Origin of the sequence: Bacillus safensis (assembly GCF_039619585.1) — a bacterium.
Lineage (GTDB): Bacteria > Bacillota > Bacilli > Bacillales > Bacillaceae > Bacillus > Bacillus safensis.
Genome location: NZ_CP154909.1, coordinates 2,645,837 through 2,703,507 on the forward strand (window position 1 = coordinate 2,645,837; position 57,671 = coordinate 2,703,507).

At 42.0% G+C, this 57,671-nt stretch carries 59 protein-coding genes, 1 riboswitch and 1 other annotated feature (2 of these 61 running past the window's edge); of the genes, 19 read left to right on the plus strand and 40 right to left on the minus strand.

The genetic code is table 11. From position 1 onward, the window contains the following. The 4 genes from AAYR28_RS13540 to thpR form a co-directional block, all read right to left on the minus strand. Positions 1–307: the start of a phosphotransferase family protein gene (locus tag AAYR28_RS13540; RefSeq protein ID WP_024424868.1), read on the minus strand. 494 nt of this gene lie to the left of the window's left edge; the window shows 307 of its 801 coding nt (coding positions 1–307); the start codon lies at positions 305–307; its stop codon lies beyond the left edge, outside the window. A 284-nt stretch (positions 308–591) separates the two neighbouring features. Then, positions 592–1,521 (minus strand): YegS/Rv2252/BmrU family lipid kinase, encoded by a 930-nt coding sequence (locus tag AAYR28_RS13545; RefSeq protein WP_034279500.1) that lies wholly within the window; start codon positions 1,519–1,521, stop codon positions 592–594. A 48-nt stretch (positions 1,522–1,569) separates the two neighbouring features. Further along, a complete protein-coding gene (locus tag AAYR28_RS13550) occupies positions 1,570–2,505 on the minus strand; it encodes a hypothetical protein (RefSeq protein WP_345808849.1) in 936 nt (311 codons plus the stop codon). Positions 2,506–2,530: 25 nt separating this feature from the next. Further along, positions 2,531–3,082, minus strand: coding sequence for an RNA 2',3'-cyclic phosphodiesterase (gene thpR / locus AAYR28_RS13555; protein ID WP_268421432.1), 552 nt, complete (start codon positions 3,080–3,082; stop codon positions 2,531–2,533). A 94-nt stretch (positions 3,083–3,176) separates the two neighbouring features. Between thpR and cysK the strand changes: the two genes are divergently transcribed. After that, a complete protein-coding gene (cysK, locus tag AAYR28_RS13560) occupies positions 3,177–4,106 on the plus strand; it encodes a cysteine synthase A (RefSeq protein ID WP_111926281.1) in 930 nt (309 codons plus the stop codon). Positions 4,107–4,154: 48 nt separating this feature from the next. Here cysK and AAYR28_RS13565 read toward each other — a convergent pair whose 3' ends face one another. Then, positions 4,155–4,781 (minus strand): Type 1 glutamine amidotransferase-like domain-containing protein, encoded by a 627-nt coding sequence (locus AAYR28_RS13565; protein WP_345808850.1) that lies wholly within the window; start codon positions 4,779–4,781, stop codon positions 4,155–4,157. 28 nt (positions 4,782–4,809) lie between these two features. Next, positions 4,810–6,210, minus strand: a complete 1,401-nt coding sequence (gene pepV / locus AAYR28_RS13570) for a dipeptidase PepV (RefSeq protein ID WP_345808851.1) — start codon at positions 6,208–6,210, stop codon at positions 4,810–4,812. 94 nt (positions 6,211–6,304) lie between these two features. Here pepV and AAYR28_RS13575 point away from each other — a divergent pair, with 94 nt between their 5' ends. Then, a complete protein-coding gene (locus AAYR28_RS13575) occupies positions 6,305–7,603 on the plus strand; it encodes an NCS2 family permease (protein WP_034279487.1) in 1,299 nt (432 codons plus the stop codon). A 372-nt stretch (positions 7,604–7,975) separates the two neighbouring features. Then, on the plus strand, positions 7,976–8,197 hold the full coding sequence (locus AAYR28_RS13580) for a DeoR family transcriptional regulator (RefSeq protein WP_008356419.1): 222 nt from the start codon (positions 7,976–7,978) through the stop codon (positions 8,195–8,197). Positions 8,198–8,474: 277 nt separating this feature from the next. On the opposite strand, the gene AAYR28_RS13585 is transcribed toward AAYR28_RS13580, so the two are convergent. After that, positions 8,475–9,191 (minus strand): pseudouridine synthase, encoded by a 717-nt coding sequence (locus AAYR28_RS13585; protein WP_046312109.1) that lies wholly within the window; start codon positions 9,189–9,191, stop codon positions 8,475–8,477. Positions 9,192–9,207: 16 nt separating this feature from the next. Beyond that, a complete protein-coding gene (locus AAYR28_RS13590) occupies positions 9,208–10,830 on the minus strand; it encodes a polysaccharide biosynthesis protein (protein ID WP_345808852.1) in 1,623 nt (540 codons plus the stop codon). A gap of 175 nt (positions 10,831–11,005) precedes the next feature. On the opposite strand from AAYR28_RS13590, the gene AAYR28_RS13595 reads away from it, so the two are divergent. The 4 genes from AAYR28_RS13595 (at position 11,006) to AAYR28_RS13610 (ending at position 14,799) form a co-directional block, all read left to right on the plus strand. Then, positions 11,006–12,277 carry an NAD(P)/FAD-dependent oxidoreductase gene (locus tag AAYR28_RS13595; RefSeq protein WP_345808853.1) on the plus strand — a complete coding sequence of 424 codons (1,272 nt, stop codon included), beginning with the start codon at positions 11,006–11,008 and terminating at the stop codon, positions 12,275–12,277. Beyond that, the gene (locus AAYR28_RS13600; RefSeq protein ID WP_024424878.1) at positions 12,274–12,471 is read left to right on the plus strand and encodes a hypothetical protein; all 198 of its coding nucleotides are present in this window, start codon (positions 12,274–12,276) and stop codon (positions 12,469–12,471) included. Before AAYR28_RS13595 ends, AAYR28_RS13600 begins: the two co-directional genes overlap by 4 nt. A 140-nt stretch (positions 12,472–12,611) precedes the next feature. After that, on the plus strand, positions 12,612–14,144 hold the full coding sequence (gene opuD / locus AAYR28_RS13605; protein ID WP_034279475.1) for a glycine betaine transporter OpuD: 1,533 nt from the start codon (positions 12,612–12,614) through the stop codon (positions 14,142–14,144). Positions 14,145–14,274: 130 nt separating this feature from the next. Continuing rightward, on the plus strand, positions 14,275–14,799 hold the full coding sequence (locus AAYR28_RS13610) for a CbrC family protein (RefSeq protein WP_214755479.1): 525 nt from the start codon (positions 14,275–14,277) through the stop codon (positions 14,797–14,799). Positions 14,800–14,843: 44 nt separating this feature from the next. On the opposite strand, the gene AAYR28_RS13615 is transcribed toward AAYR28_RS13610, so the two are convergent. The 7 genes from AAYR28_RS13615 to AAYR28_RS13645 form a co-directional block, all read right to left on the minus strand. Continuing rightward, positions 14,844–15,026, minus strand: a complete 183-nt coding sequence (locus AAYR28_RS13615; RefSeq protein ID WP_024424881.1) for a sporulation protein Cse60 — start codon at positions 15,024–15,026, stop codon at positions 14,844–14,846. Positions 15,027–15,126: 100 nt separating this feature from the next. Next, positions 15,127–15,438, minus strand: a complete 312-nt coding sequence (locus AAYR28_RS13620) for a rhodanese-like domain-containing protein (RefSeq protein ID WP_061109496.1) — start codon at positions 15,436–15,438, stop codon at positions 15,127–15,129. Between the two features lie 54 nt (positions 15,439–15,492). Beyond that, complete coding sequence (locus AAYR28_RS13625; protein WP_061109497.1) at positions 15,493–16,176, minus strand: YesL family protein; 684 nt, start codon at positions 16,174–16,176, stop codon at positions 15,493–15,495. A gap of 24 nt (positions 16,177–16,200) precedes the next feature. Then, the gene (locus AAYR28_RS13630; RefSeq protein ID WP_061109498.1) at positions 16,201–17,490 is read right to left on the minus strand and encodes a Gfo/Idh/MocA family protein; all 1,290 of its coding nucleotides are present in this window, start codon (positions 17,488–17,490) and stop codon (positions 16,201–16,203) included. A 17-nt stretch (positions 17,491–17,507) separates the two neighbouring features. Then, positions 17,508–18,032 (minus strand): lipoprotein YteS, encoded by a 525-nt coding sequence (locus tag AAYR28_RS13635; protein WP_070326311.1) that lies wholly within the window; start codon positions 18,030–18,032, stop codon positions 17,508–17,510. Next, positions 18,029–19,141, minus strand: a complete 1,113-nt coding sequence (locus AAYR28_RS13640) for a glycoside hydrolase family 88/105 protein (protein ID WP_041107328.1) — start codon at positions 19,139–19,141, stop codon at positions 18,029–18,031. The genes AAYR28_RS13635 and AAYR28_RS13640 overlap by 4 nt, the downstream gene beginning before the upstream one ends. Before the next feature lie 18 nt (positions 19,142–19,159). Then, positions 19,160–20,125, minus strand: a complete 966-nt coding sequence (locus tag AAYR28_RS13645) for an ABC transporter permease (protein WP_024424886.1) — start codon at positions 20,123–20,125, stop codon at positions 19,160–19,162. A gap of 231 nt (positions 20,126–20,356) precedes the next feature. On the opposite strand from AAYR28_RS13645, the gene AAYR28_RS13650 reads away from it, so the two are divergent. After that, on the plus strand, positions 20,357–22,657 hold the full coding sequence (locus AAYR28_RS13650; RefSeq protein ID WP_345808854.1) for a helix-turn-helix domain-containing protein: 2,301 nt from the start codon (positions 20,357–20,359) through the stop codon (positions 22,655–22,657). A 38-nt stretch (positions 22,658–22,695) separates the two neighbouring features. Here AAYR28_RS13650 and AAYR28_RS13655 read toward each other — a convergent pair whose 3' ends face one another. After that, on the minus strand, positions 22,696–23,067 hold the full coding sequence (locus AAYR28_RS13655; protein ID WP_003217763.1) for a winged helix-turn-helix transcriptional regulator: 372 nt from the start codon (positions 23,065–23,067) through the stop codon (positions 22,696–22,698). 154 nt (positions 23,068–23,221) lie between these two features. Here AAYR28_RS13655 and AAYR28_RS13660 point away from each other — a divergent pair, with 154 nt between their 5' ends. Together AAYR28_RS13660 and AAYR28_RS13665 are read left to right on the plus strand one after the other, a co-directional pair. Next, on the plus strand, positions 23,222–24,409 hold the full coding sequence (locus AAYR28_RS13660; RefSeq protein WP_345808855.1) for an MFS transporter: 1,188 nt from the start codon (positions 23,222–23,224) through the stop codon (positions 24,407–24,409). 10 nt (positions 24,410–24,419) lie between these two features. Then, positions 24,420–25,262 (plus strand): aldo/keto reductase, encoded by an 843-nt coding sequence (locus tag AAYR28_RS13665; RefSeq protein ID WP_254001412.1) that lies wholly within the window; start codon positions 24,420–24,422, stop codon positions 25,260–25,262. Between the two features lie 45 nt (positions 25,263–25,307). On the opposite strand, the gene AAYR28_RS13670 is transcribed toward AAYR28_RS13665, so the two are convergent. The 6 genes from AAYR28_RS13670 to AAYR28_RS13695 all read right to left on the minus strand — a co-directional run bounded on the left by AAYR28_RS13670 (position 25,308) and on the right by AAYR28_RS13695 (position 32,910). Further along, positions 25,308–26,807, minus strand: a complete 1,500-nt coding sequence (locus tag AAYR28_RS13670; protein ID WP_041114932.1) for an extracellular solute-binding protein — start codon at positions 26,805–26,807, stop codon at positions 25,308–25,310. A 25-nt stretch (positions 26,808–26,832) separates the two neighbouring features. Continuing rightward, complete coding sequence (locus AAYR28_RS13675; RefSeq protein ID WP_087976618.1) at positions 26,833–27,693, minus strand: carbohydrate ABC transporter permease; 861 nt, start codon at positions 27,691–27,693, stop codon at positions 26,833–26,835. A 219-nt stretch (positions 27,694–27,912) separates the two neighbouring features. Further along, positions 27,913–28,665 carry an NAD(P)-dependent oxidoreductase gene (locus tag AAYR28_RS13680; protein ID WP_345808856.1) on the minus strand — a complete coding sequence of 251 codons (753 nt, stop codon included), beginning with the start codon at positions 28,663–28,665 and terminating at the stop codon, positions 27,913–27,915. 46 nt (positions 28,666–28,711) lie between these two features. After that, positions 28,712–29,614: a dienelactone hydrolase family protein gene (locus AAYR28_RS13685; RefSeq protein WP_345808857.1), complete on the minus strand. Its 903-nt coding sequence runs from the start codon at positions 29,612–29,614 to the stop codon at positions 28,712–28,714. Between the two features lie 130 nt (positions 29,615–29,744). Further along, complete coding sequence (gene leuS / locus AAYR28_RS13690) at positions 29,745–32,159, minus strand: leucine--tRNA ligase (RefSeq protein ID WP_251231937.1); 2,415 nt, start codon at positions 32,157–32,159, stop codon at positions 29,745–29,747. Between the two features lie 97 nt (positions 32,160–32,256). After that, positions 32,257–32,478, minus strand: a binding site (T-box leader). 102 nt (positions 32,479–32,580) lie between these two features. Next, positions 32,581–32,910: a DUF4257 domain-containing protein gene (locus AAYR28_RS13695; protein WP_008343006.1), complete on the minus strand. Its 330-nt coding sequence runs from the start codon at positions 32,908–32,910 to the stop codon at positions 32,581–32,583. Between the two features lie 422 nt (positions 32,911–33,332). On the opposite strand from AAYR28_RS13695, the gene AAYR28_RS13700 reads away from it, so the two are divergent. Beyond that, a complete protein-coding gene (locus AAYR28_RS13700) occupies positions 33,333–34,136 on the plus strand; it encodes a PAS domain-containing protein (RefSeq protein ID WP_024426208.1) in 804 nt (267 codons plus the stop codon). Positions 34,137–34,221: 85 nt separating this feature from the next. Next, positions 34,222–34,920, plus strand: a complete 699-nt coding sequence (locus AAYR28_RS13705) for a hypothetical protein (RefSeq protein WP_345808858.1) — start codon at positions 34,222–34,224, stop codon at positions 34,918–34,920. A gap of 65 nt (positions 34,921–34,985) precedes the next feature. Here AAYR28_RS13705 and AAYR28_RS13710 read toward each other — a convergent pair whose 3' ends face one another. The 7 genes from AAYR28_RS13710 to AAYR28_RS13740 all read right to left on the minus strand — a co-directional run bounded on the left by AAYR28_RS13710 (position 34,986) and on the right by AAYR28_RS13740 (position 39,863). After that, the gene (locus AAYR28_RS13710; RefSeq protein WP_024424896.1) at positions 34,986–36,296 is read right to left on the minus strand and encodes an ABC transporter permease; all 1,311 of its coding nucleotides are present in this window, start codon (positions 36,294–36,296) and stop codon (positions 34,986–34,988) included. Then, complete coding sequence (locus tag AAYR28_RS13715; RefSeq protein WP_120208845.1) at positions 36,286–36,984, minus strand: ABC transporter ATP-binding protein; 699 nt, start codon at positions 36,982–36,984, stop codon at positions 36,286–36,288. Before AAYR28_RS13715 ends, AAYR28_RS13710 begins: the two co-directional genes overlap by 11 nt. A 21-nt stretch (positions 36,985–37,005) precedes the next feature. Beyond that, positions 37,006–37,992: an ABC transporter permease subunit gene (locus AAYR28_RS13720; RefSeq protein WP_345808859.1), complete on the minus strand. Its 987-nt coding sequence runs from the start codon at positions 37,990–37,992 to the stop codon at positions 37,006–37,008. After that, entirely contained in the window at positions 37,986–38,864 is an 879-nt protein-coding gene (locus AAYR28_RS13725; protein ID WP_024426211.1) for an ATP-binding cassette domain-containing protein, read from the minus strand. The genes AAYR28_RS13720 and AAYR28_RS13725 overlap by 7 nt, the downstream gene beginning before the upstream one ends. After that, positions 38,857–39,249 carry a GntR family transcriptional regulator gene (locus AAYR28_RS13730; RefSeq protein WP_024426212.1) on the minus strand — a complete coding sequence of 131 codons (393 nt, stop codon included), beginning with the start codon at positions 39,247–39,249 and terminating at the stop codon, positions 38,857–38,859. Before AAYR28_RS13730 ends, AAYR28_RS13725 begins: the two co-directional genes overlap by 8 nt. A gap of 17 nt (positions 39,250–39,266) precedes the next feature. Further along, a complete protein-coding gene (locus AAYR28_RS13735; RefSeq protein WP_024426213.1) occupies positions 39,267–39,446 on the minus strand; it encodes a hypothetical protein in 180 nt (59 codons plus the stop codon). Between the two features lie 141 nt (positions 39,447–39,587). Next, positions 39,588–39,863, minus strand: a complete 276-nt coding sequence (locus tag AAYR28_RS13740) for a YtzC family protein (protein ID WP_024426214.1) — start codon at positions 39,861–39,863, stop codon at positions 39,588–39,590. Between the two features lie 152 nt (positions 39,864–40,015). Here AAYR28_RS13740 and AAYR28_RS13745 point away from each other — a divergent pair, with 152 nt between their 5' ends. Beyond that, the gene (locus AAYR28_RS13745) at positions 40,016–40,981 is read left to right on the plus strand and encodes a TIGR01212 family radical SAM protein (RefSeq protein ID WP_017358356.1); all 966 of its coding nucleotides are present in this window, start codon (positions 40,016–40,018) and stop codon (positions 40,979–40,981) included. After that, positions 40,978–41,550: a tRNA (mnm(5)s(2)U34)-methyltransferase gene (locus AAYR28_RS13750; protein WP_024426215.1), complete on the plus strand. Its 573-nt coding sequence runs from the start codon at positions 40,978–40,980 to the stop codon at positions 41,548–41,550. Before AAYR28_RS13745 ends, AAYR28_RS13750 begins: the two co-directional genes overlap by 4 nt. A 178-nt stretch (positions 41,551–41,728) precedes the next feature. Here AAYR28_RS13750 and AAYR28_RS13755 read toward each other — a convergent pair whose 3' ends face one another. Both AAYR28_RS13755 and AAYR28_RS13760 read right to left on the minus strand, forming a co-directional pair. Further along, complete coding sequence (locus AAYR28_RS13755; protein ID WP_034279432.1) at positions 41,729–42,808, minus strand: tetraprenyl-beta-curcumene synthase family protein; 1,080 nt, start codon at positions 42,806–42,808, stop codon at positions 41,729–41,731. Positions 42,809–42,840: 32 nt separating this feature from the next. Then, a complete protein-coding gene (locus AAYR28_RS13760) occupies positions 42,841–43,620 on the minus strand; it encodes an alpha/beta hydrolase (RefSeq protein ID WP_024424906.1) in 780 nt (259 codons plus the stop codon). A 45-nt stretch (positions 43,621–43,665) separates the two neighbouring features. Here AAYR28_RS13760 and AAYR28_RS13765 point away from each other — a divergent pair, with 45 nt between their 5' ends. Next, on the plus strand, positions 43,666–44,181 hold the full coding sequence (locus tag AAYR28_RS13765) for a gamma carbonic anhydrase family protein (protein ID WP_034279429.1): 516 nt from the start codon (positions 43,666–43,668) through the stop codon (positions 44,179–44,181). 142 nt (positions 44,182–44,323) lie between these two features. On the opposite strand, the gene asnB is transcribed toward AAYR28_RS13765, so the two are convergent. Further along, on the minus strand, positions 44,324–46,222 hold the full coding sequence (asnB, locus tag AAYR28_RS13770; protein ID WP_081124701.1) for an asparagine synthase (glutamine-hydrolyzing): 1,899 nt from the start codon (positions 46,220–46,222) through the stop codon (positions 44,324–44,326). Positions 46,223–46,370: 148 nt separating this feature from the next. Further along, positions 46,371–47,573 carry a methionine adenosyltransferase gene (gene metK, locus AAYR28_RS13775; RefSeq protein ID WP_034279424.1) on the minus strand — a complete coding sequence of 401 codons (1,203 nt, stop codon included), beginning with the start codon at positions 47,571–47,573 and terminating at the stop codon, positions 46,371–46,373. A 195-nt stretch (positions 47,574–47,768) separates the two neighbouring features. Next, a riboswitch (SAM riboswitch) is annotated at positions 47,769–47,903 on the minus strand. Positions 47,904–48,129: 226 nt separating this feature from the next. Between metK and pckA the strand changes: the two genes are divergently transcribed. After that, positions 48,130–49,716 (plus strand): phosphoenolpyruvate carboxykinase (ATP), encoded by a 1,587-nt coding sequence (gene pckA, locus AAYR28_RS13780; protein WP_024424910.1) that lies wholly within the window; start codon positions 48,130–48,132, stop codon positions 49,714–49,716. A 42-nt stretch (positions 49,717–49,758) separates the two neighbouring features. Here the strand turns inward: pckA and AAYR28_RS13785 are convergent, their stop codons facing one another. The 6 genes from AAYR28_RS13785 to AAYR28_RS13810 are packed head-to-tail and all read right to left on the minus strand — an operon-like array spanning position 49,759 to position 54,895. After that, positions 49,759–50,001 carry a DUF2584 domain-containing protein gene (locus tag AAYR28_RS13785; RefSeq protein WP_041114920.1) on the minus strand — a complete coding sequence of 81 codons (243 nt, stop codon included), beginning with the start codon at positions 49,999–50,001 and terminating at the stop codon, positions 49,759–49,761. A gap of 39 nt (positions 50,002–50,040) precedes the next feature. After that, positions 50,041–50,835: an alpha/beta hydrolase family protein gene (locus AAYR28_RS13790; RefSeq protein ID WP_041107366.1), complete on the minus strand. Its 795-nt coding sequence runs from the start codon at positions 50,833–50,835 to the stop codon at positions 50,041–50,043. Positions 50,836–50,861: 26 nt separating this feature from the next. Beyond that, on the minus strand, positions 50,862–52,343 hold the full coding sequence (locus AAYR28_RS13795) for a phytoene desaturase family protein (protein WP_120208848.1): 1,482 nt from the start codon (positions 52,341–52,343) through the stop codon (positions 50,862–50,864). After that, entirely contained in the window at positions 52,340–53,467 is a 1,128-nt protein-coding gene (locus tag AAYR28_RS13800; protein ID WP_120208851.1) for a glycosyltransferase, read from the minus strand. The genes AAYR28_RS13795 and AAYR28_RS13800 overlap by 4 nt, the downstream gene beginning before the upstream one ends. Next, positions 53,452–54,198, minus strand: a complete 747-nt coding sequence (locus AAYR28_RS13805; protein ID WP_065214487.1) for a lysophospholipid acyltransferase family protein — start codon at positions 54,196–54,198, stop codon at positions 53,452–53,454. Before AAYR28_RS13805 ends, AAYR28_RS13800 begins: the two co-directional genes overlap by 16 nt. Next, a complete protein-coding gene (locus AAYR28_RS13810; protein WP_120208854.1) occupies positions 54,167–54,895 on the minus strand; it encodes a carotenoid biosynthesis protein in 729 nt (242 codons plus the stop codon). The genes AAYR28_RS13805 and AAYR28_RS13810 overlap by 32 nt, the downstream gene beginning before the upstream one ends. A gap of 174 nt (positions 54,896–55,069) precedes the next feature. Here AAYR28_RS13810 and AAYR28_RS13815 point away from each other — a divergent pair, with 174 nt between their 5' ends. Genes AAYR28_RS13815 through AAYR28_RS13825 form a run of 3 tightly spaced genes read left to right on the plus strand, consistent with a single transcriptional unit; the run spans position 55,070 to position 57,638 of the window. Next, on the plus strand, positions 55,070–56,071 hold the full coding sequence (locus AAYR28_RS13815; protein WP_120208856.1) for an ABC transporter substrate-binding protein: 1,002 nt from the start codon (positions 55,070–55,072) through the stop codon (positions 56,069–56,071). A gap of 15 nt (positions 56,072–56,086) precedes the next feature. Further along, a complete protein-coding gene (locus tag AAYR28_RS13820; RefSeq protein WP_034279407.1) occupies positions 56,087–56,857 on the plus strand; it encodes an ABC transporter ATP-binding protein in 771 nt (256 codons plus the stop codon). A 34-nt stretch (positions 56,858–56,891) separates the two neighbouring features. Beyond that, positions 56,892–57,638, plus strand: a complete 747-nt coding sequence (locus AAYR28_RS13825; RefSeq protein WP_369810477.1) for an ABC transporter permease — start codon at positions 56,892–56,894, stop codon at positions 57,636–57,638. A 31-nt stretch (positions 57,639–57,669) separates the two neighbouring features. Here AAYR28_RS13825 and ytkD read toward each other — a convergent pair whose 3' ends face one another. Next, positions 57,670–57,671 carry a 2-nt sliver of an RNA deprotection pyrophosphohydrolase gene (gene ytkD, locus AAYR28_RS13830; RefSeq protein WP_120208859.1) on the minus strand. Its footprint extends 475 nt past the window's final position, so only 2 of the gene's 477 nt are visible here; its start codon lies off the right edge, out of view — the gene reads right to left on this strand; only part of the stop codon is in view: it crosses the right edge, with 2 bases visible at positions 57,670–57,671.

Here is a 57,671-nt window from a genome sequence, read left to right on the forward strand (position 1 = left end):
GCAATTCTTTTGATGTATGAATTTTTCTTAGCTGCTCTGCTACAGGACGATCATTCATGTCCTTTGGCTTCAGCTCTCTGCCGCTCAGCCAGTGCTGTGCAGTAATCACATCTCCATTTTCCATCCGTTTTGTCCAGACAAGCTTCGGCACAATGCCTTCAGCTGACAAAACCGCAAGAAACGGTGACGTATTGCGTTTTAAAAATAGCTTTTGGTCATTGTGTGTTGCGAAGTACGCATCTCCCGTAGCGCCTCCAGCCGGAGAGATGTGCCATTCGCTACCTAATATTTGTCCCAACCAGTTCATATCAATTTTCAACCCATCATTTCTTAAAATATTTTAAATCTTGCTTTTTTAGTCGACAAAATTCAGCCGATTGAGGATCAATTGGCTGTTTCTTTTTTTATTTATATGATCATAAAAACAAAAAGGACAGCTATTGAGAATGAGATGCTAAACAATAGCCGTCCTATAGATTTTATCGTTACCTTCTTATACTCGTCAAGCAAAACTAAAAAATCAGGACAAGAACCTTACGAAAAAGAAGGCTTTTTTCATGGTTCTTTGACTAAGGATATACCGCAAGTTATTTAAGCACGTAATTTTAAGGATCGTTCACTTGCCTTTACAAAGACAGGCGTTGCGCCGATCACTTCTCCATCTGCGTGAAATAAGATTTTTTCATCTGCTTCTAAAAACGCTTCCTCATGCTGAAACAGGGTAACCCCCTTCATCCCAAGGTGCTTTCGGAACACCATCGCGCTTAGAAACAAGAGGACTTTGAATGGATTCAAATCTGTGACAACCAACGTTTGAAAACCTGGCTGCCTCGCACTCACTTCCGGTGCCGCTTCCAGCCCTCCCCCATAATACGGGTGATTGCAGACGATCACAAACCACACTTGGCGAAAAACTTTCTTCTCATTTTCAATAAATAACGCAAGATCAAACGGCTTAAACGACCATAAAGAATGGAGAAATGACAGAGGGTAGATGATAAAGCCAAGCCCCAGCCGTTTCAGCCACTTTTTCCCTCTAAAATGCACCGTTTTCCTCAGTACATGTGCGTCAAACCCCGCACCGATATGATTGAGAAAGAGAACAGATTGCGGACTTTCGGCATGATCTTGAAAGGAGCCGAGAGAAAATGTTTTGGTGAGCATTCTCTTTTGCTTTCTCACTTCTTTTAGGACATCATGACGATGGATACCGAGACCCTTCGCAGCATCATTCCAATGACCAGCAGGGACAAAACTAAGCTGCACATGATCGATTTCCTTTAAGCCATTCAGTACTTCATGAATGGTGCCGTCACCGCCAATAACAATCAAGCGCTTCAGCCTGTCATCCTGCATGGCACTGATTTGTCTTGCCAAAACTTCTGCATGGCCTTCATGCTGGGTGAGAAATGATCGATAAGAGACCTCCACCTTTTGTAATTCTTTCTCTATGCTCCTCCATGTGCGGAGTCCTTTTCCATGTCCTGCTTCTGGATTAACGATAAAGTACCATTCATTCATATATTAGCTCCACTCAGGTCTCATTTTTCGTGACCTTCCATCATGCCTTTAATCGAGCCATTCCTGTCTTCTTTTGCTGTCTGATTCACCATAAGCAAGCAATGCCTTTGTCGCCTTAAATTGCTGATGCTTTGTCGGCGCCGTATTTTTCCGCTGCTTTTCAAACCACTCTTCTGCCTTCTTCTTATCGATAACCTCCATCCCATATGGAACTTCAGGTAAATCAATATAAGAGGTTCGGCTGATGAGGATTTTTTTCACAGGAAGGTCTACATCACTTTGCTGTAAGATCTTTGACACGACGGTGCCAGATCGCAAAAGGCTTGCACAAGGATTCAAGACGGACTGAACAGCTTTCCCAGTCGCCCGTTTTTCCCAAAAACGTTCCTTCGTTCCGATATAGACGCTGTCTGGCTCGGCTTCTAAGAAGGATAAACAGATCACTTCGAGCGGCGTGATGAGTATCGGACATAATTCCATCTCAGCTTTTTGAATAAGAAGCACCGGTTTGTACATCACAAAATAAGAATCCGGAAGCTGCCTTGCAAGCATCCGCAGCTTTTCATCATACCGAATATGATGGGAAACGGTTGAAATATGTGAAATCGTCGAACTCGCCCATTTTAATTGCACTTCAAAGAGATGATCCTTAAAAAAGTGAATCAGCTTCGTTTCATCGGTAGGAACGTTTCTGAAAACCCCTTGCTCTATATCTGTCGGCTCGTTAAAAAGACTCAGGTCCCGTTCCTTTTTCATATCGGCTTCTTTTTGCTTTCTCTTTAAGGAGAATTTCTTTCTCTTTTCTTCCTCTTGTTCTGGCGCTTGTTGAGGAATTTGATCAAACGGTTGCTGCGCCTCCTCTCTTGAAGCCTTTTTTAACTCGTCCCATCTTTGTTTTTTCAACCGATTGAATTGATTGATGTAGTGATGCGGGTCTTGTTCATATCGTGATATATAATCTTGAATTTTGATAATTTGCGCCATCTGCTGCTCACTCCAACTTCTAGAATCATTTATGTAGTGTAAATTGTTTGATTGCGTGATAACGAGGGGTTTCCTTCGGACGTATTTCAAATAAAGTGATACGAGAAACCTCCATCACATATGGCTCTTTGCGTAAAGGTGCTTGCTTTTCATAAGGGTCATCCGCATTCCATTTGCGCGCAATCGTCATATGCGGATGAAACGGTCTCTTTTCAACAGGGTGTCCTGCTGACAAAACGGCTTCCTTTACCTTTTCTCTTAAATGCATGAGCGGCTCACTTTCATGAGGCTTTGCAAAAAAGACTCTTGGGCGTTCTTTCGCACCAAACTGCCCTACCTCATTCAGCTCTAGTGGAAATGCAGACGCTTCATTTGAAAGGATGTCAAGCAGCTGGATGATCTTTTTTAAACGCTCTTCTGGAATGGCGCCTAAAAAGATAAGGGTCACATGATAATCATGTGGTGCTGTCCATTTTTGAAAGAACAATCCGCTCCTTTGATCAATGTCTTGTTTGATTTGATGCGCAAGTTGTTCAGGGATGTGAATCCCTATAAAATAATGACGGTTTTCTGACACAATATCACCTGTCCTTTTTTAACAAACTTTACGAATCCCCATTGATGATAGTATAACTAAAGAAATGCGGAATGAGAAGAAAGGGTGTCATCTGATGAAAGTAGCACAAAATATAGCTGAGCTGATTGGCGATACACCGCTTGTCAAATTACAGCGGCTCCAGCCAGAACATGCGGCGGCTGTTTACTTAAAGCTGGAATCATTTAATCCGAGCGGAAGTGTAAAAGACCGCGCGGCTTACAATATGATCATTGAAGCAGAAAAACAAGGGAAGCTCACAAAAGGAGCAACCATTATTGAGCCTACGAGCGGGAATACAGGGATTGGTTTAGCCATGAATGCCGCCGCAAGAGGCTACAAAGCCATCCTTGTCATGCCTGATACGATGACAAAGGAAAGAATCAATATTTTGAAGGCATACGGGGCGCAGGTCGTCTTAACCCCAGGAGAAGAAAAAATGCCGGGCTGCATCCGCAAGGCTGAGGAACTGGCAGCTCAAATTCCTCACAGCTTTATTCCCATGCAATTTGACAACAGAGCGAATCCAGATGCACATAGAGGAACAACAGCAGTCGAAATCATGGAAGCTGTGAAACAACTTGGACAGCCTCTTGGAGCCTTTGTCGCAACAGCTGGAACTGGCGGTACTATTACAGGAACTGGAGAGGAATTAAAAAAGGCATTCCCTCATTTAACCATCCGTGTGGCAGAGCCTAAGGGCTCCCCTGTCTTATCTGGCGGGAAACCTGGGAAGCATAAACTCGTTGGTACAAGCCCAGGATTTATCCCCCATATTTTAAACGAGCACGTCTATGATGACATCGTTCAGGTAAGTGACGAAGATGCGTACCACATCACACGGCAGCTCGCTCAGCTTGAAGGAATTTTAGTAGGCCCATCCTCTGGGGCGGCTTGCTATGCAGCCATTGAAACAGCCAAGCAATTGCCGGCAGATCAAATTGTGATCTGTATGACAGCAGATACGGGCGAACGATACTTATCAAGTGATGTTTTTCAAGATTAAAAAAGGAACAGGGCGATGAATCCCTATTCCTTTTTCTTCATTTCACGGTTAAGATGTTTTGACAGATTTCACTTCAGCCTGTTCCCCTCTGATAAGTAAAGCCTGTTCATCAGTAAGCGGACATAAATCAAGCGTCTGCTGATGCTTCTCTGTGATTTGCTGCGCAGCCTCGCCTAAATAGGTATTGTGCATATGCGGTACTGGATAGCGGCTTATTTCATTGAAAGCTTGATATGATGAAAGCTCCGGTGCCTTCTTTTGATCATCCATCAGAGAGATATATTCAATGCTTGGTGCCATGATAATACTCCCAGCAGACTCTCCGATGTACAGCTTGCCGTTGTTGATTTCTTCTTTCAACACGTCATCGAGACGATGCTTTCTTAACTCCTGCAATAAATAAAACGTGTTGCCTCCTGACACGTAGATCACATCATTTTGTTTGATCATCTGCGAGATCTCTTCAGCGGACTGTTCATCTATCTGCACAGTCTCAAGCTGCATCCCTAATTGCTGAAAGGCTTCCTTCGCTGCCTCTACATAGTGCGTGACTTCTTCTACAGCACTTGCCGTTGGAAAGAAAGTCACGTGCTTTCCTTTTAATGATTCACCCGCAAAGTCAGATAAGAGAGAATAGCTGTCTTTGAATGAAGAGCATAAGAACATTTTTTTCACTATGAATCCCCTCTTCTCTTTTCCATTTCTATTTTGCTAATTCATACATAGCTTGTGCGTAAAGAGCTGCTGCTCTCAGTAAGTCATCAATTTCAATATATTCATCCTTTTGATGGGCGCAGTCTGGTCTGCCAGGAAATAAAGGTCCGAAGGCAACGCCTGCTTCTAAAGATCTCGCATACGTTCCTCCCCCAATGGCAATAAGGTTTGCAGGATCTCCTGTTTGTTCCTCATATACCCGCTGCAAGGTTTTCACAAGCGGATGATCTTTTGAGACGTGATGCGGAGGACTGTCTTCGAATTTTAGAAGAGCCGCCCCTTTGATGCTTTCAATTCCTTTTTTGACGTCCTTGCCGTCTGCTGTTACTGGATAGCGGACATTTATCCCTAGCTTTGCTTGCTCATTCTGTTTATAGCGGATTGTCCCAACATTCAACGTCAAATCTCCACTAATCTCATCTTTGCAAGCAATTCCCAGCTTTTGTCCTCTTGTATCCTGATCAAATAAAGCGTTGATTTGGGAAGTAAAGGCAAGTCCCTGCTCATCTAATTCGTGTCCGCATAAGAAATTCGCCATATGAATGCCCGCATTTGTCCCATGCGCCGGCTCCATGGCATGTACGGACACCCCTTTTAATGTAAAATGCAGTCCATCTGCTGCGCTTTTTACCTCGCCAGATAATTGATGATCAGCAAGATAGGCTTCGAAGGCTGTTTTTAATGATTCAGCATCGTGTTCCTGTGCAGCAGTCACAGTAGCAGCTGCCTCATCCGGTACCATATTGAGCCTCATACCCGATGTAAATTGCTTCAGCGTATAGCGCTGATGATTCGCTGTTTGTTGATATGTAAATGACACAACCGCATCAATGATCCCTTTTTCCGCATGAATAATCGGAAAATCGGCATCTGGTGCAAATCCAATTTGCGGCATTGGCTCATGCTTGAAATAATGATCCACACAGCGCCAATCACTTTCTTCATCTGTTCCAATGATCATGCGGATTTTTTTCGACAGCTGCAGACCAGAATCTTTTAAGATCTTCAGCGCATAAAATGCCGCCATGGTTGGGCCTTTGTCATCAATAGCCCCGCGTGCAAAGATTTTATTTTCTCTGATGTCAGCTGAAAATGGCGGGGTTGTCCAGCCGTCACCAGCAGGCACCACGTCCACATGGCACAGCACACCTACAATGTCATCGCCTTCCCCATATTCAATATGACCCGCATAGCCGTCGACATTCTTGACTGTGAAACCTTCGTTTTCCCCTTTTTTCAGCATATACTGCAGGGCATCATCGACTTTTTCACCAAATGGCTTTCCTTCTTTGCCGCCTTCTTCATCAAGGACACTTTCAATTTGTAAAAAAGATTGTGTGTCCTTGATCAAATCGTCTTTTTTTCGTATTACTTCAGCTTCCCAATTCATTTTTCCATTCCTCCTTGAAAAAAGGTTGCAATCCACCCTTAAAACGAATATTATATTAATTGTTTTGTAATAATGTTCGTAAATGGAGGATTTTATGTTTCAGTTAAAAGAAAATCAAACCAACATAAAGAAAGAAATAATCGCTGGTATGACGACATTCTTTACTATGGTCTATATTGTTGCCGTCAACCCGGGAATTCTTTCAAAAGCAGGTATTCCTTTTGACCAAGTCTTTACTGCAACAATCATCGCTGCTGTTGTCGGTACGCTCTGGATGGCACTATTTGCAAACTATCCGATTGCCATTGCACCAGGCATGGGACTGAATGTCTATTTCACCTTTACCGTTGTCGGCGGTGGCGGCATCAGCTATCAAACAGCGTTTAGTGCGGTATTTGTTGCTGGTATACTCTTTATTATTTTATCGTTAACATCCCTTAGAAAACAACTGATTCAAGCCATTCCAGACAATTTAAAGTACGGCATTACAGCAGGAATTGGGCTTTTCATTGCATTCATCGGCCTCCGTCAGTCTGGGATCATCGCTGCTGATCCAGAAAACCTTGTGAAGCTTGGCAATTTAAGCTCGCCTGTTGTCATTTTAACGCTTGTCGGCTTAATGATTTCGGTTATTTTAATGGTTCTGCAAATAAATGGTGCACTGTTTATCGGTATGTTAGCGACCACATTGATTGCGCTCGCAACTGGCCAGCTTCATTTCCCTAAAACACTGATGGACATCCCTGCACTGCCTGAAGGCATGCTGATTACAAATCCAATCTCTGCCTTTGGTGACGTGTTCTCTCATCATTTGTATGCCGTCGTCTTCTCCTTCTTACTGGTGACGATTTTTGATACAACAGGCACGATGATCGGCGTTGCAGAACAAGCCGGATTAATGAAAAATGGCCAGCTGCCAAAAGTGCGCAGAGCCCTGCTCGCTGACTCGGCTGCAACGACGGTTGGTTCTATGTTTGGTACAAGCCCAACCACTGCTTATATTGAATCATCATCAGGTGTTGCTGCTGGCGGAAGAACTGGGCTGACGTCTCTAACGGTCGCTGCACTGTTTATTGTGGCATTATTTTTTGGCCCGCTCGTTCAAGCGATTTCTTCTTTACCATCCATCACATCACCTGTTTTAATCATTGTTGGCTGTTTGATGATGAACTCAGTGTCACGCATTCGCTGGAACGAACTAGACGAAGCATTCCCTGCTTTTCTTGTCATTCTTTCGATGCCGCTGACTTCTAGTATTTCTACAGGGATTTCACTTGGATTTATTTCATATCCGCTTGTGAAATTGGCGAAAGGGAAATGGAGAGAAGTACATGTGCTTGTTCTCATCTTTGCGGTCTTATTTTTCATTCAGCTCTTTTTCTTAGAAGGATAACAGAAACAAAAAAGGCACATCCTCACATGGAATGTGTCTTTTTGCTTTTCACTGAATTTTTTATTTTGTAAATTTTCTGTGTTTATTTTTCGGACATTTGAAAATGTCAGCTCCAATCGCATCCCTTATCATTATTGGGTTGTAACCGGATTCAAATCATGATATATACCATATTTCATTTCATGAAGACAAGTTTAAAAACACGTAAAGTTGACTTTTTGGTGGAACTAGATGCATAATAACGTGTATAATAGAATAAAACATTAACAAACACGAACATTTACCATTGTTGCATGTCCTTATTTCGCAGTTTTAGTGTAGTAAGTTGTGGTTAGTCAAGTCCATCCGATCTTATTGATAGGGAGTGGTTTTTTGAAACCTTCAACAAACCGTATGATGACTCGAATCAAATCAGTCTATATGTTCATTCAAGAGAAAGGTCTTGTGACGACACAAGAGCTGGTTGATGAATTCGGGATCACACCTAGAACCATTCAAAGAGACTTAAACGTGCTTGCCTATAACGATCTTGTTCATAGTCCAAGCAGAGGCAAATGGGAAACAACGAGAAAAAAAGTAAAAATATCATCTTAAGCGTATAATGAATTGTCCATATAACAAAAAGAACCGGCGATATGCCGGTTCTTTTCTTTTACAAATTGTTGACGAAGGGCTAAAATGATTTTTATTTTAGCCCTTTGTCTTCTTTACAGCGTGATAGAAAACCTTTGAAGTCTAGGAAGAACGAGCACTGGCGCGGAGCGAATTTAACATTCGTGAGCACCAGCGCGCAGGACTGACAAAGAATGCGAGGGTTTGTCTACACGCTGAAGAACCGGCGATATGCCGGTTCTTTTCTTTTGTTCTTACGTTATTCACGATTCATTAAGCTGTCTAATTCTTCATCCGTCAATTCACGGTACTCTCCAGGTGCTAGATCTTCATCTAAAGAGACAGCCCCCATCGAGAGCCTTTTTAAAAAGATCACTTCATTTCCCACCGCTTGCGCCATCAGCTTCACTTGATGGTACTTCCCTTCAGTAATCGTTAGACGGATGCGTGTATCTTCGTCTTCATTCGCATCTACTTCCACCTTCGCCGGCTTCGTGTGATAATCATCTAAGATGACAACGCCCTCTTCAAGACGCTTAATGTCTTGATCTCCTAAAGGATATTTCAAATGAACCTCATACGTTTTTGGCACATGCTTTTTTGGAGAAAGTAATTGATGAGCAAGCTGTCCATCATTTGTGAGGAGAAGGAGACCGACCGTATCCTTATCCAGTCTCCCCACAGGGAATGGCTCCCTTGCGATATCCTCCGGCTCAAGTAAATCGACAACCGTTTCATCCCGCAGATCTTCAGTTGCTGAGATCACCCCGTCTGGCTTGTTCATCATTAAGTAAATGAATTCTTTATATTCTACACGCTCTCCGTGTACGAGCACTTCATCATTTGATGGATCAACATGATCTTTCACCTGCTTTGCCACTTCTCCATTCACTGTGACCGCCCGGGCCTTGACAAGCTTTTTCACATCTTTTCTTGAACCAAAGCCGCTGTTAGCAAGTAATTTATCAAGCCTCATGAATATCTACCTCTTCTTAACTCTTTTTTCTTAAAAATTTCGGCATACGGCTGCCCAGTACACGCTCTAGTAATCCCACCTTATAAGACAAGAACATATACACACCGCCGCCAGTGATCATGGAAATCAAAATGACGATACCCGCTTGTACAATTCCGCCTTCATAAGAAATCACTTGGCTCACAAGTTGACTTGTCACATATGCCACGACAGCCATGATCGCCGTTAAAATACCAATGAGAATAAAACGTTTGAAAATTCTACGGAACGAATAGCCGGCATGGCGTTTAATCATGATAAACATATACAAGATGGACGCACTGTAGCCTAATGCTGTTGCAAGTACAGAACCATTTCCTTGCAGCCAGCTGATCAGCGGGATGTTCAGAACCGTTTTAATAATGATCCCTAACAAAAGACTGACGATGGCAAATTTTTGTTTGTTAATCCCTTGCAGAATCGCTGCATTAATGGTGAATAAAGAAAACAATAATGCAACAAGTGCATACCAGAACAAAATGGAGATCCCAATCTCAGGGTGAACCGATGGATAGAAAAACCAATAAACCGGTCCAGCCAATGCTGAGATACCAAATGATGCAGGCAGCACGAAAAATAAAATGACTTGCATCGTCTGATCAATTTGTCTATTGAGCAGCTTGTAATTACGTGCTGTAAATGATTCCGTTATCGTCGGAATCAAGGTTAAGCCAAACGCTGTTGCAAGTGACACAGGAATCATCACGAGCTTCGGTAAATATAACGTCACAATGGACAATACCGCTGTGCTAATATCCTGATGTCCTGATGCAATCATGGCTCTGTTAATTGTGTTTGTATCGATATAAGAATAAATTGGAATCGCAAGTCCAACAAATACATACGGCGCTGCATAGCTAAACAGCTCTGTAAACATTTGCTTATAAGATAATTCAGAGTGAGCGCCTGTATTCGGCTGCATAGATAAGAGCCGGTCTTTCCGCTTCAGCCAATATAAATAAAGCGTGAATAAACCACCAAATGCACCGATCAGTGCGGCAAATGTTGCATATCCGACAGCAATGACAAGCCCGCCGTCAAGCACCTTTAAAATAATAAACGTCGCCGTTAATAGGAAGATGATTCTGACAAGCTGTTCAATCACTTGGGAAACAGCTGTCGGTCCCATCATGGAGTGTCCTTGGAAGAACCCGCGTACAAGACTCATGATCGGTACAACCAAAAGACCTAAGCTGACCATTCGAATCACATATACTACTTGATCGACAGTCAAACCGCCTGTTTCATTTGATCCGCCAAGCTGAATTTTGGCAAAAATCGGTGCGGACAAATATAAAATAGAAAAGGCGATCATCCCGGTGACAAGCATGACCGACATACCCGCCCTGAACATTTTTCTTGTTGTCTCATAATCGCCGATCGCATTATATTTGGAAACAAATTTTGATACCGCTGTTGGAAAACCAAGCGTAGCAATACTTAAAAAGATCGTATATTGATTGTATCCATATTGGAATAACGCTCCACCAGTTGCTCCAACCATTGCGCTAAATGGAATTAAATAAATCATACCCAGAATACGAGAGAGATACGTCCCTATCGTTAAAACCAACGTACCACGAAGCAGTTTATTAGACATGCGCTTAACCACCATTTTTCTAATGAATATTCAACTTAACTATTTTACCACATCAATTCAACACACAGGTAACAAATCCAATACGGAAGTCACAAAACCAATCAATTCATATTTCAGCCTTCCCTAATCTTCGTTATAATAGAAAAATGACTGAAAGTAGAAAGAGGAATGTAACATGAAACATTATGATGTCATTGTCATTGGCGGCGGACCTTCTGGGCTGATGGCCGCGATTGCATCAGCAGAGCACGGTGCGACTGTTTTGTTAATTGACAAAGGAAACAAACTTGGCAGAAAGCTGGCCATTTCTGGCGGCGGACGCTGTAACGTCACCAACCGCCTTCCAGTAGAAGAAATCATCAAACATATACCCGGAAACGGCCGTTTTCTATATAGTGCATTTTCTGAGTTCAACAACGAGGATATTATTTCGTTTTTTGAAAACCTTGGCATTGAACTAAAAGAAGAAGACCATGGACGTATGTTCCCTGTCTCAAACAAAGCACAATCTGTTGTGGATGCCCTTCTAGACAGGCTCCGAGCCCTCAATGTCACCATTCGAACGAACGAAAAAATTAAAACAGTTCTGTATCAAGACGGACAAGCAGCTGGAATTGTTACAAATAATGATGAAAAAATTTCAAGTAAGTCTGTCGTCATTGCTGTCGGCGGAAAAAGTGTGCCGCATACCGGCTCTACTGGTGACGGCTATGCATGGGCAGAAGCAGCCGGTCATACCATTACAGAGCTCTTCCCAACAGAGGTACCGGTCACATCCGATGAACGATTTATTAAAGAAAAAGTGCTTAAAGGTCTTTCTTTAAGAAGTGTGGCTGTCAGTGTCTTAAATAAAAAAGGGAAACCCGTCGTCACACACGTCATGGATATGATCTTTACTCACTTTGGTTTATCAGGTCCAGCTGTTCTTAGATGCAGCGGATTTGTTGTGAAGGAATTGAAAAAACAGCCGAGTGTACGTCTTCAAATTGACTTATATCCGAAGCTGAATGACGAGGAGCTGTTCCAAAAGCTTCATCGTGACCTAAAAGATGAATCAAAGAAAGCCATTAAAAACGTCCTCAAGTCTTGGATGCAAGAACGCTATTTATTGTTTCTGTTAGAACGGAACGGGATTGATCCACAAGACACATTCTCTGGTCTAGCCAAGGATAAACTGCGTGCATTTGCCCATGATTGCAAACATTTTATTGTTCATGCAAATGGTACGCTATCCTTGGACAAAGCGTTTGTGACAGGAGGCGGCGTTTCTGTGAAGGAAATTGAACCGAAGAAAATGGCGTCTAAAAAAATGCCCGGTCTTTATTTCTGCGGAGAAATTTTAGACATCCATGGCTACACAGGCGGCTACAATATCACATCAGCACTTGTGACAGGCAGGCTTGCCGGCATGAATGCTGCACTAGAAGCAAAGGAGAGAGATCAATGATCAGACGTGCATTACCGATTGTTCTTGCGGTCGTTATCAGTTTGACAGCTGCTGTTTTCTTGAAGCTGTCCATTACCCCGTTAAAAGTCGCCATTGTTTTGGCGTTTACCATTTTCGCCGTATGTTTAAAAGAATATGTCTACCGTCTTCGTAAACGAATTGAGGAAAAATCGTCTTCCCATATCGATAGTTGATAAATGGAAGCAAAACATGTTACGGTAAAGTAGAGGTCGAGTGAGAAGCTCGCCTCTTTTTGTTTGAAATAAGTTGAGTTAGGGGATATTAAGCGAAGTCCTCTGCTTAAACGTGTAGAACAACAGGAGAGTGAGATGGTGTGAAAAACGTATCAAGTGTATTTTGGATTGTGATTGCGATCACATTTGTTGCCGTGATGTGGGGAGCGTTTTCTCCAGACACATTGCAAAATGTCACAGATCAAATTCAAACATACATTACAAATGACTTTGGCTGGTATTACTTGTTAGTGGTATCACTGCTTGTCGGCTTTTGTCTATTCTTTATCTTTAGCCCAATCGGTAAGATTACGCTAGGAAAACCGGGGGAAGAGCCTGAATTTGGTTTATTTTCTTGGTTTGCTATGCTATTTAGTGCCGGTATGGGAATTGGTCTTGTTTTTTACGGAGCAGCTGAACCGATCAGCCACTATGCTATTCAGTCACCAACAGGGGAGACTGAAACAGCTCAGGCCTTCCGCGATTCCCTTCGCTATACATTTTTCCACTGGGGGCTTCATGCATGGGCTATTTATGCCATTGTTGCACTTTGCATTGCTTACTTTAAATTTAGAAAAGATGCACCTGGCTTAATCAGTGCAACGCTGCAGCCCGTTTTAGGAAATAAAATTCACGGATGGATCGGTAAAACCATCGATTGTATTGCGGTATTTGCAACTGTGGTTGGTGTTGCAACAAGCCTAGGATTAGGCGCGGCACAAATAAATGGTGGATTGAATTACCTTTTTCATATTCCAATTGCCTTTAGCACACAATTGATCATTATTATCATTGTGACAGTGCTTTTCCTTGCATCTGCTTTAAGCGGGATTGGAAAAGGCATTAAATACTTAAGTAATATCAATATGGTATTAGCAGCTGTTCTGATGTTTTTCTTACTTTTGGTAGGTCCAACTGTTTTTATCTTAAATTCTTTTACTGATTCGATTGGACAATACTTATCCAATATCGTTCAAATGAGCTTTCGTCTATCTCCCAATGATCCTGAAAAGAGAGAATGGATTAATGGATGGACGATCTTTTATTGGGCATGGTGGATTTCTTGGGCTCCATTTGTCGGGATCTTTATCGCTAGAGTGTCACGCGGGCGAACAATTCGCGAATTTTTAGTGGGTGTCTTAGTCGCTCCTTCCATCCTAGTATTCCTATGGTTCTCGATTTTCGGTGTATCTGCAATGGACTTACAGCAAAAGAATATTGTCGATGTTGCAGGTCTTTCAACTGAAACGATGCTCTTCGGTGTACTGAATGAATATCCGCTGGCGATGATTACATCGATACTGGCACTCATTTTAATCGCCGTATTCTTTATTACATCGGCTGATTCAGCTACATTTGTGCTTGGAATGCAGACAACCTACGGATCATTGAACCCTTCTGGCAGTGTCAAAGTCAGCTGGGGCATTATCCAATCGGCTGTTGCTGCTGTGCTTTTATTTTCAGGGGGACTTGAAGCCCTGCAAAATACAGCCAAGCTCGCAGCCTTACCGTTCTCCGTTGTCATTATATTGATGATTGTCTCGCTGTATAAATCACTAAATGATGAACGAAGAATCATCAAACAAACCAATCAAGTCAATAAACCAAGAAGTCCAAGAGTAAAAAAAGCATAATCGCAAGCGAGAAAAAGCCGTTCCTTATCCGAACGGCTTTTTTCTATATATACAATTTAAGATTGTCGCGAGCTTGAGGATTCCTTTAAAATAGTGATGAATCATCACTTTCTACATAATGGAGGTTTATATGACGTTACCTACGTTCAAGTACAACCCAGATCCAGTTTCGTTAAACGTGATCAAAAAAGAGCATACGACATGTCCTATTTGTGAGAAAGAAAGAGATTATGTGTACCATGGCCCTTTTTATACTGTGGAAGATGTGGAGGGAATTTGTCCTTGGTGCATTAAAGATGGATCAGCGGCGAAAAAATACAATGGAACCTTTCAAGACGATGCGAGCTGTGATGATGTCGATCAAGAGGAATATATAGATGAGCTGATCTTCAGAACGCCAGGCTATCACGGATGGCAGCAAGAATATTGGTTAAGTCATTGCGGAGATTTTTGCGCAATCGTCCAGTATGTCGGCTGGAAAGAGATTGAACATCTAGAGGAAGAACTCGCCAAGGATATCGAAGACATTTGCAGCGGCGAAGGATTAACAAAAGAGAACCTAAAGCAATGGCTCGTCAACGGAGGAGACTTACAAGGCTACCTCTTTCAATGTGTTCACTGCCACAAGCATCGTTTATATATTGACGCCAGCTAACCAAAGAAAAAGGACCCTTCAAGCAGGTCCTTTTTTGAAGCCGTCTATTTTTTATATAAAATGAGTGCAGAAAAACAGTAGAGCTGTTCCCCTCCCTGCTCACAGATCACCGCTACATTGTACTTGATGTCAATGATTTGGTCGTCATCCATTCCTTTTAAAAAATGATTGATTTCACTCTGCAAATCTTTCTCATGCTCTTCATCAAATACAGCTACCTTTAGCACCTATGCCACTCTCCCTTCTCTCGCTACTCTATCTTTATGCAAATAGAAAGAGGCATATGAACAAAAAAACCTTTCATCGTTAAGATGAAAGGCCTTCTATTTACAGCTTCGGTTTTGTTTCTCCTGTCCAAGCAAGCATCCCGCCAACTACATTTGTCGCTTGGTAGCCTTGATCTTCTAGGTAATAGCAGACATTTTCACTACGTTTACCAGAACGGCAAATAATATAATATTCCTGCGTTTGATTGAATGCATCCAGCTTCTCAGGGATATCGCCCATTCGAATGTGGATGGCTTCCGGGATCATCCCTTCTGCTACCTCTTCATCCTCACGTACATCGATAAGCTGAATGGCGTCTTCCTGCTCCAGCTTTTGTTTTAATTCTTCTATTGAAATTTCTTTCACTGACACGACTCTCATCTCTCCTTTTCATTACGGTGACACCATTATAGCAAATGATTCACTTCACTGCGTATTCACCCGCTTTGATTGAAGGAAAGACGGCAGCCGCTTCTTTACTTCGGCTGTCTCGTACTCAATTTCAAACTCTACCTTTTTAAAGACTTGATAGGCCAGCCACATATGACCATAGGCGATTATGCTCACACTAAAAAACGGCACGATTCCCGGTAAATAAGCAAACAGAACAAACAGCACAGCCGAGAAAACAAGCATAGAGAGTGTATATTGCAAATATGAGATACCAAGCAGAAGAGAGAATTTCAGATAGAGACGTTTTTTCCAATCGTAATGCGCAAGCAGCGGAAAAATATAAAATAAGCTCACAATAAACAGAAAACCGAAAATATATATAGCAAAGCGAAGCACATGTAAGAGCCAGCTCGCCGGATAGATATAAGCAAGGTCGACATAAATAATCGTTCCAATGATGCATAGCACCACTCCAATGATGTTAGAGCGTATAAACTCCTCCCTGAATACCTTCCAAAAAGTGCGGAATACATTGACCTGCTCATGCCCTTGAATCCACTTTCTCATCACGGAAAATAACGCAGTGGTCGCAGGCATCAAGCCAAATACGCCAAGCCCCAGGATGGTGAACAAAAGCCATAACAAATTCGTATAGGCGAGCCTCATCACCCACTCACACATCCTCAGCATTCTGCTCATTGAACCATCATGATCCATCTCTTTCCCCTCCTCTCTTTCTCTTTACACCGTCTCTTTATGAAACAATTCATCGATTTCAATTGGGCGCTTTTCTGCGACAGAGCGCCACATGCCTTCCCCAAGAGCAATCGAATAAGCACCAGCCTCTGCTCCTGCTAAGATGTCATAGTGAATCAAGGGATCTTTTCCTATAAATAAATCAGCCAAAAGCAGAGGATCTCCTCCGCCATGTCCGCCTGGCTGCTTTACGACTTCAATCGTCTCCTTTGATCCAAACATCGGGTAATAAGAAATTGTTTGTTCTGGGAATTGAAAAGGAATTCTTGATGGCACATGAAACTCATTTGTTTCAATACGCCCCTTCGTCCCATTAATGGCCAGACGATAGCCTTCATATGGGGCTGAGAATTGAATCGAATAACTGAGCAAAGCCCCTTGGTCATAAGCGACTGACGCCACATATGTATCCTCAATATCAATTTCCTGATCAAAAATGCAGGCATCAGGGCGATAATTTGAGTACTGCTGCGTTTGCTCCTGACCGGATTCAATATGGTCGTCCTCCACCTTCGAGCGCTCAACCCGCGGATTCCACCTTGCTTCATAACGACATATATCCTTCACATGGCATGTTCCGCAAAATCTATTTTCCTCCCCCTGCAAGGGATTCCAAGGGCTTTCGCTGCCGTAATAGTTCAGCGCCCCGTAAGCAAATACTTGCTTCGGCTTTTGATCAATCCACCAGTTGACCAAATCAAAATGATGCGTCGACTTATGAATGGACAGCCCGCCAGAAAATTGACGTGTGCGGTTCCACCTCTTGAAATAACTAGCACCATGGTACGTATCAATGAGCCAGCTCAGTTCAACAGATGTGACCCTTCCAATTTTCCCGTCTAAAATAAGTTCTTTTACTTTTCGATGGAAAGGATTGTAGCGATAATTAAAGGTGACCGTGACCTTCCCTTTACTTTCCGCCTCTTTTTCCATCACTTTTTTGGCGTCTTTTGCTGTTGTCACCATCGGCTTTTCAGTGATGACATCTAGATCATGGTCAAGTGCCTGCATGATATATGTGACATGTGTGTCATCCCTGCCTGCCACAATGACGATATCTGGCTTTGTTTCCTTGACCATCTGATCAAATGCATCTTCATGAAAAAACGAAACGCCCCGGAGTGATGGAAAACGCTCCTGACAAAGTGTATACCGCTGATGATCTATATCTAGGAGTCCTGTAATCCGATAATGCTCATTGAAATCCTCTGTGAGCGGTTTAATAAACATATTGAACGCACGATGGCTCAGCCCGCAAATCACGACCCGTTTCACATTCCCCACCCCATTTTCTATTGGTTTTCACGAAGCTGTTTCATAAGAGACAGCGCCTCTTCCGTCTTATCAGCATACACGGGAATGAAAGCGACCATATCCCGGTGTAATTGAAAGGTATAGCCGTTGAGTTTTTTCTTTCCTTTATTGATTTGAACCGCATAATCGACCGTTTTCCCTGTCTTTTTGTCATCGACCGTATATGGTCCTGCTGCTTGACCGCCTATTTCCATCTCTTCAAGCAGCTGAAAGCTTTCAGGATCATCATATGTTCTAAACATTTCTTCTGGAACAAGCATCACGTCCCCCTCTTTTGAGGTAATTTCAACAAGAAGCTTTTCAGGAATCGCCGGAAAGATGTGGACGCTATACGTCTCTTGTTCCGGCTGAAAAGCCTTCTCCACTAATTGATCCTTCATCCCCTTTGACATATCAGAAAAGATCAGAACATCGATCCCGTTTGTTTTCCCCTGACAGGCAGATAAACAAAGGGCAGAGATGATACTGATGAGCCATACGGCGGCTCTTTTTTGCCTCCTCATGCCTTTTGAAAAACAGACAGCTTTTCTAGCTCAGTTAACGCCATAATAAAAGCGCCTGCCCCGTGCAAGTCATTAGTGCTCCGCTCTCTTCCAACGTAGTAATCATAAAATCCCGCAGATGTTCCAATACAAATATCATTGATGGTAAAATCACCATTTTCTTTCTCAGCCGTCTTATGCTGAATCAAGCCTTGATATGCTCTGACCACATGATCAACATAACGGAGGCTCACATACCCTTCATTCATGGCCTTTGCCATGGCATACATGAATAAACACGATCCCGAGCTTTCAAGCCAATTGTCACTGTGATTTCCTTTATCAATGATTTGATGCCAGAGACCTGTCTTTTGATCCTGGTACTTTGCCACACTTTCCAGCATGTCTGTCAGCGTTTCCTTCCACACCTTCCGCCTTTCATGATGCTCGGGCAAGTCCTCGATCATATCTGCTAATGCAAGGACATACCAGCCAAACGATCTTGCCCAAAACTCTGGGGAACAGCCTGTCTTTTGATCAGCCCATGGCATCGTTTTTCGTTCATCCCACGCGTGATAATACAGACCTGTTTGTTCATCTTTCGTATGCTTTCTCATGAGATGCTCTTGATGGATGACCATATCCACTAGTGACTCTTCACCTTTAAGCTGAGCATACTTTAAGGCAAAAGGACCGCCCATGTAGAGACCATCGAGCCACATTTGATAAGCATAATTGTCTTTATGCCAAAATCCGCCCTCAGACGTGCGGTTTAGCGTACGATATAGTCCGCGCAGCTTCTCCGCCGCCAGCACATACCGCTTCTCTCTCGTTCGTTCGTAAAGAGGGAATAAAATGAGTCCTGCTTGAATGGCATCAAGCTCATCCCTGCGAAATAACAGATTACCGTACTCATCAATGAGGGAGTCCGCATAGTTTTTCACATAATCGAAATACGCCTCGTTCCCTGTTGCCTCATATAGCTTCATGACGCCGCAAAGGAAAACGCCTTGATGATAATGCCACCTTCCAGCTGGCGGCAGCTCAATTGGTGTATACGCCTTCATAATGGTTTGTGCTAATTTCTCTGCATGCTCAAGCGGTGATCCCTTTTCAATCGATAAAGTCATTCTTCCTCATCTCCCTTTTTAATAAATACCTTCTTCCCCGAATTTCTTCGCTAAACGGTTTGCCAGCATGACCAAAATAAGTCCAACAGCTGCTTTAAATAAACCAACAGCGGTACTATAGCTGAATTGTCCTTGCTTAAGACCTGCTGTATAGACGTACGTATCAAAAATCTCCGCTACTTCCCGGTTCGTTGCGTTCAGTAATAGATAGACATGCTCAAAGCCAAGCTCAAGCGTATCACCGATTTTTAAAATAAGCAGAACCACAATGACACTTTTAATGGCAGGAAGTGTGATGTGCCACATTTGTCTCAGTCTCCCGGCCCCATCCATTTTTGCTGCTTCATATAGCTGCGGATCTACCGCTGTAATCGCCGCAAGGTAAATGATTGTTGACCATCCTGCTTCCCGCCAGATGACCTGTAAAATATACATCGGTCTAAACCATTCCTGACTAAGAAGGAAGTTAATCTTTTCTCCACCAAAGAAAGCAATCAATTCATTCATTAACCCGCCATCTACTGTTAACAAAACAAAAGATAAGGACACGACAATCACCCATGACATGAAGTGAGGAATATAAATCATCGTCTGTACAAATTTCTTAAACAATGCCAATCTCACTTCGTTTAAAAGAAGCGCTAATAAGATCGGAATTGGAAAGAAAATCACGACATTCATGGCAAATAAAATCAGTGTATTTTTTAATAAGATGAAAAATGTTGGTTCTGTAAACAATCGAATAAAGTGTTTGAAGCCAACCCACTCACTGCCAAGAATGCCGAGAAACGGCTGGTAATCTTGAAAGGCAATGATGAGCCCCCACATTGGCACATATTTAAAAACAATAAAATAAATGAGCCCCGGCAAAATCATTAAATACAAAAACTTTTGACTTAGCAATTGATTAAGTAAGCGCTTTCTTTTTTCACTTTTCAAAGCTGCCGCAGGCACACCCTTGGCAGTGACATCCTCTGTTTTCATTGATAAAGCCTCCCCTCATGCTAATGCATGTGTTAACTGTATCTTAAGGATGAAAAATTCGTCTACAATCATATCAACAGATCATATTTTCATAGGTGATGCTGATCAAAACGTTACATAAAACATAAGAAAATGATCCTAATCTCAGAAAATGATTATTGACAAACCTACCAGATTTTTGGATTAATAAATTAAGGGGAAAAGATTGTTTTGTTTGAAATGGGGGGTTTTATGAAAAGAAGGCAGTACAAATTTTATTACAAGCTAGTGACGTTTTTTTTCATACTTAGTACGATTCCTGTTATCATTGTCGGCATTTTTTCTTATCAGCATTCGCAAAAAACAGCACTTGAAAATATCTCAAATGAAAAGCTCGACAGCGTTAAACAAACGCAATCCAATATTGAGCATATTTTAAAAACTGTTGATCATTCTCTCACTCACTATGTCAGTTCGCCGCCTCTCCTTCAAACACTGGCAGAACCTTTAAATCCAGAACAATTTCAGCTATATAATCAAGTACAGCAGGAACTGAACTACCTGCAAACCTTTGACACCGACCTTTCCAATATTACACTCGTCAGTAAAATGGAAGACTGGTACATGAACAATTCGGGGCTTTATCATGTCACAAGCGAAGACCAAGAAAAAGCGCTGACCTCTTACCTCAATATACCAAGTCACTCCAGCTGGGCACTTGAAGAGAATAATCCACTTGTTGCGACAAAAGAAGGAAAAGCATCCTTTTGTAAGTACAATGTGAATTTAATCAAACAACTGCCTATGAACAGCGTTCAAAAAAAGGGAATCGCTGTCGCCAGCATTCCAAGCTGCGTAATTGCTGATAACATGCCTGACTTCTCTCAATCGGATAGTATGTTTGTGATCGATACCAACGGAAAAGTGCTGCTACATAACCGCAAAGAACAAATTGGTGAATCGCTGAAACATCAGGATTTCGTCAAGCATGTGCTCTCACTTGAAAAACGATCAGGGCAATTTGATATGAAGATCGACGAACTCAACTATCAAATCACATTTCAAAAATCAGATTATAATGAATGGACGTACCTATCCTTTGTTTCTATTCCAGAACTTAAGCAGCAAACGAAATCAATTGGGTGGATTACCTTTATTATCTGCACTATTTTGTTAGCGCTTTCATTACTATTTTCATGGTTTGGTTCCAGACACTTTTATAAACCAATCCGCTTATTATACGAGTCATTTGCACGTAATGAATCATTTTTGCAAAAACAGCCTTTTCAAAATGAATTTGAGTTGATTGAATCGAGTATTAAACAAATGAAAGATCAAAACAATGATTTAGAGGAACGGATTGAGCAGCAAGTGACACACTTACAGCAATACTTTATGGTACGGCTGCTGCTTGGAAAGCTGACAGATGAAGAAGTTAACAACCGGTTCCAAAGCTTAGGCTTTCCTCAGGGCTGGTCTCATTTGTCTATGCTTGTGACCCAAATCGATACGTTAAAAGGAACACCTTATGAAAAAAAAGATGCTGACTTGCTTTTATTTGCGATCAATGGATTGATCGAGCAGATTATTCCGCAAGAGGAGCACCTTCAGCCAACCGTTGTCAATCAGCATCAAGCAACGATTATCCTCAACCACTCAAAGTCAGATGAAGAGTTTACTGAATATTTAAATCAATTAGCAGAAAGCATTCAGCAGCGTATTGAAGAAGAGCTCGGTTTATCGATCAGCATTGGGATCAGCCGCCAGTTTAAGGAACTCACGATGGCAAAACATGCTTACATTGAAGGAAAAGAAGCCTTAAAATACAGACTCAAAGCAGAGAAAAAGTCCATTATCTTATATGAGCATATCCAGCAAGGAAAGACGTTCAAAACCCATTTTCCAAAGCAGCTGCAGCATGATTTATTTGATGCGATGAAAGCTGGCGATCAAGGCAAAGCGGATCACTATTTACATGTGCTCCTGCAATCCATTTTTTCTAAAAATGCAGGACCGCACGAATACCATATCGCCCTCGCTCGTTTCTTAAACAATTTAATTGAGCTGATGCATTTGCTGGGCATTGAATTATTTGAGGTTGAAGATAACAAAATGCTCTATGATACGATTTTTGAATTTAAAACCTTTGAAGATACGGAAGCATGGCTGAAACATGAAATCATTCGGCCAATTATTGACCAGCTTGCTGCACGTGAAGACTCACAATACAAAAACATCTCAGAAAAAATCATTCATATCATTCATCAAGAATTCGACTCAGATCTCACATTGGATGAAATCGCCACCCGCCTGCATTACAATCCCAATTATTTAAGCAGCATTTTCAGAAAGGAAATGGATATCTCCTTTAGTGAATATCTCTCTTCCTACAGACACCATGTCGCTAAAAACTGGCTTGTAGAAACCGATATGTCCGTCAAAGAAATTTCGGAAAAACTGAAATATAAAAACCCGCAAAATTTCATCCGATCCTTTAAAAAGCTGGAAGGTACAACTCCTGGGAAATACCGCGACCAGAAAAAAGGCATGTAAGACAAAGAGTCCCGCTCTCACAAGAAAGCGGGACTCTTTTATTTAAACTGTTCATTTAAGATGCTGTCTTCCAGCACGGAAAGCGGCTCTCCATACACACGTTCAATATGAGCTGCTCCCCAATCGCATAGCGCATTGAGAATTCTTTCGAGCGACTGTCCGTATTCACTTAATTCATATTCCACTTTAGGCGGCACCTGTTCATAGACAATCCGGTTAATGACCCCATCACTTTCAAGCTCTCTCAGCTGCTGCGTGAGCATTTTTTGTGTGATGTTTGGCATGAGCCGCTTCAATTCGCTCGTCCGTTTTTTCCCGTGTGTCAAATGACATAAAATCACACACTTCCACTTCCCGCCTATGACCTCAAGCGTTGCTTCCACAGAGATATTATATTTTTTCTTTTCCATCGAATGTTCACTCCTCTTTGTACGAACAGGCACTTTTTAGTACCTATATTACAAAAAAGTACGTACTTTTTTTTCGTCATCTATGTTAGATAATAACTCTTGCCGATCGGCTTCGTCTATCAAAATGTCATCACAGAAGGATGTGAACTTACTTATGAAGAAAAAGCAAAACCATTTTGCTCTTCTCGCACTAGCGATTAGTGCTTTTGCTATAGGAACAACTGAGTTCATTAGTGTCGGTCTTTTGCCAATGATCTCAGAGGACTTTGGAATGAGCGTCAGTCAGGCAGGCTGGACTGTCTCTTTATATGCACTTGGTGTGACATTTGGCGCGCCTATATTGACTTCTCTTACTTCCACGATGAAAAGAAAGACATTGCTTTTGCTCATTATGCTCGTCTTTTTGATTGGTAATACACTTGCCACCATTGCCCCGACTTTTTCAGTGCTGTTAATCGGCCGGGTGATTTCAGCCTTGTCCCATGGAATCTTCATGTCCATCGGTTCTACGATTGCTGCAAGCCTTGTCGTGAAAGAAAAACGGGCAAGCGCGATTGCCTTTATGTTCACTGGTTTAACAGTAGCGACTGTGACAGGTGTGCCATTCGGGACATTTCTTGGTCACGAGCTCGGCTGGCGGACATCATTTGGTGTGATTGTGATCATTGGTCTGATCGCACTGATATCCAACTATTTTCTTGTGCCGTCTCAACTAAAGCAGGGGGTGAAAACATCTTTTAAAGATCAAGCTGTCCTATTAAAAACAAAAAGAATTTTGCTTTTATTCGTCATTACAGCCACAGGGTATGGAGGAACCTTTGTCGTCTTCACGTATTTATCTCCTCTCTTGCAGCATGTGACGGGTCTTGCGCCTGGGGCTGTGGCCTTGATCCTGCTTTTATACGGAATCACGATCGCAGCCGGAAATGTCATTGGCGGAAAAGCTGCTAATGAACAGCCAATGAAAGCACTGATCTATATGTTTATCATCCAAAGCATTATCTTGTTTATCCTTAGCTTCACTGCTGGATTCACAGTGTTAGGCATTGGAACCGTCATGCTGATGGGACTGTTTGCTTTCATGAATGTACCTGGGCTGCAAGTAGCCGTCGTTGATTTTGCAGAAAGATACACACCCGGAGCGGTCGACGTCGCATCTGCTATGAATATCGCTGCCTTTAATGCCGGTATTGCCATTGGCTCATTTTTAGGAGGCATCGTCACAGATACACTTGGTCTTGTGCATACAGGCTGGGTCGGCGGCATCATGGTCCTCATCGCAGCCATTCTTACGATGATCAGTTATCAAATGGAACAAAAAGAACAAACACAAACCATTTAAAGGAGTTTTTATGATGGAACATTTACAAAGTACAAAAACATTAAACAATGGGGTCCTCATGCCAGGCTTTGGCCTTGGTGTATTCAAGGTGGAAGAAGGAGCAGAATTAGTTGATGCTGTCAAAACAGCCATTCAATTAGGCTATCGCAGTATTGATACAGCGGCTATTTATGGAAATGAAGAAGGTGTTGGACGAGGCATACAGCTTGGTTTAGCAGAAACAGGACTGCGCCGCGAGGATATCTTTGTCACATCAAAAGTGTGGAATGCCGATTTAGGATATGAATCTACCCTAAATGCATACGAAGAAAGCTTAAAAAAGCTTCAGCTTGACTACCTTGATCTGTATTTAATCCATTGGCCGGTTGAAGGAAAATACAAAGAAGCTTGGCGTGCACTGGAAACCTTGTATCGTGAAGGAAAGGTCAGAGCCATCGGAGTGAGCAACTTCCAGCCGCATCACCTAGACGAACTATTAAAAGATGCAGACATCAAACCAGCGATCAACCAAGTAGAATTTCATCCAAAACTAACGCAGGAAACACTCTCTACGTATTTGAACTCTCATGGCATTCAAATGGAAGCTTGGTCACCGCTGATGCAGGGTGAACTGCTGCATCACCCGCTGATTACAGAGCTCGCAGACACATACGGTAAAACACCTGCTCAAATTATTTTGCGCTGGGATGTACAAAAAGGTGTCATCACCATCCCAAAATCAACGAAAGCACATCGTTTAAAGGAAAACGCTGATATATTTGATTTTGTCTTATCTGATGAAGATATGAAACGTCTTTCTGACTTAAATGAAAACAAACGTATCGGTCCAGATCCAGATAACTTCGACTTTTAATGAAAACACCCCCGCTTTTTTGCTTTGCGGGGGTGTTCCTATTGGTCATTTTGATTTTTTAAAGGAAGCTTCATATTCTTCTATGATTTTATTCCCACCATTGGATTTCCACTTCTCTACATCCTTCTGAAATTGATCTTCACTGATGTCTCCAAGAATGAACTTATACGTCGCATCATCGATGATTTTCTTCAATTCGTTTCCACGCTCTGATGCTGTTTCTGAATACAGGCTTTCAGCAGGATTGGCAACGATGATGTTTTGATTGTCTTCTTCTAGCTCTTCATATTTAGAACGAACTGCATCCCCTTTATTTTTCAAGTAACGTTTATCAATTCCTACAAGACTGACAAGCGGCTGTACATCTGTCTGCCAGCTTTTCACTTGGCTTTCTTCCCTGACAAATGTATTTCCTTCTTCTTTCTTATAATGCTGGCCATCTATACCGTACGTCATGAGACCATATACATCTTCTTCGGCAATGCGGTCAAAGAAGGCCAAAATCCGCTTTAATTCTGCCTCTGATTTCACGCTTGTTTTAGGGAATGCGAAGATGCCATTATGCCCCCCTGATGCCCACACACGTTCTTTGCCATCTGGGCCTTTGATTCGGTTGATAATATCTACTTTCATGTTTTTATCTGTCGCATCATCTCTCAGGTTCACGGCATCTACCATATTTCCAACATAGATGCCTGCTTTTCCTTGTGAGAATAATTCCTGCTGCTGTGTTTTGCTTGTCACTGGGAAGTCTTTGTTAATATAGCCATTGTCGCGCAGCTTTTTCATGTATTTCATTGTATTCATGTACTCATCTGTCATAAAGTCTGGCGTGAATTTCCCGTTTTCTTCTTTCCAGTCTGTGGGCATTCCTTCATATGAACCAAGTGTTTTAAATGCGCCATAAATTAAATCGTTCCGATCCGTAAAGCCAATTGTATCCGCTTTTCCATTTTGATTCGGGTCTTTTTCAGTAAAGGCTTTGGCTACTTCATATAGATCATCCAATGTTTTTGGTGTATCCAAATTTAAATTTTCAAGCCAATCCTTTCGAATGACAATCCCTTGTCTTGAAAGTGGTCTCTCTCTATAGATGCCATAAAGCTTCCCGTCTATAGAGGCGTTTTTATTAATCAATTCGTTCATCTTACTTAAATTTGGATAATCCTTTAAATACGGACCGACTTCCCAAAACATGCCTGATCTGAACGCATTAATCGCAGACGAATTTTTAATGTCTTGAATCGTCACAATTTGCGGCAAATTCCCTGCTGCAAGTGCGGAATTTAACCGATCTTCCTTCACAGCATCAGGCACCCATGTAATATCAAGCTCTGTATTTGTGAGCTTCTCAATCTCTTTTAAAACGGAATCCTTCGGCGGCTGCTGATGATATAAAATCGCCATCCATGTCAGCTTTACCTTTTTGTCTAAATCAACCTTCTCATCTGATGAGTTTGCCCCTTTACTTGAACACGCTGACAGAATACCGCTTGCTGCAAATAACAGGACAAACGCAAGCAGCCATAATTTCTTTCTCCCCATAAGATCCCTCCGTTGTTCCATCTTTTTAACCCTTTACAGAACCTAGTAATGCCCCTTTGTTGAAATGCTTTTGAATAAATGGATAGACAAGCAGAACCGGAATGGTTGCCACAACGATCACAGCCATTTTAATCGTCTGGTCTGGCGGTGGTGTGGATGAGCCCATATCCGACATATCTCCCTGCATTCCGCTTGAGACAATGACAATCTGTCTCAGCAGCACCTGAATCGGCCACTTCACTGAATCATTTAAATACAGAATGGCAGTCATATACGTATTCCAATACGTCACGGCATAAAAAAGTGAAATGGTTGCAATGGCTGGCAAAGAAAGTGGCAGCACAATTTTAAAGAAAATCCCTAAATCGTTACAGCCGTCCATCTTCGCTGATTCCTCAAGACTTGCTGGTATGTTTTGAAAAAAGTTTTTCAAAATGATTAAATTGAACGCATTGATTGCAACCGGTAGAATAAGTGACCAATACGTATCAAGCAGACCAAGTGTTTTCACCACAATAAACGTCGGAATCATCCCTCCGCTAAACAGCATCGTGAAAACAACGAGAAACATCAGTGTTCTCCGGCCTTTTAGCTCCTGGCGAGACAGACCGTATGCCATAAGCGAGGACAAAAACATGCTGACAGCTGTTCCAACGAGCGTCACAAGAATGGACACAATGAGGCTGCGATACACAATATCTGTAGAAAAAATATACCGATATGCCTCTAAAGAAAACGTCGTCGGGAACAAGATAAACTTCTTCGTGATGACCTCTTCTACTGTTGCAAAAGAGGCGGCAATGACATGGATGAACGGAAGCACACATATTAATGCGAACATGAGTAGAAAAGAGTAATTAAATAAATTGAACAATCGGCCTTTAATAGAACGATCTATGTTCATCACGCCCTTTCTTTGAAAGCGTTATCATTTCATCTGAAAGTAAGCTGCAGCCTGTGACGATATCGTGATTAAAATGTAACAAACGGGGGAAGAAAGCGTCTATAATCATTTTGACAGACCAACTGGATAGATCATATCAGCCGTGCTTTTATGCTCATGAAACAAAAGAATAAGATCATTAGCTCATGACATGATTATGCCCTATGCTTGATCATTTTCTTCGAGGATTTCCGTCGTATTGACATCTGGTTCATAGCCTAACTCCTGCTTCGTTTTCTCAATAGACCACGGCTTTTCTTCATTCTCTGATACAGCATAATAGGTCCCAAAGGAGATATTCGTTTCAATCGCTGCCTTTATCATACCTGCAAGATCTTCATGTGACAGCAGTGTTCTTTTTGTTCTTTGTTTTTTGTGCAATGCCGTCATCTCATCTGTTACAACTGTTCCAATTCTTAAATTGATGACAGACATTCCCGATTGATCGTGGAACAAACGTCCCAGCTGTTCGGAAGCAAACTTTAATATGCCATAGACATTTTTAGTCGCAGGCACATCGTCAGTTGTAATCTGCCGTCCAAGTAAGGAGCGTCCATCCTCTTCATAACGATCTGTCACATGGTTGCTGCTTGCAAAAATGACTTTTCGTATGCCATGCCGCGCGGCTGAACGAAACATATAATAGGTACTCCTCCAAAAAATATCAGTCATTTTTGCAAATTCTTCATGATCCATCACATCATGCGTCATGTCCATGTTTAGAAGATGCAAGATGACATCTGTATCCCGCGGAATTGCCTCATATACATTCTGTTCATTCGCTGCATCGGCTAAAATGACTCCTTCTACACAGCTTGTTAGATCAATAATCGTGACGCTGTACTCATCAGAGAGCGCTTTTGTTAAAAGACGTCCAATCACACCGCATCCGCCAATGATGGTGATTCTTTTCATCTGTCTCCTCCTTTCTTTTGACGTAGTATGTCCAAGCGTTTCTTGATTACAGCCACTTTTTCAAAAATCGTGTCGCCTCGTGACGCATAGCGGCTGTTTCAAAATGACCTGCATGAAGACGGGTAAGCTGATATCGTTCTTTCAATGAAGCAGCTTCATAGGTTTGACTCAATACCTTTTGAATCCTTCCAACGCCTTCAGCAGGCGTGAGCTGATCAAGTTTTCCAACTAAGCTTAAATGCGGTCTTGGAAAAATCATTTCTTGAATGTCCGCTGCTGTAAAATGCTTCGCCAAGCTCGGTACATAGTAATAAAAGCCATGTCTGTCCAAATTGTTCGTTTCAATTAATGTATGATGGTCCACCTGTGCACAAAGATCAATACACACACTGACCCTCTCATCAAGTGCAGCCGTCCACCAGGAAAGAAGACCGCCCATTGACATCCCAAAGACAGCTAACCTGTCCGCCAGCACATCAGATCGAGACAGCAAATAATCAATCGCACACATACTTTCATACAGCATCATGCCCCACATCATTTTTCCTGTTAAAAGCATTTCCTTAAAAATTTCACTTTCTGTTCTTCCTCTTCTCTCGCCGAACCCTGCATGATCAATGGCCAGTACACTATAGCCTTTAGACGTAAACTCTTTTGCATATGAAGGCGTTTGCAAATAATGAGCACCTTTTAACAGCTCGTCCTTCCCATTCACGTAATTCCCGCCATGTGAATGCTGGAACAGTACAACGGGTCTTTTTTTCACCGTATCCTTCGGTTTCACGAAATAAGCAGGGACTTCCTCTTCACCATTCATGGAGAGAATGAGCGTTTCCACTACATATGATTCACGTTCTTCCATTTTTAACGTATAAGCCTCCACGCGATGACGTTCTGGCATTTCTCCTAACAGACTGAGCAGTTGTTCACGTTTGCTTTCCTTTTCCATTGACGTCACTCCTCATTTTCTTGATCACCTGTTAAAATACGAGACCGATGCGGGAATCACCTTGTTTTCGACAAAATTATGTCCCGGGAAATAAAGAACACCCACCGGTTCATACCGATGGGTGTCATCATTAGTTTGCAACAATATTGACAAGCTTCCCAGGAACTGCAATCACTTTACGAATGGTTTTCCCTTCAAGTTGTTCTTTTACACGTACATCATTTTTCGCGAGCTCTTCTAACTGCTCCCTTGTTGCATCAGCAGGAACGGTTAATTTTGCTTTTACTTTACCGTTAAGCTGTACGACAATTTCTACTTCATCGTCGACAAGTTTTGACTCATCATATTGAGGCCATGCTTCATAAGAAATAGATCCTTCATGACCAAGTTTATTCCAAAGCTCTTCTGCTAAATGCGGTGCAATTGGAGAAAGAAGCTTTACAAAGCCTTCTGCATATTCTTTCGGCAGTGTATCAGCTTTATAGGCATCGTTGATAAACACCATTAATTGTGAAATTCCTGTATTGAAACGCAAGCCTTCATAATGATCCGTTACCTTCATGACTGTTTCATGATAGCTGCGTTCTAATGCGCCGCCAGATTGCTCTGTCACTTTATCACTGAGTGAGCCATCTTCATTTGTAAAGAGACGCCATACACGATCAAGGAAACGACGAGCGCCATCAAGTCCTGTTTCAGACCAAGCAATTGACGCATCTAAAGGTCCCATGAACATTTCATAAAGTCGTAATGTATCCGCACCATGAGATTCTACGATATCATCCGGGTTGACCACATTTCCTTTTGATTTACTCATTTTTTCATTGTTTTCCCCAAGAATCATACCTTGATTGAACAATTTCATGAAAGGTTCTTTTGTTGGAACAACACCGATATCATACAAGAACTTATGCCAGAAGCGTGCATATAGAAGATGCAGTACAGCGTGTTCTGCTCCGCCGATATACACATCAACTGGAAGCCATTTCTTCAGCTTCTCAGGAGAGGCAAGCTCTTCTGTGTTATGAGGATCAATATAACGTAAGAAATACCAGCAGCTGCCTGCCCATTGCGGCATTGTATTCGTTTCGCGTCGGCCTTTCTTACCTGTAACAGGATCTACAACCTCAACCCAGTCTTTAATATTGGCTAATGGTGATTCACCTGTACCACTTGGCTTAATCTCTGTCGTCTTAGGCAAGATCAGTGGAAGCTCTTCTTCTGAAACAGCTGAAGATGTTCCGTCCTCCCAATGAATGATTGGAATCGGCTCACCCCAGTAGCGCTGACGGCTGAACAGCCAGTCTCTTAAACGATATGTGACTTTCTTTTCACCTTTTTGATGTTCTTCAAGCCATGCAATCGCTTTTTCAATCGCTTCTTCTTTTCCTAAGCCATTTAGGAAATCAGAGTTAATGTGCTTTCCATCACCTGTGTAGGCTTCTTTTTCAATGTCTCCGCCTTCTACAACTTCTTTAATTGGAAGATCAAAGGTTTTGGCGAATTCATAGTCACGTTCATCATGGGCAGGAACTGCCATAATGGCTCCAGTTCCATAAGTCGCCAGCACGTAATCGGCAATCCAGATCGGCATCTTTTCACCATTTAAAGGATTGATGGCATACGCTCCTGTGAAAATACCTGTCTTCGTTTTAGCAAGATCTGTCCGCTCTAAGTCACTCTTTGATTGAATCTCTTTGATATACGCTTTGACAGCTTCTTTTTGAGCATCTGATGTAATTTTTTCAACAAGGGCATGCTCTGGTGCAAGCACTGCATATGTTGCGCCAAATAGTGTATCAGGACGCGTTGTGAAAACCGTAAACTGTTCGTCATGTCCTTCTACTTCAAAATGAACGTGCGCACCTTCAGAGCGTCCGATCCAGTTACGCTGCATATCTTTGATGCTTTCAGGCCAATCAATGTCCTCTAAATCTTCTAACAGCCTGTCCGCATATGCTGTAATCTTTAGCATCCACTGCTTCATAGGACGTCTTTCAACAGGATGCCCTCCGCGTTCACTTTTTCCATCAATGACTTCTTCATTTGCAAGCACTGTGCCAAGCGCTGGGCACCAGTTCACTGGTACTTCATCGATATAGGCCAATCCTTTTTCGTACAATTTTAAGAAAATCCATTGTGTCCATTTGTAGTAATTCGGGTCTGTCGTGTTGATTTCTCGATCCCAATCATACGAGAACCCTAGTGATTGAATTTGGCGGCGGAAGTTGTTGATGTTCTCTTCTGTAAAAGCCGCCGGATCATTTCCTGTATCAAGTGCATACTGTTCTGCTGGGAGACCAAATGCGTCCCATCCCATTGGATGAAGAACATCATATCCCTGCATGCGTTTCATGCGTGATAAAATATCCGTTGCTGTATAGCCCTCAGGGTGCCCGACATGAAGCCCTGCTCCTGATGGATATGGAAACATATCAAGTGCATAAAACTTCGGTTTATCTTCCGAGTCAGATGTGGCGAATGTTTTATGTGTCAGCCAATAATCCTGCCACTTCTTTTCAATTTCCCGATGCTGAAAACTCAATGTGAAAACCTCCTTTAATATGTACGGCTTTATCTGCTTAGATGACCACTGCAAGAATTCAGATTTTTCTAAAATCAACAAAAAACCCTCATCCCTGGAAAGGGACGAGAGATTTTTTGGTTCCCGCGGTACCACCCTTGTTAGCGTAACATGCTGTTCGTACGCTCACTTAATATCTTTAACGCAGACATGCGACAGAAGCTTTAACGCAACTGCAACTCTGAGGCGAGTTCAGAAGCAGATTTGATTGACTTTCACCAGCCGTCAATTCTCTAAAGACAAATACTGCTTTCCTACTACTCCTCTTCACTGTTCTTATCGTAACCGTCATCTAAGTAGTATTTTATAGAATTATGATCATAAGTGCAAGCAGGTTTGTATACAATGGGAATGTACCCTAGACTAGGGTAAAGTGAGGATATTATTCGTGTGGAGATCGGTTATGACGGTTGGAGCCTGCATCCTGTGAACGTTCTTCTCTCACAAAATCGAAGCTTCGCAGAACTGCTTCTCCTCCGTAACCTGAAATAATGGATAAGATGATCAAGTGCAGACTAGATTCGGGATTTGAGGATAAGACAAGCAGTGTAGCGGCAATCATCCCAACGAGCCAATCTTCAATAAACCCTAAGTAAATAAACTTTTTTGTCATTCTGGGCTTCTCTAGCCTGCCTTTTTTCTTTACGTGACCGAGAATGCCCATGACCCCTCCAATGGCGCAAGCAATAATGACTTGTTGCAGCATTTTCATCACCTTCCTAAAGCCCTTAGAATAGTAAAGCGACTTCAGGCTGTCCAGCCCCCTGTAATGCCATTCTGCTGTTCCGTCATAATCCATGTAAAAGGTCTATTCTCTCTAACGAAGAAAAAAAGCTTGTTTCTTCCATTATATGTGAATGACCTAAAAACAATCTTGATGCATTGGAATCATTTTTACCTAATCCATATTAACTATTTTTGTCATTTTATGAATGATGAGTAATTGATTCCTTCTTTTTCTAATGAAAAGTCTCCTTACTTACTCTATTCTAATGGAGGACAAACTATGATGACAAATTTAACAAAGCGTTTGCAATCGTTGAAACAGAACATATGTTATGTTACGTTTAAAAGGATTCATTTGGTTGAAAAGACAACCATTTGATATGTCTTATAGCAGCAAAGGAGGGTAATATGGTCAGCTCGAACATTTTCGGCTTGCAAAAACAGCTTGAACTCATCAAAAAAGCGCTGGATCATGCGCGGATCGGTGTTGTCATTACAGACCCTTCCTTAGAGGATAACCCTATCGTTTATGTGAATCACGGCTTTACACAAATGACTGGATACAAACCAGATGAAATTCTTGGTCGTAATTGTCGATTCCTTCAAGGAAAAGACACGGATCAAAAGCAGCTTGCTTTAATTCGTCATGGAATTCAAAACAAAACACCTATTACCACACAGCTAAAAAATTATAAAAAAGACGGCACTTTTTTTTGGAATGAACTCAATATAGATCCTCTATACATTGAACAAGATGACAAAACATTTTTCATTGGTTTTCAAAAGGATATTACGAAACAGAAAGAATATGAACAGCTCCTAGAAGATTCCTTACAGGAAGTCACCTCTCTTTCGACGCCAATCGTCCCAATCAAAAATGGTGTATCTGCTCTTCCGCTTATCGGAAAATTATCTGAAGAACGCTTTGATGCCATTGTCGCTAAGTTAACCTGTATATTAGATGATTCAAAGGATGATTATTTAATTGTCGACCTTTCTGGTTTAATCGAAGTCGATGATTCCGTCGCAGCACGTATTTTCAAACTGCATCATCTTCTCAATCTTACTGGAACCGAACTGATCATCACTGGGATTAAGCCGCAGCTTGCGCTGAAAATGAAAGACCTCGATACAGATTTCCAGAATACGATCACTTATTTGACAGTAAAAGAAGCCATAAAAGGATTACCATTAGCTGAAAACCCTGTGTAAACAGGTTTTTTTTAATTGAACCGCTCCCCAAAATGGAAAAATGAGGTATGATAGATGTAAATAGCAATTTAGGGGGCTGTTAGATATGCTGTTACTCATATTAGGTCTTTTATGTGTTTGTTTTGCCATCGGATATGCTGTCAATTTCTTCTTACTCAAACACAAGAACGAGCTGATTTTTTCAAAGAAACTTTTTTATCCTTTTTTGATCATTGGTCTCTTCTTTTCCATTATGTCATTACCGCTTACTGCTGGAAATGCGCCAAAGGCACAAGCCGATCCATCTTCCGAACAGCTGTTAAAGGATCAAAAGGAACTCTCCTCTGACATTTCGAGCTTAAAAGCTGATAAAGAGTCGCTTACCTCCTCTTTAGAAGATGCGGAGAAGGAAAAAGAAAAGCTGGAAAAAAAGCTAGAAACCATCACCTCGGAAAAAGAAACGGTCAAACAGCAAGAAAAGACCATTCAATCGCTTGAAGAGAAAATAGACAAGCTCACCTCCAGCAATGAAACACTCAAACAAGAAATCAAGAATAGTAGCAGCGATACGAGTTCTTCCACCGTCCAGCGCTCCGCACCTAAAGATGAAGGAAAAAGCACAGGCGGTCATGAATCACAAAAGGAAACAAAAAAAGAATCGGCTGCCTGTAACATTAAAGGGAGTGTCAACGGTATTTACCACACACCAAGCAGCAGATACTACTCTAGAACAAAGAATGTAACCAAAATGTTCTGCTCAGTAGAAGAAGCAGAGCGTGCCGGATACAGGGCACCTAAGCAATAGCGATGTTTAATTAAGATAAAAAAGAACCTCCTGAGCACCCAATCGGGTTTACAGGAGGTTCTTTTTTAGATTTCTCTTCTTAAAGCTGCTAATACATTCGTTTTTGTTGCCTTACGTGCCGGGTTAAGCCCTGAGATGATCGCTACCCCTGCGCTGATCACTGTCGCTGTAATGACAAGGCTGAGTGGAATATAGGAAAAAGTAATCGAGAATTGATCGCTTGATCCTCCCTCAGACATGGACGACAAAATGGCTGGGATGATTAAATTAACGGCGAAACTAATCAAATATGAGATGATAATACCGATGATTGATCCGATTACTCCAATATAAGCACTTTCCATTAGGAACATCCGCTTGATAATGGATGGATTCGCGCCAATGGCTTTCATAATCCCAATCTCTTGTGTTCGCTCTGTTACCGCCATGGTCATCGTATTGAAAATTCCGATGGCAGAAATAATGACTGCAATACATCCGACAAAAATGAGTCCAATTTTGAAGACCGTAAAGAACATATCCATTCCTTCAAGCTGGTTCGTCACAGAGATGACTTGATAGCCCTCATCTGTCAGTTTATTCGTGAGCGTACCGACATTGTCGAATTTATCTGCATAAACAGAGGTCATTTTCTCGACATTTCCTGCTTCAGGAGACAGGTCGAGTATTTGACCAAATTCTTTTTCATAAGCATTCGGAATCAGAATTTTATGATCCTCCTGCCACTCCAAATTCGGCTTTTTCAAAACGCCTACTACACGGAAATCAAATGTTTTTTCTTTAACGACTTCACCTTCTTCATTTAGTTTTGGCACTTTGATTTGAATCACTTTATTTAAAATATCCTTCGTGTAGCCTTTTGGCTCCTTCGGTGTTTCTTCCCCATTTGACGTCTGGTTTAATTCTTTTTCATAGGCTTCGCGTTCTTTTTTTGTCCACAGTTGCTGCGCCATATGATACCCAACCACAATTTCGTTCGCTGATGTTGGGACTTTTCCTCGGTCTAGTTCAAGACCTGCTTCTTTTTCTTCTTTCATATCAGTCAAAGCAGCCTGCGTTTCACTTGAACGGTTATCGAGCTCGACGTTAACCGAAGGATTGATTGCCGTTCTTGAGACGACAGATTTCACATGATCATATTTCTTTAAATCATCAATCTTAACGTCTCCTTTTTCTTTTCCTAACACTTTAATTTCTGTGATGATTTGCTGCTTCATAATTTCATCTTGAGCTGATTTTTGCAAACCAAAACCGACAGACGCTAGAACGATTAAGAAAGAGCATGCCATTGTCGTCGCAAGAATGGTCATAAACACACGCAATCTATTTTTCTTCATATTTCTTCTAATGAATTTGACCTGATCTCTAAATTTCAATGGATTGTTCCCCTTTCTTTAATACACCGTCGTGAAGCTGGAACGTTGTGTCTGCGATTGAAGCGACTTCATCGTCATGTGTAATGATGACAAATGTAATTCCTTTTTCGCGATTGAGCTGCTGGATAAAGGCTAAAATTTCTCCTTCAGTTTCTGAATCCAGACTGCCTGTTGGTTCATCTGCTAAAATAATTGATGGATTTAAAATCAAGGCTCTTGCAATACTCACACGCTGCTGCTGTCCGCCTGACAGCTCATTTGGGTAATGTCCTGCGTGATGTTCAAGTCCTACTCGTTTCAGCATTTCTTTTACTTTCGCCTTTCGTTCAGACGGCTTCACCCCTTTTAAAGTGAGCGGAAGTTCAACATTCTCATACGTTGTTAAGCTCCCGATCAATTGAAAGCTTTGAAAGATAAAGCCAAAGTGATCTAAGCGAAAGTCTGCCCATTCTTTTTCATTAAAGCCGGTCACATCGGTGCCATCAATGACAATTTTTCCGCTCGTTGGCGTAATATAGCCTGATATTAAGTTCAATAAAGTCGATTTCCCCGAACCACTTCGTCCAACAATACAAGCAATATCGCCTCTTTTGATGGACAGGTCAATCCTTTTCAGCACAGGAATTTCATTTTCCCTGCCCTTTTTACCAATTTTAAATACATGATCTAATGCTTGAATCTGAATCATCTCTACTCCCCTGCTCTCTGTTTATCTTTTTCGATAGATTAAGAAATAACTCGTTAGTGCGCCCACAGCTCCACCGATGAGCATGCCAACGATATAACCAAATATGGAATTATCTGAAGAAAAACCAAACCATCCAAACCCTAGAACACCGAAGACAATGACCATAATCTGAATAGGTCTATTCAGATTTGAATAAAGAAAGAAGCGGCCATTTCGTTCAATTGGATGTTTTATAAAGCTAATTAAGCCAATTAGATAAAACAGAACCACCATAACAATAGGTATAATGATTTTTTCGCCTGAGAACCAAAGAGGATAATCAGATTGGAAAGAATCATTTATAATATAAGTGATTGGAGATATAGGCGATATCAAATGAGCCAAGCTCTTATCTACCCAGCTCCCACTTGTCTTTATAATAAAATCTACATGAACAAGCGGTAATCCGATCACTAAAAAGGGTAAAATAGCTGTGCTGAATCCAACGATTGCTTGCGAAATGGAACTTCCGGTTAAAGTACCCGCTGCAAAAAATAAACTATAAAACATCAAGGAGGACACAAGCGAAATGACATAACCGCTATGAAAACTAGGTATCTCTAGTGGATTAAGTCCTAATATAAGTAAATAAGTAAGAACATAAGAAACGGCATGAACGACTGCTATGATTCCAGCACCTAAGAAAAACTTTGTGTGATAGATTGTACTTCTGCTAAATGGTAAGGATAAGGTAAAATCCATCTGCCCTTTATTTCTCTCAAATCCAAGCTGCATGACAGCAAAGAAAATTCCCATTAGCCATGAAAGGGAGAGGAAAGGATCCGTCTTAAAGATATAAGAAAAACGTGGTGCATCCGTAATACATTCTGTATCGTTTAGGCACGTTTGAAAAGACGAATATTCCATTAAGAATGCAAAGGGCGTCGCAAGCGCAGCAACAATCATCACTAAAATGAATGTCAGCTCTGATTGCTTCCACTCCTTATATAATAATTGCCGCTTTACCATCTGCGTTTCCCTCCAAACTTCGCAATGAATACTTCTTCTAAATTCACAGGCAGTTCATGCCATACTTTTGGCTTCAGTGACTTCAAGTACTCTTTAGCTTCTTCGTCGGTTTTTAGAACAAGCGCTGTATAGAAAACGCCCGCTTGGTCCAAAATCGCCACGCCATTTTTTCGAATACTTAAGTTCATATCTTCTTCAAAGGCCATTTGGATTTTGACATAGTCATTCTTTAATTCATCTAAATCCATGACACTTGTGAGCTGATTTCCTTCTAAAAATCCAATTCGATTACACATGCGTTCAATGTCCTCTAAGCGGTGAGATGTAATTAAAATCGTTGTTTGTCGTTCTGCCACCTCGTCAATCATCAGCTGAAGAACGTCATTTCTTGTGACGGCATCAATTCCATCAGTTGGCTCATCTAATAAAATGACAGCTGGTTTGATGGCAAAGCTTAAAATTAATGACAGCTGTTTCTTTAACCCTGTCGACAATTCACGATACTTTACCTTTTCCGGAATTTCATAGCGGTTCACAAGCTCATTTGCATAGGTCACATCAAACTTTGGATATATATGCTTTAACAGCTGGACAAGCTGTCCGTAATTGTATCTGTCAAAGTAAGGATTCACGACCGGCATGAATACAATATTTTGCTTTACTAAAGGGTGGTCTTTCACCAGTACGTCTTTAAAATAAATCTCTCCTTCATCTGGAAGAAGAATTTGCTGAATCAATCTGAGAAGTGTTGTTTTCCCAGAGCCATTACGGCCAAGCAGACCGAAGATCTCACCTTCGCCTATTTTGAAGGAAACGTCGCTGAGTACTTCGCGTCCATTTAATTTCTTTGATACATTTCTAACCTCAATCAACTTGTTTTCCTCCTTTTAGACTTGAGCCGATCTCTTCCAGCCATTCCTTGAGCTGATGAATATCAATACCAGCATGATGAGCTTCTATGATGAGTTGTCTTAACTGTTCTTTCATCTGGAGCACCTTCCCTTCATTCAGCTTTAACTGAGCACCTTCTGTTACATACGTACCGCGGCCCCGCAGAGTTTCAATAATCCCTTCCCGCTCTAGCTCTTTATACGCTTTACTGACGGTGTTTGGGTTGGCAATGATAATGGTGGCGAGCTCTCTGACAGAGGGCAGTTTGTCACCTGGCTTCATCACGCCTTTTAAACATAAAATTTTGAGCTGCTCAATGATTTGTTCATATATTGGCGCAGCGCTTCTTGGATCTATTTGAATCATGATGACTCCCTCTTTCCTCATTCATGCTTTTGCAGTCCTATCGCTTGTTCATGTCCTTGCATTAAAGGAACTGAATTGGGTATCAAATCTTTTTGAACTTCAAAACCAATGAAAACAAGAACGAAAAAAAATGTACATGCTAACGCAACAGCCAGCACCATCCACTTCAAATTAATTGGGTTTTTTTCTTTTTTCATGGTTGAACACCTTTCTTCACTTTAAGTGTCTATAGTGTATTAGTTGATGTAGTACACTTAATACAATATAGACACCCAGCATAAAAGTCAATAACTTATTAAGAAAATAAAAAACAGACCCTTAAAAGAAGGATCTGTTCATCATTCATTATCGTAAGAAATCCCTAAAATCATTTGATTTTGTAAGCTCTGAATTTGAACACGTGCCCTGTCTAATCGTTCTCTTTGCTGGTCATTGGCGACATCTTTTAATTTTTCTAATTCGTTGACCGTATTCTCAAGCATGAGCTGTGCTTTAGAAAACTCTTCCTCATTATAATGTTCTTGACGTGAGCTCAAATCAAATTGTTCACTTGCAAACTCAAGGGTTTCCGTACTTTTTTGAATAAATTCATCGATCGATTGCCTTGTTGCCATCTTACATTCCCTCCATTTCATCATCGCTCCCGCCTATTTTGCCCATGTAAAGCTTTTTCACTAAAGAAAATGTTGGACAGATTCAATTGTCCTCCTTCGTGATTTTTGTTAAACTTTAAGGATGCCTATTATTATGCAAGGAGGTTACTGACTTGGATCAGCATAACCCTTTTTTATATTCAAACAGCGAAAAACGTTATCACACGTGGAACTACCATTTGCGTGAACACTTTGGTCATAAAGTATTTAAAGTAGCCTTAGACGGCGGCTTTGACTGCCCAAACCGTGATGGTACTGTAGCCCACGGTGGCTGTACATTTTGCAGTGCCGCTGGATCTGGTGATTTTGCAGGAAACCGGGCTGATGATCTCATCACTCAATTTAACGAAATCAAAGACCGGATGCATACAAAATGGAAAGACGGAAAATACATGGCGTATTTCCAGGCGTATACAAACACACACGCGCCGCTTCCTGTCCTAAAAGAAAAATATGAAACCGTCATGAATCTAGATGGTGTCGTAGGTCTATCCATTGCAACAAGACCTGACTGTCTGCCGGATGACGTAGTGGAGTATTTAGCCGAATTAAACGAACGCACTTACCTATGGGTAGAGCTTGGTCTTCAAACGGTACACGAACGGACAGCTATGCTCATTAACCGTGCTCATGATTATGAATGCTACGTTGAAGGTGTAGAAAAACTGAGAAAACACGGAATTCGTGTCTGCTCACATATCATCAATGGATTGCCTCTTGAAAACCGAGACATGATGATGGAAACAGCAAAAGCTGTTGCGGATTTAGATGTGCAGGGAATTAAAATTCATTTGCTTCACCTTTTAAAAGGGACTCCAATGGTCAAGCAATATGAAAAAGGAAAGCTTGAGTTTTTAAGCCAGGAGGAATATGTTCAGCTTGTTTGTGATCAGCTGGAGATTCTGCCGCCAGAAATGATTATTCACCGTATTACAGGGGACGGCCCAATTGAATTAATGGTTGGTCCAATGTGGAGTGTTAACAAGTGGGAAGTGCTCAATGCCATTAATGCTGAGCTCGAAAGGCGTAACAGCTACCAAGGAAAACGTTTCGTCAGATTGGAAGAAGCAGCTAAATGATTTTGAAACGCATGCTTCCTTTTAGTAAAGAGCTGTTAGAACGCGCTTGTCAAAAAGGCGACATCGTCATAGATGCAACAATGGGAAACGGCCATGATACACTCTATTTAGCGGACCTTGTAGGAACTGAAGGACAAGTGTTTGCATTCGACGTGCAAGAGGAAGCCTTGCAGCAGACAAGCAAAAGGCTTGGCGGTCAATATCCTTACGTTCACCTCATCCATGATGGACATGAAAAACTGGCGGATCATCTTCCGAAGGATGTTTATGGACATATATCTGGTGCAGTGTTTAACCTTGGGTATCTGCCAGGAGGCGATAAAGCCGTCACCACTCAGGCTCATACAACCATTGAAGCCATCAAGCAGCTCCTCGAATGGCTCAAACCCGGAGGACTGATCGTCCTTGTGATCTACCATGGACATCCCGAAGGTAAAAGAGAAAAAGAAGTGCTTCTCGACTATTGCAGATCACTCCCTCATGAAGAGGTACAAGTTTTATCATATCAATACATGAATATTCAAAACGACCCGCCTTTTGTGGTCGCCATTGAAAAAAAGCTAAAATGATGTGCATTTTAGCTTTTTTCTTCTTTTCAGCGTGATAGAAAACCTTTGCAGTCTAGGAACGGGTGAGCACCGGAACGGAGCGAATTCGACATTCGTGAGTACCGGCGCGCAGACCTGACACCGAATGCGAGGGTTTGTCTACACGCTGAAGCTCAAATCCTAATGGATTTGAGCTTTTTTATGATGATTTCATCCAAGGCATTTTCTGATAGGTCCGATAGGCTCTTCCGTTAATATAGAAAAAGAACGATGTTTTCCCGCTTGATTTGATCAGCCTTTTTGCCAGCTTGTTCATCTCTTTTTGGGCTGTCACTTTTTCATCGGACAAATAGACCGCCAGTAATCCTCTGTTAATCAATTTGTGAAAGTTTTCATGCGGAATGCCTTTCAGCTGCTCATCCGCTTTTTCGATAAAATGCTGAAGTCTATCCATCATCTCATGATGAGAATCATAGTATGAGCAAAAGTTCAGATCTCCCCCAAGCCTGTCCTCTTCTTGGTCTATTAAATAATCGAGTAAAATGTGCAGACCTTGAATATAAGGGAAATAGCTTTCGTAAATTTGCTTCGCCTGCTTTTCTGTAAAATCAGGCTGCAGCGCATACGCCACAAGACAGAAAATCCCTAACGTTGATCCCGCACAAGCTGAAAACTCATACCATTCCATCTTCGGCAAATCTTTTTCGTATTGGCGGAACCATGACTCTAGCCGTGGTACACGCTCATGGGGAACAACGTGCTTATGTACTTGCAGGTCACTATAGTAATCACACAGCGTGTGTAAATATGGCTGAATGATCGGATAATGCCGAACACGCGTAAGCACATCTTGACATGTGCGGACAAGCGCATGTAAATATCCATGATCCTCTTGATCATCACGGAATTGATAGTATGGCTTGAGCTCAGCATGAATATCAAGCGCATCTCTCATCGCTTGATGCAGCATATGGAAATCCTTTGGATCAAGCGACGTGCTGCGGTCACAAAGGTTATCTAAGTAATCACTAATGGTTTGATACGCCACAATGAATTCAATACACGTTTCTTTCTTTTCACCTGCCAGAAGAGATAAAATGCCTCCGCCTTCACAGTGAAACGTTTTACTCGATATGCTCGCTAGTGCCTGCGTTCTCAGTTCTTCATTTTCAATCATTTCGGCATGAGCCCGCCACTTTTTCAGCTCCTGATGAACAAGCGGAAAAATATCTTTATACACCTTTGTCATCAGTGCAAAAGGACGCTCTGGTACTGACAAATCACTCCACCCCCAAAACTTAAAGCTCACAATCAAATATATTGATCTGTAAAGGCTCTTGCCGCCTTAAACACATCTTCTCTTTCTGGTTCATTAAAAATTTCGTGATACAGTTCTTCCCATTCACGGTATGATTTATTAGTTGATTCTATGCCATTGAACCATTTTATCACCCTCGTTTTATCCACGATCTTATCATCGCCCGCCTGCATTAAAAGGAGCGGGATCGATTTAAAGACATTCGTCGGCTGCATCGCCGCATCGATATTTTTGATCAGCTCTCGATACCAGCGAACCGACACCTTTGTCACGTAAAGAGAATCATTTGAGTCTGCCTCAATGACCGCCTGATTTCGTGTGGCTAGTTCAATCGACAGCCCTGACTCCACTTTAAAAGACGGTGCGAGCACATTTAGACCTTTTGACGCAAAATCCATCAGCTTCTTCGGTTTAAATTGCAGACCTAAACAAGGTGATGATAAAATAAGGCCATTCAACTTCGTATGGGTATACTGCTTCATCCACTCAATTGAAATGAGTCCACCCATACTGTGTCCAAGTAAAAAAGTAGGAAGCCTGAATGATTTCGCATGCTCGATCCATTCATCGACTGTATCAATGTATTCTTGAAAAGAACGAATGTGGCCTCGCGCACGTGTCGATGTGCCTTGCCCAGGCAAATCACCCATGACGACGTGATAGCCTGCATTCCGCCACATTTCAATCAGCCATTTATATCGGCCGTGATATTCACTCGCACCATGTACAATGACAATTGTACCAACTGGTCTTTCAGCATGCCAAGTCCACAAAGTAAACACCTCACAAATGTTGTATTAAGAAAGGAAGTCGAAAAAGTGATTTATCCATATCATCAGTTTACACCTGAGATTCATGAATCGGTCTTTGTCGCAGATAACGCCACCATTACCGGTGATGTCACAATTGGAGAATATTCGAGCGTGTGGTTCCAAACCGTCATCAGAGGCGATGTTGCACCTGTGAGAATTGGAAAGAACGTCAACATTCAAGATTTATCGTGCCTGCATCAAAGTCCTGGAAAAACACTTCTTATTGAAGATGGTGCTACCATTGGACACCAAGTCACATTACATAGCTCAATCATTCGAAAAAATGCCCTCATTGGCATGGGGTCTATCATTCTCGATGGTGCGGAGATTGGCGAAGGCGCCTTTATCGGTGCAGGAAGTCTTGTCCCTCAAGGAAAGGTCATCCCAAAAGGATCACTCGCTTTTGGCCGTCCAGCCAAAGTCGTTCGGCTGTTAACAGATGAAGATATCCAAGACATGGACCGAATCCGCAGAGAATATGTAGAAAAAGGACAATACTATCGTTCCCTTTTACCTCGTTAACATCATACGTGTATCTTCACTTTATCATGTTTTTTTCAGGATATTAAGCAATAACTATGAACCGCTTGTTATTTTACCCTTTTCCGCCACTTTCTATCATGACAAAAAAGGTTTTCAGCACAAAGCTGAAAACCTTTTTTCATTAACTGAAGATGACTTCTTTCGGTTGATGATTCAATTGCTCTGGATCAATACTGCGCTCGACATAAATGCTGTGCCAAATCATAAAAATCAGGACGGTCCAAATCTTACGGCTATGATCTGCTTTACCAGCACAATGTTCATTTAATAAATCAAGCACATACGCTTTGTTAATATATTCGTCAGTTTGACTGTTTTTAATGATGTCTTTCGCCCAAGCGTTCATCTCATTTTTCAGCCAATGACGAATTGGAACAGGGAAGCCAAGCTTCTTGCGGTTTAACACATGGTCAGGCACAATGCCTTCTGCTGCTTTACGCAATAAATATTTCGTTGTGCCATCTTTTGTTTTCAGCTCTTCTGGAATTTTAGAAGCCGCTTCAAATACGACCTTATCAAGGAAAGGAACGCGAAGCTCAAGAGAATTCGCCATTGTCATCTTATCTGCTTTCAGTAAGATGTCCCCGCGCATCCACGTATGAATATCAACATATTGCATTTTGTTAATATCACTGTAGCCTGCACTTTCCTCGAAGTATGTCTTCGTCACATCACGATACGTAATGTTCGGATCATACTGCTTTAAGAGGTTTTTCTTTACTGGCTCTTCAAAGATTTTCGCATTACCGATATAACGTTCCTCTAATGGTGTACAGCCGCGGACGATAAAACTTTTTCCTTTCATTCCTTCTGGCATTAAGCGCGCCAGACGAAGAAGAAGCTTTTTCAGCATAGATGGAACAGATTCAAATGGTTTAAGAGAAAGCGGTTCACGGTAAATATTATATCCACCGAACAGCTCGTCTGCTCCCTCACCAGAAAGAACGACCGTCACTTGTTTCTTCGCTTCCTTTGCCACGAAATACAATGGAATCGCCGCCGGATCAGCTAAAGGATCATCTAAATGCCAAACAATTTTCGGAAGCTCATTCATATATTCCTCAGGAGAAATTACCGCGCTGAAGTTTTGTAAGCCCAGCTTATCAGCCGTTTCCTTCGCTACATCAACTTCACTAAAGCCATCCTGCTGGAAACCAACAGAAAACGTCTTCAGCTCAGGATGAAATTCCTTTGCAACAGATACGATGAAAGAAGAATCGATACCACCTGATAGGAATGAACCAACAGGAACATCACTTCTCATATGAACTTTCACAGAATCATAGATTGCATCGCGGACTTCTTCAATCAGCTTTTGTTCTTGAGTTTGCTCAGGCTTGAATTGAACTTTCCAGTAAGTCTTAAATTCAATCTCCTGTCCTGGGCGTAAAGTAAACTGATGACCTGGCTCTACTTTGTGCACCTTTTGATCAAGTGTATTTGGCTCAGGTACGAACTGGAATGACATGTATTGCTGCAAAGCAGTCTCATCAAATAAAATGTTCTCGTTCACTGCCATCAAGCTTTTGCGTTCAGATGCAAAGTACACTTGCTCATCCAATTGTGTAAAATAAAGCGGTTTGATGCCGAAAGGATCTCTTGCGCCATATAATAATTGCGCTTCTTTATCCCAAATTAAAAATGCAAACATGCCGCGAAGCTTAGAAGCCGCTTCTTCTTTATAATGACGGTATGTAGCAAGAAGTACTTCCGTATCAGAATCTGTGCTGAACGTATAGCCTTTTTTCACAAGCTCTTCCTTCAGCTCCACATAGTTATAAATTTCTCCGTTGAAAATAATCCAATACTTTTCATCTTCATAAGAAAGCGGCTGCTTTCCGTGCTCAACATCTATAATACTTAAACGTCTAAATCCAAATCCTACATGCTCATCATGAAAGTAACCCTCATCATCCGGACCACGATGAACGATGAGACGATTCATTTGTTTAATTAGCTCTTCCTGTTCAGTAGTTTCGGACAATGGACGGTGATTAAATACACCAACAAACCCACACATATTATTGCCTCCACGTTATGTTATTTCTTAAAAGTAGACCTATAATTAGACAGTATTTTGTCCGATTTTGTTTCACATTTTTTCGCTTTTTGAAGATTTTTTTTTAATCAAAAGGAAAACCGCTTAAAATAAGCGGTTTTTTATGTTGTTATTGTCCCAATGCTTCTTTGCGAAGTGTATCGGCTTTATCCGTTTTTTCCCACGGAAGATCTAAGTCGTGACGGCCGAAATGTCCGTATGCAGCTGTTTGTTTGTAGATCGGACGGCGCAGGTCTAGCATTTTAATAATGCCAGCTGGACGAAGATCAAAGTTTGCACGAACCACTTCAATTAATTTTTCTTCTGAAGCTTTTCCTGTCCCGAATGTATCAATTGAAATCGATACAGGCTGTGCAACCCCAATTGCATAAGCAAGCTGTACTTCACAAGAATCTGCAAGGCCGGCAGCTACGATATTTTTCGCTACGTAACGAGCAGCGTATGCCGCAGAACGGTCAACCTTCGTTGCATCCTTACCTGAGAAAGCACCGCCTCCATGACGAGCGTATCCGCCATACGTATCAACGATGATTTTACGTCCAGTTAAACCAGCATCCCCTTGAGGTCCACCGATCACGAAACGGCCAGTTGGGTTAATGAAGTACTTTGTCTGTTCATCAATCAGTTCACTTGGAACGACAGGACTGATGACATGCTCTTTTAAGTCACTTTGAATTTGTTCAAGCGTCACTTCTGGTGCATGCTGCGTAGAAATAACCACTGTGTCAATACGAACTGGTTTGTTTTGCTCATCATATTCAACTGTGACTTGTGTTTTTCCGTCTGGACGAAGGTATGCAAGTGTTTCATCCTTACGTACTTCTGTTAAACGGCGAGATAATTTATGCGCTAGTGAAATCGGCAGCGGCATGAGCTCTTCGGTTTCGTTATTGGCAAAACCAAACATCAATCCTTGGTCACCTGCACCAATCGCATCAATTTCTTCTTCCGTCATTGTTCCTTCACGTGCTTCAAGTGCTTTGTCTACACCTTGCGCAATATCAGCAGACTGTTCATCAATTGATGTAAGTACAGCACATGTTTCCGCATCAAAACCATATTTCGCACGTGTGTAGCCAATTTCCTTAATTGTGTCACGCACCGTCTTTGGAATATCGACATAAGTAGACGTTGTAATTTCACCGCTTACTAATACGAGACCGGTTGTAACAGAAGTTTCACAGGCAACACGTGCATTTGGATCTTTCTTTAAAATTTCATCCAAAATGCTGTCTGAAATTTGATCACAGATTTTATCCGGATGTCCTTCTGTCACTGATTCTGAAGTAAATAAACGACGATTTTGACTCATAATGGCTATTTCCTCCTGTACAAGACCACATCATCCCAAGATGAGGCCTCCAATATGATACGGAACTCGTTCCCTCTTATATTTGAAAACGTTTATATTAGAGATGTTATTGGCAATTTGTTCATATGATATCCCAAAAATAAAAAAACCATTTCCTTCATTGCGAGGAAAGGGTCTGAGATCGCATGCCTTTCACTCTTATCGCTCAAGGTGTTCTTGTACCTTGCATCAGGTTAGCACCTTGGTTTCTCAGCATTTTCATGCCTTTTAAATAAGAAACCGGTTGCTGGGCTTCATCGGGCCTGTCCCTCCACCAACTCGGGATAAGAGTATCCGTTCAATAAGATATCTTATCTTAAACCCTTGCGTCATGTCAATGCTTCATAAGAATTATCTCCCTCTTTTTTCTCCTCACCATTAGCATCACCAAAAAGCATATTTTCATAGCAGAAATGAAAAAACACACACAAAAATTTTTAAATAGTATAGACTATTATTATTAATGTGTTATACTAATCGAAACAAACAAATTCAACGGTAAAGGAAGGGTTTTTTTATGAACTCAGTGGATTTAAAAGAAGATTTGCAGTCATTGCTCTCATTAGAAAATACGCACCAAAATTTATCTGTTCCGAAACTTGTTGAAAAGATTTTGGCACGTAATGAAGGCGTTTTAACATCAACTGGAGCTGTCCGCGCCACAACTGGAGCCTACACAGGACGTTCGCCTAAAGATAAATTTATCGTCAAAGAAGAAAGCTCTGAACATAAAATCGATTGGGGTCAAGTAAACCAGCCGATCTCCAAAGAAGCATTTGACCGTTTATATACAAAGGTTGTGTCATACTTAAAAGAACGTGATGAACTGTTCGTCTTTGAAGGGTTTGCAGGCGCTGACGAAAGATATCGTATGCCGATTACAGTTGTAAACGAATTCGCATGGCACAATCTTTTTGCCAAGCAGCTATTTATCAGACCTGACGGGTCAACACCTTCTTCAAACGAAAAACCTTTCACCATCTTATCTGCACCGCACTTTAAAGCAGATCCTGCAACAGATGGCACAAACTCTGAAACGTTTATCATCGTTTCTTTTGAAAAACGCACGATTCTTATCGGTGGAACAGAATATGCAGGAGAAATGAAAAAGTCCATTTTCTCTGTGATGAACTACCTGCTTCCTGAGCAAGATATTTTATCCATGCACTGCTCAGCAAACGTAGGTCAAGAAGGCGATGTCGCCTTATTCTTCGGGCTTTCAGGTACTGGGAAAACGACGCTTTCTGCAAGCGCAAGCCGCAAGCTGATCGGAGACGATGAACACGGCTGGTCTGGCACAGGGGTCTTCAATATCGAGGGCGGATGCTATGCGAAATGTGTGAACTTAAGTGAAGAAAAAGAACCTCAGATCTACAAAGCGATCAGCTTCGGATCAGTTCTTGAGAACGTTGTGCTTGATGAAGAAACACGTGAAGCGGATTACGATGATACTTTCTTTACTGAAAATACACGCGCTGCTTACCCAATCGAAATGATTGATAACATCGTGAAACCAAGTATCGCAGGACATCCATCTGCCATTGTCTTCTTAACAGCTGATGCGTTTGGCGTCTTACCTCCAATCAGCCGTTTAACAAAAGAGCAGGCAATGTACCATTTCTTGAGCGGGTACACAAGTAAATTAGCTGGAACTGAGCGCGGTGTCACATCACCAGAAACGACATTCTCTACTTGCTTCGGTTCACCATTCCTTCCGCTTCCAGCTCACGTCTATGCTGAAATGCTTGGCAAAAAGATTGATGAGCACGGTGCAAAAGTATTCCTTGTGAATACAGGCTGGACTGGCGGAGGCTACGGTACAGGCAAACGAATGAATCTCGCTCATACAAGAGCAATGGTGCAGGCAGCAATCGAAGGTGACCTTGACAATGCCGAGATGATTACTGATGACATCTTTGGCTTACACATCCCGCTTCATATTCCTGGTGTACCAGATGAAGTGCTTCAACCTGCTAAAACATGGGATGACCAAGAGGCTTATCAAGAAAAAGCACACTTCCTTGCCAATGAATTTAAAAAGAACTTCCAAAAATTCAGCCACGCGGCAAGTGACATTGAAGCCAAAGGCGGTCCACTCGTATAACCAAATGAAAAAAGCTGAGGAGAATAAAATCCCTCAGCTTTTTTAGTTTGTTGAATGCAAGGACACAAGACGGTACGTCACCTTCGTGACATTGTCTGTCAGCTCCAGCTTTTCAACATGTGCTGTCCCTGTTTTTTCTCCTTCTTTCGTTTTGCGCACCTCAAGTGGAATATTTAATGGATAAATGCGGTATCCATCCTTCATGAGTTCAAATACATTTTCTTCAATTCTTGTCTCTTTTCCCTTTGTGACAATCATTGTATTAAATTCAACAGGCATTCCCATAATGAAAATCCCCCTACTTTCTATATTTCGTTATACTGCTTATTTTACCACATTTCCGCTTTTTCGGCTGTGCATCCATGTGGTCAGCCTTCTCACAATTTCTCGATTATGCTGCGGCGGGAAATAGTGGTTGTATCCGTGGAAATACCATGTCTCCACGGATTTCCCGTGCTGGCGCAGCGCATCTTCTAACAAATACGCATGCTCAATCGATACATTTTGGTCCTCTTCTCCGTGGATGATAAGGACAGGTGCTTCAATTTTGTCCACATCATTTAAAGGGGTTCTGTTCTCATATGCCTCTGGCACCTTATGCGGCGGGCCGCCAATCACACGCTTCATCATCCGTCTCATATCCACACGCTCTTCATAAGTCAGTTTCATATCACTGACGCCTCCCCATGTGACAAAGGAAGCTGCCTCCTGTTTCATTTCAACAGCGGTCCAGATGCCCATAATACCGCCTCGCGAAAAACCAAAGATATGAATGCGGTCCTTCTTCACTTTTTTGTGCTGTTTTAACAGTTGAAAGGCAGCGAACGCATCTTTTCGATCTTCTCCGGCAAAATCTTCGTTCCCTTCGCCTCCTTGGTTTCCCCGGTAAAAGGGAGCAAAGACGACAAAGCCCTGCGCGGCAAATTGCACAATCCGGCCCGGTCTGACCATCCCCACATTTTTAATGCCGCCTCGTAAATACAAAAAGCCGTCGTAGAAACCTTCTCCGGCCGGTTCAGCGAGCAGCCCTTTCATCCGAAGTCCATCTGCCTCATAGGTCACTGTATATAAGTGAATATGCGGATGGGGCGACGGAAACCTTCTTTTTTCCACAATCACTCGATTTCTCTCCTTTTCATCTTTGATTACGTCCATTGCTTCAGTATCGCTTCTGCGACAAGCTGGCCTGATTTTGTCACCATCGGCGTGCCGCCGCCTGGATGACTTGTTCCTCCAACAAACCAAAGTCCTTCAATGTCCTTTGACTGATTATTGATGCGAAAAAATGCCTGTTTGAACGAGTTTGAAGACATACCATAAATGGCTCCACGATATGCCCCCGTTTTCTGCTGCAGATCGAGCGGGGTTTGAACTGCTTCATATTCGATAAGCTCATCCAAATCAAAAAGACCTTTTTCCATTAATTTGTTTTTTACATGCTGACGATATGTCTCCTTTAGCATGTCCCAATCTTGCTCTTTTGTCACATAAGGTGCATTGGCCAGTACAAACAGGTTGCTTCTTCCTGGTCCTCCGCTTAAAGCTGGTTCTGAATGACCTGAATAGCATATGTATAGCGCCGGGTCTTGAGGCAGCTGTTTTTTCTGAAAAATATCCTTGAATTCTTGCTCATAATCCTCAGGGAAAAACACATTGTGATGGGCCAGCTGTTCATAGACTTTAGGTACACCTAATAAGAGAACAAAGCCCGACAACGACGGTTCAATGCCAGACAGTTTTTGATTTAAATAACGAGGACGGTTTTTTTCATCTATGAGATGACGGTATACAGTCAGCGCATCTGCTCCTGCAATGACTTGATCTGCCTCATACATCTGCTGATCCGTTTCCACTCCTTTGACCTGCCGATCCTTCACATGAATCTTGTTCACTTGTTCATTGAGGTGAATCTGAACACCTAATTCTTTTGCCAGTGTCTCAAATGCCTCAACTAAACGATATGTACCGCCCTGTATTCCATAAATCCCTTTCTCCCCTTCTAAATACGCCATCATATTAAAAATAGCCGGCGCCTCGTAGGGAGAGGAGCCAATATAAGTAGCATACCGTCCAAACATCGCCAATGTATGGGGGTGACGGAAATATTGACGCAGCAGGCGCTGAACGGATGTGAACGGTTTGACAGCGAGAAGTGCTTTCATCAGCTTTAAATCCGCCTTATCCTTCCAGCTCAATAACAGACGATTTAAAAACTGCTCCTCTGCCTTTTGAAAAAGCGCCTTTGATTCCTGCAAAAATGCACGGTATTGCTTCGCATCTTCAGGACTGAATGCAGCAATTTGTGATTCCATTTGCTCCATATTCGGCGTAAACTCGACCGTATGTCCATCTGGAAAAAAATTTTTGGTAAGCGGAGAAATCGGATAAAAGGTCACATAATCCTCCATCCGTCTATGACAGGCTGTAAACACTTCTTCAAAATATGTCTTCATTGTAATGGTACTCGGTCCTAAATCAAAAGAGTAGCCTGCTCCGTGATGGCGCTGCAATTTCCCGCCTAAAGCCGCTTCTTTTTCTAAAATGGTGACCTGAACCCCGCGTGACTGTAGACGGATCGCGGCTGATAATCCGCCAAATCCGCCGCCGATGATGATCACTTTTTTCATTCGTACCTTCTCCCTTTCCATTCATACCCTTCTTTTTTCAGCCCGATTTTCATAGAAGCAAAGCCAATGGCGATCAGGCTTAAAATACTGAGCGGCAATAAAAAAGCCATTGCAGAGGTCCGCCCGTTTTCAATATCAATTGCCGCTTTAATCGATACACCCAGCCCATAGCAAAGAATCGCTAAGCATATGCTCAAAACATCCAGCTGAAACAATGCGATCATGAAACAAATGACAGGAACCAAATAAAGGAGGGTGTATAAACAAAAGACACTGCTTAACAGAGGAATGCTTCGATTCACACCCGGGAACAAATTTTTCCGGTAACCTTCCCAAACCTCTTGTCCACTTTCATACATTCTCATATACACAAATGGATGAATGCTTGCAAGTGTGAACGGAAAGCCTTTTTCCTTCACCCGTTTAGCCAAAGCCATATCATCAACGAGTGAATCCTTGATCGCTTTATGCCCGCCAATGTCGTGATAACAATTCTTTTCAATGGCAATAAAACCGCCATGTGCTGCGGCAAAAGCGGGGTTCTTAGATTTTCTTATCCATTTCACTGGCAGATGACAGCCAATGGTAAACATCATCATAGGAACCACAAGATGCTCAAACAATGTGCCTGTTTTTTGTTCTGGAAAACCTGACAGCATGCCCGTTTTTTGCATGCATAACTGCTTGTATACTGATTCAACTGCCCCTTTTTTTAATCGGACATCCGCATCTAAAAATAGCAGCCAGTCAGAAGCTGCTGCCTCAGCGAGCTGAGAGCAGGCATATGATTTACCAAGCCAGCCCCGCTTTAATGGCTGACCTGAAAGGAGACGGATCCACGGATATGTTTCTGCGAAGCGCTCCACCATCGCTCTTGTCTGATCTGTCGAATGGTCATCAAGTACGATAAGCTCTTTCGGGTAAAGACGTTGATCAACGATCGACTGAAGACAGGCTTCTATCCTTTTTTCCTCATTTCTCGCTGGAATCAGAATCGATAACGAAATAGGTTCACCCGGCGAAAAGGATGCTGGCTTTAAAACAGGAAGCTGCCTCATATTCCATATGGTGAAAATAAACTGACAGAGCAAGAGTACGCTGATCACGGTTAAGAAGACCGCCATGTTTTCACCCACTTTTTAAAGGAATCAAACGCATCACTTGTTGATTGACTTGTCCTTGTCATCTGTCTAAATTCTTGATTGGTTGAAAAATCAGGGTCAGCGATGACCTGTGCTTGATGTGCGTTTAACTGCGTTTCAAGGAGATCCCTAAGCAGATGCGTCACGTCCTTGCTTCGAAGTTCTCCGCCAGATACAAAGGTATCTTCACCAAACACAGCAGATACTGTCGGCTTTTGAAATTGATTAAATGTATAATGCAAGGTCACAGGCTTCACCACGACTTGCTCAAATTGTCTCACTAAAAAAGAAGCCCCGCCCTCCAATTCAAGCGGCCGCACATCCTGATGCATGATTTTCCCCTGTGGAAAAAGCCATACAGCCCTGCCAGCCTGCATGTTCTCTTTTGCCATCATTAATGCTTGCTTCACACTTTTCAGATTCTCTTTCTGAACCGGAAAGGCACCAAGCTTTCGGAAAAAGGCATATTGCTTCAGCTGTTTCTCCTCCATCATCATATAGTGATCGAGTTCGGACGCTTTTTCTGTTAAAAGAAAGATGATCAGTCCATCCCACCAGGAGCTATGATTAGCGAGATAAAGAACAGGCAGCTTCTCGTTTGGGTCTACAGCGCCTTTCATCATCACGCAGCGGAAATGTTTATGAAGTAAATACCGCTCAAGATAAAGAGAAAATATACGTCTAAACGATCGGCTTTTGTCGCTTTCTTTCAAATTGAACCCTTCCTTCACATAAAATAACAATGATTAGCGCTAAATAAAAAATGACATCGAGCCCGCCCTTTAATGCCAGCACACCAAAAAAGAACACCATTGCCTGATAAATACGGCTCGTCCAGCTGAGGGCCTTTTGACCAACCTGAACAAGCGGGAAGAGAAAGGAAAGTCCTGCTCCAATCATACCCCAGCTCACAAAATTCTCAAAAGGAATACCATAAAAACCACCGCCGTCATACCACACCCAAAATTTCCGTTCAGCCGCTACTGGGTCTAATATGAGGTCAAGCAAGACAATCCATATCCCCGTTTCGACAGCTCGTTTCCATTTCGACTGCTGAGTGGATAAAAAAAGGCTGTTTAAAAACACACCAACCCATGCAAAAGCAATGGTTAAAGGCACTCCTGCCACTAGAAAACCTAACGTCGGATAATAGTCATAGGCCCCGAAAGGAAAACCAGTTGTGATCCCTATCCATTCAACCGTAAATGTCATCACACCGACAATGGCTGCCCTTTTGATCACACCAACCCATGCCCCATAAATATTTCGCCCAATCTCTATCACACAGCAGGCATACAGCACAAGGAAAATGCCATTTGCAAACTGAAGCCATGCTGGCACTTCAAAAGAGACCATTAATATGAGCCCTACTAAATACCATCCAAGAAATACCCAACTCACTCTATACACGAAACCGCCCCTTTATTTCTTCCAAATTCAAGAAAGTATTCATGCTTCTAGTATAGAAAAAAAGACACGTTCTATAAATAAACAATGCGCTTCTTATTTTCATCTAGGCACTCACCAAAAATCCCTTTTGACATACTTTAATTAGTGATCTAGAACAAAGGAGGCGAATTACTCTTGAATCGTTCCATCAAAGTCAGACTGGCATTCATCGTCGTTGTCCTGCTCTTTATTCCATTTGTCGCCTGTAAAAAAGAACAAGAGCAGACCGTACAAGTAGCCGAGGTGACCCATTCGGTTTTTTATGCTCCGCTCTATGTTGCCTTATCTGAGGATTTCTTCAAAGAAGAAGGGCTAGAGGTTGAATTAAAAACGACCTGGGGCGGCGATAAAACGATGACAGCTCTCTTATCCGGCGGTGCAGATATCGCCCTGACCGGATCTGAATCCTCTATCTATGTAGAGGCTCAAGACACAAAAGACTCTGTCATCAACTTTGCACAGCTGACACAAACAGACGGTACATTTCTTGTTTCAAGGGAGAAAGTGAGCGAATTCTCTTGGGATCAATTAAAAGGAAAAGACTTTCTTGGACAGCGGAAAGGCGGCATGCCGCAAATGGTCGGTGAATATGTCCTGAAAAAGGAAGGCATTGATGTAAAAAAGGATCTCCGCATGATTCAAAATATTGATTTTGCCAACATTTCAGGTGCTTTCTCCTCTGGAACTGGCGATTTTGTGCAGTTATTCGAACCGACAGCATCCTTAATTGAAAAAGAAGGCAAAGGGTACATTACCGCCTCCTTTGGAGAGGCTTCCGGAAAGGTGCCGTATACCACCTTCATGGCAAAGAAGAGTTACTTAGAGGAAAACAAAGAGACAGCTGAAGCCTTCACTCGCGCCATTTACAAAGCGCAGAAATGGGTAGAAGCCAAGCCGCCGGAGGAGATTGCCAAAACCATTCAATCTCATTTTCCTGACACAGAACTTGATGTTTTATCAACTGCCATTAAGCGCTACAAACAGCAGGACTCCTATGCAGCAGATCCCCTTCTGAATGAAGAGGAATGGAACAAATTGCAGGAAATCATGAAAGAGAGCGATGAATTGCCGAAATTTATCCCGTACAAACAACTTGTCGATTCATCCATTGCAAAGAAGGTCACAGAACACAAATAGAATAGGAGGTAGCACATGTCTTTCCTTCAAATTGACCATGTGACCCACACGTACTTCTCTTTAAAAGAAAAAACAACGGCCATACAGCATATCAATATGGAGATAGACCAAGGAGAATTTATCTCATTTATTGGTCCCAGCGGCTGCGGAAAAACCACCCTGCTGTCTATCATTGCAGGAATAACGCCGCCCTCTGAAGGCCGAATTTTAATCGAAGGAAAAGAGCCGAATCAAAAGGAGCATCAAATCGGCTACATGCTCCAGCAAGATTATTTGTTCCCTTGGAAAACCATCAAGGAAAATATCATTCTCGGGTTAAAAATTACCAAGCAAGATTCACATGAAGCCACCTCCGCCGCTCTTGGCTTACTGCCTAAGCTTGGCCTTCATGATGTAGAGGAAAAATACCCGAAGGAGCTGTCAGGCGGTATGAGGCAGCGTGCGGCTCTCGCCCGAACGCTTGCAGTGAATCCCGGTCTGCTTTTACTAGATGAGCCCTTTTCAGCTCTAGACTACCAAACCAAACTCACTTTAGAGGATCTCGTCTTTCATACACTCAAAAACTATCAAAAAACAGCGGTTCTTGTGACACATGACATCGGCGAAGCCATTGCGATGAGTGACCGCATTTTCTTATTCTCAAAGCATCCTGGCTCGATACAGCGAATCTTTACCGTTCCAGATGATCTGAGGACTCTTTCTCCTTTCAAAGCGAGACAGACCCAGAGTTTCCAAGAGCTCTTTCAAACGATTTGGAAGGAGCTGAAAACAGTTGAAACACAGTGACCTTTTACATGAAGCCTATCGCAAAAAATACCGAATGGAAAAACGCATGACCCGAATCTATCAGTTCATTATTTTCGCCAGCTTCTTTTCGCTTTGGGAGCTTGCCAGTCATTTTCGCCTTATCGATCCACTGATATTTAGTTCACCTTCAGCAGTCTGCCAATTGTTTGTACAAAAAATATCCGATGGGTCTTTAGTGAATCATATGAGTATTACATTATTTGAAACGGTGCTCGGATTTCTACTTGGTACCTTTTGCGGCATTTTGCTCGCTGCCGCCTTATGGTGGTCCACCCGCCTGGCAAACGTTCTTGATCCTTATTTAGTCATTTTAAATGCCATGCCAAAAGTTGCCCTCGCCCCGATTTTAATTGTTGCCCTTGGGCCTGGCATGATCAGCATCGTTGCCATGGGCGCAATCATTAGTGTGATCATTACGACAATCGTCATTTATACAGCCTTTCAAGAGGTCGATGAGAATTATTTAAAGGTGATGAAAACCTTTGGTGCGAAAAAAAGCGTCGTCTTTCGCGAGGTCATTTTGCCAGCTAGTATTCCAACGATGATTTCTGCGATCAAAGTCAATGTCGGTCTTTCTTGGGTTGGGGTTATCGTAGGGGAATTTCTTGTTTCCTCAAAAGGGCTCGGCTACATGATCATTTACGGTTTTCAAGTCTTCAACTTTACACTCGTGTTCTTAAGTCTTTTCATTATTGCCGTATTTGCGACCATCATGTACCAGCTTGTGGAATGGCTCGAACGCCGTTTTCTTCAAAAATAAAAAGCACAGGGATTGTCACCCTGCGCTTTTTTT

Bases quoted from the DNA above. Each gene is read 5' to 3' on its own strand.
- AAYR28_RS13700 (WP_024426208.1), top strand. From the start codon at position 33,333: ATGGTCAGCTCGAACATTTTCGGCTTGCAAAAACAGCTTGAACTCATC.
- AAYR28_RS13720 (WP_345808859.1), bottom strand. From the start codon at position 37,992: ATGGTAAAGCGGCAATTATTATATAAGGAGTGGAAGCAATCAGAGCTG.
- AAYR28_RS13575 (WP_034279487.1), top strand. From the start codon at position 6,305: ATGTTTCAGTTAAAAGAAAATCAAACCAACATAAAGAAAGAAATAATC.
- AAYR28_RS13665 (WP_254001412.1), top strand. From the start codon at position 24,420: ATGATGGAACATTTACAAAGTACAAAAACATTAAACAATGGGGTCCTC.
- AAYR28_RS13795 (WP_120208848.1), bottom strand. From the start codon at position 52,343: ATGAAAAAAGTGATCATCATCGGCGGCGGATTTGGCGGATTATCAGCC.
- cysK (WP_111926281.1), top strand. From the start codon at position 3,177: ATGAAAGTAGCACAAAATATAGCTGAGCTGATTGGCGATACACCGCTT.
- asnB (WP_081124701.1), bottom strand. From the start codon at position 46,222: ATGTGTGGGTTTGTTGGTGTATTTAATCACCGTCCATTGTCCGAAACT.
- AAYR28_RS13785 (WP_041114920.1), bottom strand. From the start codon at position 50,001: ATGGGAATGCCTGTTGAATTTAATACAATGATTGTCACAAAGGGAAAA.
- pckA (WP_024424910.1), top strand. From the start codon at position 48,130: ATGAACTCAGTGGATTTAAAAGAAGATTTGCAGTCATTGCTCTCATTA.
- AAYR28_RS13635 (WP_070326311.1), bottom strand. From the start codon at position 18,032: ATGAGGAGGCAAAAAAGAGCCGCCGTATGGCTCATCAGTATCATCTCT.
- AAYR28_RS13740 (WP_024426214.1), bottom strand. From the start codon at position 39,863: ATGGCAACAAGGCAATCGATCGATGAATTTATTCAAAAAAGTACGGAA.
- AAYR28_RS13820 (WP_034279407.1), top strand. From the start codon at position 56,087: ATGTCTTTCCTTCAAATTGACCATGTGACCCACACGTACTTCTCTTTA.
- AAYR28_RS13600 (WP_024424878.1), top strand. From the start codon at position 12,274: ATGATCAGACGTGCATTACCGATTGTTCTTGCGGTCGTTATCAGTTTG.
- AAYR28_RS13685 (WP_345808857.1), bottom strand. From the start codon at position 29,614: ATGGAAAAGGAAAGCAAACGTGAACAACTGCTCAGTCTGTTAGGAGAA.
- AAYR28_RS13655 (WP_003217763.1), bottom strand. From the start codon at position 23,067: ATGGAAAAGAAAAAATATAATATCTCTGTGGAAGCAACGCTTGAGGTC.
- AAYR28_RS13750 (WP_024426215.1), top strand. From the start codon at position 40,978: ATGATTTTGAAACGCATGCTTCCTTTTAGTAAAGAGCTGTTAGAACGC.
- AAYR28_RS13680 (WP_345808856.1), bottom strand. From the start codon at position 28,665: ATGAAAAGAATCACCATCATTGGCGGATGCGGTGTGATTGGACGTCTT.
- AAYR28_RS13730 (WP_024426212.1), bottom strand. From the start codon at position 39,249: ATGATTCAAATAGATCCAAGAAGCGCTGCGCCAATATATGAACAAATC.
- AAYR28_RS13550 (WP_345808849.1), bottom strand. From the start codon at position 2,505: ATGGCGCAAATTATCAAAATTCAAGATTATATATCACGATATGAACAA.
- AAYR28_RS13735 (WP_024426213.1), bottom strand. From the start codon at position 39,446: ATGAAAAAAGAAAAAAACCCAATTAATTTGAAGTGGATGGTGCTGGCT.
- AAYR28_RS13825 (WP_369810477.1), top strand. From the start codon at position 56,892: ATGGAAAAACGCATGACCCGAATCTATCAGTTCATTATTTTCGCCAGC.
- pepV (WP_345808851.1), bottom strand. From the start codon at position 6,210: ATGAATTGGGAAGCTGAAGTAATACGAAAAAAAGACGATTTGATCAAG.
- AAYR28_RS13640 (WP_041107328.1), bottom strand. From the start codon at position 19,141: ATGACTTTATCGATTGAAAAGGGATCACCGCTTGAGCATGCAGAGAAA.
- AAYR28_RS13705 (WP_345808858.1), top strand. From the start codon at position 34,222: ATGCTGTTACTCATATTAGGTCTTTTATGTGTTTGTTTTGCCATCGGA.
- metK (WP_034279424.1), bottom strand. From the start codon at position 47,573: ATGAGTCAAAATCGTCGTTTATTTACTTCAGAATCAGTGACAGAAGGA.
- AAYR28_RS13590 (WP_345808852.1), bottom strand. From the start codon at position 10,830: ATGTCTAATAAACTGCTTCGTGGTACGTTGGTTTTAACGATAGGGACG.
- AAYR28_RS13625 (WP_061109497.1), bottom strand. From the start codon at position 16,176: ATGGATCATGATGGTTCAATGAGCAGAATGCTGAGGATGTGTGAGTGG.
- AAYR28_RS13645 (WP_024424886.1), bottom strand. From the start codon at position 20,125: ATGAAAACAGAGGATGTCACTGCCAAGGGTGTGCCTGCGGCAGCTTTG.
- AAYR28_RS13545 (WP_034279500.1), bottom strand. From the start codon at position 1,521: ATGAATGAATGGTACTTTATCGTTAATCCAGAAGCAGGACATGGAAAA.
- AAYR28_RS13695 (WP_008343006.1), bottom strand. From the start codon at position 32,910: ATGAAAATGCTGCAACAAGTCATTATTGCTTGCGCCATTGGAGGGGTC.
- AAYR28_RS13610 (WP_214755479.1), top strand. From the start codon at position 14,275: ATGACGTTACCTACGTTCAAGTACAACCCAGATCCAGTTTCGTTAAAC.
- AAYR28_RS13585 (WP_046312109.1), bottom strand. From the start codon at position 9,191: ATGAGGCTTGATAAATTACTTGCTAACAGCGGCTTTGGTTCAAGAAAA.
- AAYR28_RS13800 (WP_120208851.1), bottom strand. From the start codon at position 53,467: ATGGCGGTCTTCTTAACCGTGATCAGCGTACTCTTGCTCTGTCAGTTT.
- AAYR28_RS13595 (WP_345808853.1), top strand. From the start codon at position 11,006: ATGAAACATTATGATGTCATTGTCATTGGCGGCGGACCTTCTGGGCTG.
- AAYR28_RS13715 (WP_120208845.1), bottom strand. From the start codon at position 36,984: ATGATTCAGATTCAAGCATTAGATCATGTATTTAAAATTGGTAAAAAG.
- AAYR28_RS13670 (WP_041114932.1), bottom strand. From the start codon at position 26,807: ATGGGGAGAAAGAAATTATGGCTGCTTGCGTTTGTCCTGTTATTTGCA.
- AAYR28_RS13660 (WP_345808855.1), top strand. From the start codon at position 23,222: ATGAAGAAAAAGCAAAACCATTTTGCTCTTCTCGCACTAGCGATTAGT.
- AAYR28_RS13650 (WP_345808854.1), top strand. From the start codon at position 20,357: ATGAAAAGAAGGCAGTACAAATTTTATTACAAGCTAGTGACGTTTTTT.